55 protein-coding genes (1 of these 55 cut by a window edge) are annotated in these 55754 nt (G+C 52.7%); 38 read left to right on the top strand and 17 right to left on the bottom strand.

Going from position 1 to position 55754, the window contains the following annotated elements:
• The 3 genes in view from AB8Q18_11105 to AB8Q18_11095 are tightly spaced (at most 9 nt apart) and all read right to left on the bottom strand, a layout consistent with a single transcriptional unit that may run on beyond the window.
• Nucleotides 1-432 carry the 5' portion of a glycosyltransferase family 2 protein gene (locus AB8Q18_11105; GenBank protein XDZ50733.1) on the bottom strand. Its footprint begins 348 nt before the window's first position, so 432 of the gene's 780 nt are visible here — the first part of the coding sequence; it begins with the start codon at nucleotides 430-432; the stop codon falls past the left edge of the window.
• Complete coding sequence (locus AB8Q18_11100) at nucleotides 429-1496, bottom strand: glycosyltransferase family 9 protein (GenBank protein XDZ50732.1); 1068 nt, start codon at nucleotides 1494-1496, stop codon at nucleotides 429-431. Before AB8Q18_11100 ends, AB8Q18_11105 begins: the two co-directional genes overlap by 4 nt.
• Before the next feature lie 9 nt (nucleotides 1497-1505).
• Nucleotides 1506-1685 (bottom strand): hypothetical protein, encoded by a 180-nt coding sequence (locus AB8Q18_11095; GenBank protein ID XDZ50731.1) that lies wholly within the window; start codon nucleotides 1683-1685, stop codon nucleotides 1506-1508.
• Nucleotides 1686-1769: 84 nt separating this feature from the next.
• Here AB8Q18_11095 and AB8Q18_11090 point away from each other — a divergent pair, with 84 nt between their 5' ends.
• The 5 genes from AB8Q18_11090 to AB8Q18_11070 all read left to right on the top strand — a co-directional run bounded on the left by AB8Q18_11090 (nucleotide 1770) and on the right by AB8Q18_11070 (nucleotide 7946).
• Nucleotides 1770-2927, top strand: a complete 1158-nt coding sequence (locus tag AB8Q18_11090; GenBank protein ID XDZ50730.1) for a homoserine O-acetyltransferase — start codon at nucleotides 1770-1772, stop codon at nucleotides 2925-2927.
• Nucleotides 2924-3508 carry a methionine biosynthesis protein MetW gene (gene metW, locus AB8Q18_11085; GenBank protein ID XDZ50729.1) on the top strand — a complete coding sequence of 195 codons (585 nt, stop codon included), beginning with the start codon at nucleotides 2924-2926 and terminating at the stop codon, nucleotides 3506-3508. The genes AB8Q18_11090 and metW overlap by 4 nt, the downstream gene beginning before the upstream one ends.
• Before the next feature lie 159 nt (nucleotides 3509-3667).
• Nucleotides 3668-5566: a molecular chaperone HtpG gene (htpG, locus tag AB8Q18_11080; protein XDZ50728.1), complete on the top strand. Its 1899-nt coding sequence runs from the start codon at nucleotides 3668-3670 to the stop codon at nucleotides 5564-5566.
• Nucleotides 5567-5686: 120 nt separating this feature from the next.
• Nucleotides 5687-7033, top strand: a complete 1347-nt coding sequence (locus AB8Q18_11075) for an aldehyde dehydrogenase family protein (GenBank protein XDZ50727.1) — start codon at nucleotides 5687-5689, stop codon at nucleotides 7031-7033.
• A 61-nt stretch (nucleotides 7034-7094) separates the two neighbouring features.
• Nucleotides 7095-7946, top strand: a complete 852-nt coding sequence (locus AB8Q18_11070) for a toxin-antitoxin system YwqK family antitoxin (GenBank protein ID XDZ50726.1) — start codon at nucleotides 7095-7097, stop codon at nucleotides 7944-7946.
• 36 nt (nucleotides 7947-7982) lie between these two features.
• On the opposite strand, the gene AB8Q18_11065 is transcribed toward AB8Q18_11070, so the two are convergent.
• On the bottom strand, nucleotides 7983-8876 hold the full coding sequence (locus AB8Q18_11065; GenBank protein ID XDZ50725.1) for a LysR family transcriptional regulator: 894 nt from the start codon (nucleotides 8874-8876) through the stop codon (nucleotides 7983-7985).
• A gap of 229 nt (nucleotides 8877-9105) precedes the next feature.
• Here AB8Q18_11065 and AB8Q18_11060 point away from each other — a divergent pair, with 229 nt between their 5' ends.
• From AB8Q18_11060 to AB8Q18_11035, 6 genes are all read left to right on the top strand, one after another.
• On the top strand, nucleotides 9106-9702 hold the full coding sequence (locus AB8Q18_11060; GenBank protein ID XDZ50724.1) for a nitroreductase family protein: 597 nt from the start codon (nucleotides 9106-9108) through the stop codon (nucleotides 9700-9702).
• A gap of 183 nt (nucleotides 9703-9885) precedes the next feature.
• Nucleotides 9886-11079 carry an acetate kinase gene (locus tag AB8Q18_11055; protein XDZ50723.1) on the top strand — a complete coding sequence of 398 codons (1194 nt, stop codon included), beginning with the start codon at nucleotides 9886-9888 and terminating at the stop codon, nucleotides 11077-11079.
• A gap of 108 nt (nucleotides 11080-11187) precedes the next feature.
• Nucleotides 11188-11409: a hypothetical protein gene (locus AB8Q18_11050; protein ID XDZ50722.1), complete on the top strand. Its 222-nt coding sequence runs from the start codon at nucleotides 11188-11190 to the stop codon at nucleotides 11407-11409.
• Nucleotides 11402-12778 carry a cation acetate symporter gene (locus AB8Q18_11045; protein ID XDZ50721.1) on the top strand — a complete coding sequence of 459 codons (1377 nt, stop codon included), beginning with the start codon at nucleotides 11402-11404 and terminating at the stop codon, nucleotides 12776-12778. Before AB8Q18_11050 ends, AB8Q18_11045 begins: the two co-directional genes overlap by 8 nt.
• 65 nt (nucleotides 12779-12843) lie before the next feature.
• Complete coding sequence (locus AB8Q18_11040) at nucleotides 12844-14172, top strand: FAD-binding oxidoreductase (GenBank protein ID XDZ52923.1); 1329 nt, start codon at nucleotides 12844-12846, stop codon at nucleotides 14170-14172.
• A 161-nt stretch (nucleotides 14173-14333) separates the two neighbouring features.
• Entirely contained in the window at nucleotides 14334-15245 is a 912-nt protein-coding gene (locus AB8Q18_11035; protein XDZ50720.1) for a LysR family transcriptional regulator, read from the top strand.
• 65 nt (nucleotides 15246-15310) lie between these two features.
• Here AB8Q18_11035 and pyrE read toward each other — a convergent pair whose 3' ends face one another.
• A complete protein-coding gene (gene pyrE, locus AB8Q18_11030) occupies nucleotides 15311-15955 on the bottom strand; it encodes an orotate phosphoribosyltransferase (GenBank protein XDZ50719.1) in 645 nt (214 codons plus the stop codon).
• A 56-nt stretch (nucleotides 15956-16011) separates the two neighbouring features.
• Between pyrE and AB8Q18_11025 the strand changes: the two genes are divergently transcribed.
• The 3 genes from AB8Q18_11025 to truC are packed head-to-tail and all read left to right on the top strand — an operon-like array spanning nucleotide 16012 to nucleotide 18066.
• On the top strand, nucleotides 16012-16788 hold the full coding sequence (locus AB8Q18_11025; protein ID XDZ50718.1) for an exodeoxyribonuclease III: 777 nt from the start codon (nucleotides 16012-16014) through the stop codon (nucleotides 16786-16788).
• On the top strand, nucleotides 16772-17302 hold the full coding sequence (locus AB8Q18_11020; protein ID XDZ50717.1) for an RBBP9/YdeN family alpha/beta hydrolase: 531 nt from the start codon (nucleotides 16772-16774) through the stop codon (nucleotides 17300-17302). Before AB8Q18_11025 ends, AB8Q18_11020 begins: the two co-directional genes overlap by 17 nt.
• Nucleotides 17302-18066 (top strand): tRNA pseudouridine(65) synthase TruC, encoded by a 765-nt coding sequence (gene truC, locus AB8Q18_11015; GenBank protein ID XDZ50716.1) that lies wholly within the window; start codon nucleotides 17302-17304, stop codon nucleotides 18064-18066. The genes AB8Q18_11020 and truC overlap by 1 nt, the downstream gene beginning before the upstream one ends.
• Nucleotides 18067-18156: 90 nt before the next feature.
• Here truC and AB8Q18_11010 read toward each other — a convergent pair whose 3' ends face one another.
• Nucleotides 18157-19107 carry a CysB family HTH-type transcriptional regulator gene (locus AB8Q18_11010; protein XDZ50715.1) on the bottom strand — a complete coding sequence of 317 codons (951 nt, stop codon included), beginning with the start codon at nucleotides 19105-19107 and terminating at the stop codon, nucleotides 18157-18159.
• Between the two features lie 530 nt (nucleotides 19108-19637).
• On the opposite strand from AB8Q18_11010, the gene AB8Q18_11005 reads away from it, so the two are divergent.
• The 5 genes from AB8Q18_11005 (at nucleotide 19638) to AB8Q18_10985 (ending at nucleotide 25650) form a co-directional block, all read left to right on the top strand.
• Nucleotides 19638-20291: an OmpA family protein gene (locus AB8Q18_11005; protein XDZ50714.1), complete on the top strand. Its 654-nt coding sequence runs from the start codon at nucleotides 19638-19640 to the stop codon at nucleotides 20289-20291.
• Nucleotides 20292-20411: 120 nt separating this feature from the next.
• Nucleotides 20412-20960, top strand: coding sequence for a DUF4131 domain-containing protein (locus AB8Q18_11000; protein XDZ50713.1), 549 nt, complete (start codon nucleotides 20412-20414; stop codon nucleotides 20958-20960).
• 6 nt (nucleotides 20961-20966) lie between these two features.
• Nucleotides 20967-22694: a DNA internalization-related competence protein ComEC/Rec2 gene (locus AB8Q18_10995; GenBank protein XDZ50712.1), complete on the top strand. Its 1728-nt coding sequence runs from the start codon at nucleotides 20967-20969 to the stop codon at nucleotides 22692-22694.
• 151 nt (nucleotides 22695-22845) lie between these two features.
• On the top strand, nucleotides 22846-24102 hold the full coding sequence (locus AB8Q18_10990) for an efflux RND transporter periplasmic adaptor subunit (protein ID XDZ50711.1): 1257 nt from the start codon (nucleotides 22846-22848) through the stop codon (nucleotides 24100-24102).
• 3 nt (nucleotides 24103-24105) lie between these two features.
• Nucleotides 24106-25650 carry an MFS transporter gene (locus AB8Q18_10985; protein ID XDZ50710.1) on the top strand — a complete coding sequence of 515 codons (1545 nt, stop codon included), beginning with the start codon at nucleotides 24106-24108 and terminating at the stop codon, nucleotides 25648-25650.
• A gap of 55 nt (nucleotides 25651-25705) precedes the next feature.
• Here the strand turns inward: AB8Q18_10985 and hemB are convergent, their stop codons facing one another.
• The 3 genes from hemB to AB8Q18_10970 form a co-directional block, all read right to left on the bottom strand.
• A complete protein-coding gene (gene hemB, locus AB8Q18_10980) occupies nucleotides 25706-26713 on the bottom strand; it encodes a porphobilinogen synthase (protein ID XDZ50709.1) in 1008 nt (335 codons plus the stop codon).
• Nucleotides 26714-26869: 156 nt separating this feature from the next.
• A complete protein-coding gene (locus AB8Q18_10975) occupies nucleotides 26870-28051 on the bottom strand; it encodes an acetyl-CoA C-acetyltransferase (protein ID XDZ50708.1) in 1182 nt (393 codons plus the stop codon).
• A gap of 61 nt (nucleotides 28052-28112) precedes the next feature.
• Nucleotides 28113-29840 (bottom strand): PHA/PHB synthase family protein, encoded by a 1728-nt coding sequence (locus AB8Q18_10970; protein ID XDZ50707.1) that lies wholly within the window; start codon nucleotides 29838-29840, stop codon nucleotides 28113-28115.
• Between the two features lie 168 nt (nucleotides 29841-30008).
• Between AB8Q18_10970 and AB8Q18_10965 the strand changes: the two genes are divergently transcribed.
• Genes AB8Q18_10965 through AB8Q18_10955 form a run of 3 tightly spaced genes read left to right on the top strand, consistent with a single transcriptional unit; the run spans nucleotide 30009 to nucleotide 32632 of the window.
• Complete coding sequence (locus AB8Q18_10965) at nucleotides 30009-30617, top strand: CoA pyrophosphatase (GenBank protein XDZ50706.1); 609 nt, start codon at nucleotides 30009-30011, stop codon at nucleotides 30615-30617.
• 46 nt (nucleotides 30618-30663) lie between these two features.
• Nucleotides 30664-31350 (top strand): energy-coupling factor ABC transporter permease, encoded by a 687-nt coding sequence (locus AB8Q18_10960; protein XDZ50705.1) that lies wholly within the window; start codon nucleotides 30664-30666, stop codon nucleotides 31348-31350.
• Between the two features lie 52 nt (nucleotides 31351-31402).
• Nucleotides 31403-32632 (top strand): MFS transporter, encoded by a 1230-nt coding sequence (locus AB8Q18_10955; protein ID XDZ50704.1) that lies wholly within the window; start codon nucleotides 31403-31405, stop codon nucleotides 32630-32632.
• A gap of 64 nt (nucleotides 32633-32696) precedes the next feature.
• On the opposite strand, the gene AB8Q18_10950 is transcribed toward AB8Q18_10955, so the two are convergent.
• The 4 genes from AB8Q18_10950 to AB8Q18_10935 form a co-directional block, all read right to left on the bottom strand.
• Nucleotides 32697-34142 (bottom strand): efflux transporter outer membrane subunit, encoded by a 1446-nt coding sequence (locus AB8Q18_10950; protein ID XDZ50703.1) that lies wholly within the window; start codon nucleotides 34140-34142, stop codon nucleotides 32697-32699.
• Nucleotides 34142-35191: an HlyD family secretion protein gene (locus AB8Q18_10945; GenBank protein ID XDZ50702.1), complete on the bottom strand. Its 1050-nt coding sequence runs from the start codon at nucleotides 35189-35191 to the stop codon at nucleotides 34142-34144. Before AB8Q18_10945 ends, AB8Q18_10950 begins: the two co-directional genes overlap by 1 nt.
• Before the next feature lie 17 nt (nucleotides 35192-35208).
• Nucleotides 35209-36741 carry an MFS transporter gene (locus tag AB8Q18_10940; protein ID XDZ50701.1) on the bottom strand — a complete coding sequence of 511 codons (1533 nt, stop codon included), beginning with the start codon at nucleotides 36739-36741 and terminating at the stop codon, nucleotides 35209-35211.
• A 104-nt stretch (nucleotides 36742-36845) separates the two neighbouring features.
• Nucleotides 36846-37763, bottom strand: coding sequence for a LysR family transcriptional regulator (locus AB8Q18_10935; GenBank protein ID XDZ50700.1), 918 nt, complete (start codon nucleotides 37761-37763; stop codon nucleotides 36846-36848).
• Nucleotides 37764-37876: 113 nt separating this feature from the next.
• Here AB8Q18_10935 and AB8Q18_10930 point away from each other — a divergent pair, with 113 nt between their 5' ends.
• Nucleotides 37877-38308, top strand: a complete 432-nt coding sequence (locus AB8Q18_10930; protein XDZ50699.1) for a universal stress protein — start codon at nucleotides 37877-37879, stop codon at nucleotides 38306-38308.
• Nucleotides 38309-38365: 57 nt separating this feature from the next.
• On the opposite strand, the gene AB8Q18_10925 is transcribed toward AB8Q18_10930, so the two are convergent.
• Together AB8Q18_10925 and nudB are read right to left on the bottom strand one after the other, a co-directional pair.
• On the bottom strand, nucleotides 38366-39124 hold the full coding sequence (locus AB8Q18_10925) for an endonuclease/exonuclease/phosphatase family protein (protein XDZ50698.1): 759 nt from the start codon (nucleotides 39122-39124) through the stop codon (nucleotides 38366-38368).
• Nucleotides 39090-39569, bottom strand: a complete 480-nt coding sequence (nudB, locus tag AB8Q18_10920) for a dihydroneopterin triphosphate diphosphatase (GenBank protein XDZ50697.1) — start codon at nucleotides 39567-39569, stop codon at nucleotides 39090-39092. The genes AB8Q18_10925 and nudB overlap by 35 nt, the downstream gene beginning before the upstream one ends.
• Before the next feature lie 377 nt (nucleotides 39570-39946).
• Between nudB and rpsF the strand changes: the two genes are divergently transcribed.
• The 8 genes from rpsF (at nucleotide 39947) to recR (ending at nucleotide 45484) form a co-directional block, all read left to right on the top strand.
• Entirely contained in the window at nucleotides 39947-40324 is a 378-nt protein-coding gene (gene rpsF / locus AB8Q18_10915; GenBank protein ID XDZ50696.1) for a 30S ribosomal protein S6, read from the top strand.
• A gap of 2 nt (nucleotides 40325-40326) precedes the next feature.
• The gene (gene priB, locus AB8Q18_10910) at nucleotides 40327-40623 is read left to right on the top strand and encodes a primosomal replication protein N (GenBank protein XDZ50695.1); all 297 of its coding nucleotides are present in this window, start codon (nucleotides 40327-40329) and stop codon (nucleotides 40621-40623) included.
• A 5-nt stretch (nucleotides 40624-40628) separates the two neighbouring features.
• A complete protein-coding gene (gene rpsR / locus AB8Q18_10905; GenBank protein ID XDZ50694.1) occupies nucleotides 40629-40859 on the top strand; it encodes a 30S ribosomal protein S18 in 231 nt (76 codons plus the stop codon).
• Nucleotides 40860-40874: 15 nt separating this feature from the next.
• On the top strand, nucleotides 40875-41327 hold the full coding sequence (gene rplI / locus AB8Q18_10900; protein ID XDZ50693.1) for a 50S ribosomal protein L9: 453 nt from the start codon (nucleotides 40875-40877) through the stop codon (nucleotides 41325-41327).
• Between the two features lie 175 nt (nucleotides 41328-41502).
• Nucleotides 41503-42516, top strand: a complete 1014-nt coding sequence (mltB, locus tag AB8Q18_10895; protein XDZ50692.1) for a lytic murein transglycosylase B — start codon at nucleotides 41503-41505, stop codon at nucleotides 42514-42516.
• Between the two features lie 2 nt (nucleotides 42517-42518).
• The gene (dnaX, locus tag AB8Q18_10890; GenBank protein XDZ50691.1) at nucleotides 42519-44399 is read left to right on the top strand and encodes a DNA polymerase III subunit gamma/tau; all 1881 of its coding nucleotides are present in this window, start codon (nucleotides 42519-42521) and stop codon (nucleotides 44397-44399) included.
• A 16-nt stretch (nucleotides 44400-44415) separates the two neighbouring features.
• Nucleotides 44416-44757, top strand: a complete 342-nt coding sequence (locus tag AB8Q18_10885; GenBank protein XDZ50690.1) for a YbaB/EbfC family nucleoid-associated protein — start codon at nucleotides 44416-44418, stop codon at nucleotides 44755-44757.
• A 79-nt stretch (nucleotides 44758-44836) separates the two neighbouring features.
• Nucleotides 44837-45484: a recombination mediator RecR gene (gene recR, locus AB8Q18_10880; GenBank protein XDZ50689.1), complete on the top strand. Its 648-nt coding sequence runs from the start codon at nucleotides 44837-44839 to the stop codon at nucleotides 45482-45484.
• Nucleotides 45485-45539: 55 nt separating this feature from the next.
• Here recR and rnk read toward each other — a convergent pair whose 3' ends face one another.
• Nucleotides 45540-45947, bottom strand: a complete 408-nt coding sequence (gene rnk, locus AB8Q18_10875; GenBank protein XDZ50688.1) for a nucleoside diphosphate kinase regulator — start codon at nucleotides 45945-45947, stop codon at nucleotides 45540-45542.
• Nucleotides 45948-46146: 199 nt separating this feature from the next.
• Here rnk and AB8Q18_10870 point away from each other — a divergent pair, with 199 nt between their 5' ends.
• The 4 genes from AB8Q18_10870 (at nucleotide 46147) to AB8Q18_10855 (ending at nucleotide 49066) form a co-directional block, all read left to right on the top strand.
• A complete protein-coding gene (locus AB8Q18_10870; GenBank protein XDZ50687.1) occupies nucleotides 46147-46353 on the top strand; it encodes a DUF2788 domain-containing protein in 207 nt (68 codons plus the stop codon).
• A 171-nt stretch (nucleotides 46354-46524) separates the two neighbouring features.
• A complete protein-coding gene (gene trxA, locus AB8Q18_10865; protein XDZ50686.1) occupies nucleotides 46525-46851 on the top strand; it encodes a thioredoxin TrxA in 327 nt (108 codons plus the stop codon).
• 255 nt (nucleotides 46852-47106) lie between these two features.
• Nucleotides 47107-48363 (top strand): transcription termination factor Rho, encoded by a 1257-nt coding sequence (gene rho, locus AB8Q18_10860; GenBank protein XDZ50685.1) that lies wholly within the window; start codon nucleotides 47107-47109, stop codon nucleotides 48361-48363.
• A gap of 151 nt (nucleotides 48364-48514) precedes the next feature.
• Nucleotides 48515-49066 carry a DUF1775 domain-containing protein gene (locus tag AB8Q18_10855; protein XDZ50684.1) on the top strand — a complete coding sequence of 184 codons (552 nt, stop codon included), beginning with the start codon at nucleotides 48515-48517 and terminating at the stop codon, nucleotides 49064-49066.
• 171 nt (nucleotides 49067-49237) lie between these two features.
• Here AB8Q18_10855 and glnE read toward each other — a convergent pair whose 3' ends face one another.
• Nucleotides 49238-51931 (bottom strand): bifunctional [glutamate--ammonia ligase]-adenylyl-L-tyrosine phosphorylase/[glutamate--ammonia-ligase] adenylyltransferase, encoded by a 2694-nt coding sequence (glnE, locus tag AB8Q18_10850; GenBank protein ID XDZ50683.1) that lies wholly within the window; start codon nucleotides 51929-51931, stop codon nucleotides 49238-49240.
• Between the two features lie 123 nt (nucleotides 51932-52054).
• Between glnE and AB8Q18_10845 the strand changes: the two genes are divergently transcribed.
• The 3 genes from AB8Q18_10845 (at nucleotide 52055) to AB8Q18_10835 (ending at nucleotide 55730) form a co-directional block, all read left to right on the top strand.
• On the top strand, nucleotides 52055-52882 hold the full coding sequence (locus tag AB8Q18_10845; protein ID XDZ50682.1) for a carbon-nitrogen hydrolase family protein: 828 nt from the start codon (nucleotides 52055-52057) through the stop codon (nucleotides 52880-52882).
• A 74-nt stretch (nucleotides 52883-52956) separates the two neighbouring features.
• Nucleotides 52957-54402, top strand: a complete 1446-nt coding sequence (gene tldD, locus AB8Q18_10840) for a metalloprotease TldD (protein ID XDZ50681.1) — start codon at nucleotides 52957-52959, stop codon at nucleotides 54400-54402.
• A gap of 212 nt (nucleotides 54403-54614) precedes the next feature.
• On the top strand, nucleotides 54615-55730 hold the full coding sequence (locus tag AB8Q18_10835) for an SRPBCC family protein (GenBank protein XDZ50680.1): 1116 nt from the start codon (nucleotides 54615-54617) through the stop codon (nucleotides 55728-55730).
• Nucleotides 55731-55754 lie beyond the last annotated feature (24 nt).

Genomic DNA, 55754 nt, shown 5'->3' with positions numbered 1-55754 from the left:
GTAGCCGGCGTCTTGCGGGCGGTAAAGGCGCAGTACATAGTCGGGATACCAGCCAGAATGGGTGATGTCGCGGCCAAATACGCGGGAGCGCCGATTGAGACGATAGGCCGTACTGGCTTGGTCTTGCTCCAATGCCGCTTCGATGCTGGCGCGTAGCTCAGGCGTGACGCATTCATCGGCGTCTAGCCACAGCACAAAATCGGTGTGGACATAAGTTTGGGCCACTTGGCGCTGTTTACCGAAACCGGGCCACGGCTGATTCAGGTAAAAGTGGTCGGTGTAGCGCCGGGCGATGGCTTCAGTAGCGTCGGTGCTGCCAGAATCCAGAATCACAATTTCATCGACCCAGCCTGTCACGGAGTCTAGGCATTGAGCTAGGTTGTCGGCTTCGTTTTTGACGATGAGGGCGACGGTCAGCGTAGGGCGAGTCATGGATGATCCTTTGGGGTGAATAGACTGGGGTTGATCAGGCTGAGGTCGGCCTGGTCAATGTGGTCGTGGTAGCGAATGACTTGGCATGCGGCCGCCGTATTAGGGTGCCACTTAGCATAGTTGAGTTCGTCGTCGCTGTAAAAAACCAGCATGGGACAGGCTAGGGCTGCGCCGATGTGGACGATGGCGGTATCGGGGCTGATGATGCCAGCGCTGTGGCGCATGATCTCAATGGTGTCCTCAATGCAGTTGGTATCGGCTAAGCACCGCACCTGCGGGTCGGCCAGTTGGGTGCAAAGGTCTGAAATGGCCGCCTTCTGGCTAGGTTGGCTGAGGACGACCACGACGTATTGAGGATAGAGCTGGCGTAGTCGGCTAATTAAAGCCTGGGCTTGAGTCGGCGTAAACTGGCGGCGGCGGCCATCGCCGTGTAGGTTGACGGCGAGAATAGGGCCGCTGGGCAAGGTGGCCAGAAAGGCCGCAACCTTGGCCGCAGCTGCGCTGGTGTCGGGTAGCTCATAGCGCATGTCGACGTGTGGGCAGCCCAAGCGTTGGAGGATTTGCTGATAAACCTCGGCCATGTGGGCGGTGTTTTTGGGTACGCTGAGGTTGAATAGCCCAAAGTGTGCCTTATCGTACCCAGCATTGATCTTGGCCTGGCAGGCACGAATCAGCACCAGATCACGGTTGCGTAAGACTTCGGTTGGGTCGATCAAAACATCGATGGGCTGCTGCTGGGCCAAGCGCTGGCCAAGTTGGCGCAGCGAGCGGCGATTTTTTTGAGTGACCACGTGAACGTGGTCGATGGCGGGGTTTTGCGCCAAGAGGCTTTGATTTTTGGGCGACGCCAAAACCGTGAGGGTGGCGTTTGGCCACTGCTTTTTGAGTTCGCGAAACACGAAGGAGCTGACAATGTAGTCACCAATTTTACCATCGTAGCGAACCAGAACAATGTGCGGCCGTGGATTGGCCAGCGGCAAAACCGCTGGCGCCAGACGGCGATCTAAATAGAGGCGGCCCAAAAAAAGGCGGCATTTTTTAAAAGACTGACGAAGTGTTTTCATGGATTTGACTTAAAAAAAGGCGCGAAAGAGCTGCAGGGCGAGGGCCACGACGGAGACCCCTAAAAAGGCGTAGGCCAAGACGGACACCCAAAAAGTCATTTCTCGCTTTTGGCTACGGCTAAATAGGCGGTTAATGATGATGAGCACAACGGCAATGATTAAAAATATTCTGAGAATGCGGCCGAGCATCTGATTTATTGTCCTTATTTACCATACAGCCTTGATGCAAACCGCTATAATGACATTTTTCACACTATTTGCCTAATCGTGGACATGAATGACATCAACAGTGTGGGCATTGTTTGCCCACAGACGCTGCAGTTTGACCAGCCGTTAGCTTTGGCTAATGGCCAGATTTTACCGCAATTCACGCTAATGATCGAAACCTATGGCGAATTGAACGCGGCTAAAAGCAATGCCGTGCTGATTTGCCCTGCGCTGTCCGGCCATCATCATGTGGCGGGCAAGCATCACGCCGACGACGCCTATCCTGGCTGGTGGGACAATATGATTGGCCCAGGTAAGCCGATCGACACCAACCACTTTTTTGTGGTGGGCATCAATAATTTGGGCGGCTGTCACGGCAGCAGTGGGCCATTGAGCCTTAATCCCGCAACCCAACGCCAATATGGGGCAGACTTTCCGATGGTGACGGTGAAAGACTGGGTGAATGCTCAAGCTCGCCTAGCCGACCGTTTAGGCATTGATGCTTGGGCGGCCGTCATCGGCGGTAGCCTTGGCGGCATGCAGGCCTTACAGTGGAGCATAGATTATCCTGAACGGGTGAAAAATGCGATGGTGATCGCCTCGGCACCTAAACTGTCGACGCAAAATATTGCCTTTAACGACGTGGCGCGCCAGGCGATTTTAACCGATCCTGACTATCATGGCGGCCATTATATGGCGCAGGGCGTGGTGCCTAAGCGCGGCTTAAAGATTGCCCGTATGATGGGCCACATCACTTATTTGGCCGAAGATGGTTTGGGCGAGAAGTTTGGCCGGGCGCTGCGCCACGGTGAATTTAAATTTGATTACGACATTGATTTTGAGGTGGAAAGCTATTTGCGCTATCAAGGTGATAAATTCGCCGACAGCTTTGACGCCAACACTTATTTATTGATGACCAAGGCTTTGGATTATTTTGATCCAGCCAAAGATTATGCAGACGACTTGGTGGCGGCGATGGCGCGCACTCAGGCCAATTTCTTTGTGGCCAGTTTCACCACCGATTGGCGCTTTAGCCCAGAGCGTTCACATGAGCTGGTGAAAGCCTTGATTGCGGCGAAGAAGCCCGTACAGTACACGGAAATAGACTCCAAGCATGGCCACGATGGCTTTTTGATGCTGGACGATCAATATGTGGCCGCGATGGCCATCTTTTTGCAGCGTGTGGCGCAAGCCTGTGCTGGTGTAGAAGGGGGCGCGCAATGAAACAGTTAAGAGCAGACTTAGGCTTGATTTATGATTGGATTCCCAGCGGCAGCCACGTGCTGGATTTGGGCTGTGGCGACGCTTCGTTGCTGGCGACCCTAACCGAACAGAAAGCCGTCACCGGCTACGGCATCGAACTGGATTCAGAAGCCTTGTTGGCCGCGATGGCCACCGGCGTCAACGTGATTCAATCGGATTTGGAAGAGGGCCTACAAACGTTTGGGGACAATAGCTTTGATGTGGTGGTGCTGTCGCAAACCATTCAGGCCATGCGCAACACCGAAGACATTTTATTGGACATGTTGCGGGTGGGTAAAGAGGCGATTGTGACCTTTCCTAATTTTGGCTATTGGCGCAACCGCCTGCAGATTCTGAAGGGCCACATGCCGGTGTCTGAGAGCATGCCGTACGAATGGTATAACACCCCCAATATTCATTGGTGTATGGTGCGTGATTTTGACGCCCTGTGCCGTAAAAATGGGATTAAAGTGTTGGAGCGCACGGTGATGAGCGGGGGGCGACGCATTGATTTTTGGCCCAACCTCATGGGCAGCTTGGCGTTTTATCGCGTCGGGCGTTAAGCCAAAGACACCAAAAAGCAGCCCATGGGCTGCTTTTTTTGAGCTTAAAACAGGCGCATGATGGCTTCATTGGAGCTTGGTGGCTTGAAATAGGGCAAATCGCCCCTAGCTTAAGAGGGTTCGCCCTATGGGGCTCGTGAATATGATTGAGGATTAAGCATGAAACAAACCTTAGGTTTCCAAACAGAAGTCAAACAGCTATTGCAATTGATGATTCATTCTTTGTATTCCAATAAGGAAATTTTCTTACGAGAACTCATCAGTAACGCCGCCGATGCGGCCGATAAATTACGCTTTGAAGGGCTGCACAATGCGGCGCTTTACGAGCAAGACCCAGAGTTACGCATCACCGTGACAGCCGACGCCGACAAGCGTACGGTCACCATCAGCGACAACGGCATCGGGATGAGCCAAGACGAAGTGATCGAACACTTGGGCACCATTGCCAAAAGCGGTACCAAGGCCTTCTTTGAGCAACTCACCGGCGATGCACAAAAAGACGCGCATTTGATCGGGCAGTTTGGCGTGGGCTTTTACTCAGCCTTCATCGTGGCCGACGAAGTGGTGGTGGAAACCCGTCGTGCGGGTGAGCCTGCCAGCGCTGGCGTACGTTGGCAAAGCCGCGCCGACGGAGAGTTCACCGTCGAGCCCATCGAAAAAGCCAGCCGCGGCACCGATATTATTTTGCACTTAAAAGAAGACGAGCAAGACTATCTGAGCGACTGGACCTTACGCCGTATAGTGACCACGTATAGCGACCACATTTCGGTGCCCATCTACATGAAAAAAGCGCCTCAATATGAAGAAGATGGCACCATCGTAGCCAGCGATGAGCTAGAAGTGGTGAATCAGGCCCAAGCCCTGTGGACGCGCAGTAAAAACGACATCACGGATGAGCAATACCAGGAGTTTTATAAGCACGTGTCGCATGATTTTGACGAAGCCATGGCCTGGAGCCATGCCCGCGTAGAAGGGCGTCAAGAATATACTGAGTTGTTGTACATTCCCAAACGGGCACCGTTTAATCTGTATGAACGAGAGCAAAAAGGCGGCGTGAAGCTGTACGTGAAGCGCGTGTTCATCATGGACGACGTGAATAAATTGATGCCCAATTATCTGCGCTTTGTGCGTGGCGTCATCGACAGCAGCGATTTACCGCTGAACGTGTCGCGTGAACTCTTGCAAGAAAGCAAGGATTTAGACGCCATTCGCGCCGGCTGCGTGAAGAAAGTCTTGAGCCTGCTCGAAGACGTGGCCGCCAACCGTGCCGAAGACTATGCCAGCTTCTGGGCCACTTTTGGTCAAGTATTGAAAGAAGGCGTGGGTGAAGATCAGGCCAATCAGGCCCGCATTGCCAAGCTGTTGCGTTTCGCCTCGACCCATAATGATGACGATGCCCAAAACGTGTCGTTGGCCGACTACGTGAGCCGCATGAAGGAAGGCCAAGCCTCGATTTACTACATTACGGCCGACACCTATGCCGCCGCTAAAAATAGCCCACACATGGAGGTCTTCAGCAAAAAAGGCGTGGAAGTGCTGCTGCTGTCAGACCGTGTGGACGAATGGGTGGTCGGTTCCCTATTTGAGTTTGAAGGCAAAAAGCTGGCCAGCGTGGCTAAAGGTGCCCTAGACTTAGGTGAGTTGGCTGATGAAGCAGAGAAGCAAGCCCAGGCAGAGCTAGAAGCCAATAGCCAACCGCTGGTCGAAAAAATGACGGCGCTGCTGGGCGATAAAGTGGCGGCCGTACGCGCCACCACGCGTCTAGTGGAAAGCCCAGCTTGCTTAGTGGTGGGTGAGATGGACATGAGCCAAAACCTGGCACGAATGCTGGCTGAAGCCGGTGCCGCCGACCAAATGCCGGTGACCAAGCCAATTTTGGAGATCAACCCAGACCACATGTTGGTGCAGCGTTTAGCCGCAGAAACCGACGAGCATCAGCAGTCAGAGCTGGCTGGCCTATTGTTTGATCAAGCATTGTTAGCAGAGGGGGGTAAATTGGCCGATCCTGCTAGTTTTGTGAAACGCATGAATCATTTATTGCTGGCGATGACCAAATAGATGAGCGTCATGAAAACCACCCTGAGGGGTGGTTTTTTATTGGGGGCTTGTCTTGTGCCCAGACTGTGTTAAGGTAGCTATTTGGCCTTTTTTGACCCACTTTTTAAGATTTGGCACTTCATGACTTATATCAGCACCAATCCCTATACCGAAACCGTTATTTATCGTCGTGACGCTGAGACATTAACCACCTTTAAACAAACCTTGGCCGGCCTACATGCCGCCCAGCCGACGTTTGCCGCCTTGCCGATTGCCGAGCGAATGGCGCGTTTAGAGGCTTTGGCTCAGCGCATTGATGCCCATAAAGAGCAGTTGGCCACCTTGATCAGTGAGGAGGTGGGTCGCTGCCTGCGCGAGTGTTTGGCCGAGGTGGATAAGTCGATTGATTTGATTCGCTATTATGCCAAATTGGCGCCTGAGCTTTTGGCTCACCAGACCATTCCTACTCAGGCAAGCTTAAGCCAGGTGCGGTTTGAGCCCTTGGGTGTGGTGCTGGCGGTGATGCCGTGGAATTATCCGGTGTGGCAAATTTTGCGTTTCGCCATTCCGGCCATGTGTGCTGGGAATGCTTGTTTGGTCAAACCTGCCCCCAGTGTGGGTCGGGTGACTGAGGCGTTGTTTGCCTTGGTGCCTGAGGATTTGCCCTTTAAGGCGACGTTCTTGGCTCATGAAGACGTGCCCGCGGCGATTGCCGCTAGCGATGCTTTGGCGTTTACCGGCTCGAGCGAAACCGGCCGCTATTTAGCGGGTTTGGCTGGTCAGCATTTGAAAAAATGCGTGCTGGAATTGGGGGGCAGCAATGCCGTGATTGTGCTGCCAGATGCGGATTTACGCCTGGCTGCGGTTGAAGCTTGTTATTCACGCTACCGCGACGCAGGGCAATCCTGTAACGCGGCCAAGCGGCTCATCGTGGCTGATTCGGTGGTGGATGAGTTTTTGGTGTATTTCCAAGAAGCGGCGGCACAGTTGGTGATGGGTGATCCGCTTGCTGACAGCACCAGTCTTGCGCCTTTACACACTGAAGCCGTACGCCAACGCCTACACGCTCAGGTGAAGGATGCTTTGGATAAAGGGGCTATATTGTTGCGCGGTGGCTACATTCCGCCAGGGAAAGGGTATTTTTATCCCGCAACCATTATTGATCAAGTCAATCAAGATTGCCGCGTGTATGATGAGGAAGTATTTGGGCCAGTCATTAGCCTTTTGCGCGCCAAAGACGCGGCCGAGGCCATTCGTTTGGCCAACGACACGCCCTTTGGGCTGGGCGCAAGCATCTACAGCGAAAATGAAGCTGAAGCTTGGCTGCTGGCGCAGCAGCTACAGGTGGGCAGCGTATTCATGAATCGCCATACCAGCAGTGATTTACGCCTGCCTTTTGGCGGGGTTAAATCCTCTGGTTTTGGCCGTGAGCTGTCTGAATTTGGCCTGTATGAGTTTGTGAACGTCAAAACCTATTGGCAAAAATAAGTCTGAACACCAAGCGCTTCAAGACTTGGCCCACATTATGACCTGATTTAAAGGTGGATGAATGCTGCAAAAAAATTATCAAGCGGTCTCACTCGGGCTGTGTTTGGGGTTAATGGGTTCTGTTGCCTTAGCTGCAACACCTCCTAAAAAGAATCCGCCGGTGGCGGCTGCGGCTAAGGCTCGCGGCCTTGGTTATGCCGAGCTCACTCATGTGGCGTTTTTTGACGTAGCCGGGCGCGTGGTCAGCGCCGAGTCTGCTGCAAAATACGAGCGTCGCGCCAAATTGGTGAAGGATCAGCCACTGCGGGTGCAGGATTTTTATGTGCCTGCACGGCAAAAGTATTCGAATCTATACGTCTTAGACAATCGTAATCAATTAAATCAATTCATGCCCCGAATCAGCAATGGTGCCGTCATGTATTGGTATGAGAACGGTAAGCCGAAGATGAAAGGACAGTACGTCAAAGGCATGCAGGAGGGCGAGTGGACCAACTGGCATCCTAACGGCCAAAAGTCAGCGCAGCTGACCTATGCTGCGGGCAAGGTGAATGGTGCGGGCGCACGCTGGTACGCTAATGGCCAAAAAGAAAGCGAGATGCAGTTTAAGCAAGATTTGGCCGAAGGGCCGTGGCTGCGCTGGTATGAAAATGGCCAAATGCGCAGCAAAATGCTGATGGTGCGTAATGAAGTGGTTGAAGTACAAAGTTGGGATGAGGAAGGCCGCCAAACCCTAGATATGTTCTACACTAAGGAAGGCAAACGCAATGGCGTGCAAACCGAATGGTTTGGCAACGATCAAAAATCGTCGGAATTGATTTTTAAAGACGACGAAGTCATTGACCGCTCCTTTTGGGACACTAAGGGCAACCTGATCAATGAAGACTTAGGCGACTTAATGTATCCTGAGCAGTAAGCAGAAATTTAAAAAGCGCCCTAAGGGGCGCTTTTTTTAGGCTGAGTAGTCTTGGCACAAGGCGATGATGATTTTGGCCATGTCGACGACTTCTGGGCGCTTGCTTAAGGCTTCGGAATAGCCCAGCTGTAAATTACCCACGCGCGCGCTGTTTTGCGCCAGCGGTACTTCAATCAGGCTGCCGTTAGCCAGTAGGTCTTGAACCTTATGCGCCGGCAGCCAAGCAAAGCCATGCTTTTTTAAGACCAGCGACAGCATGGTGTCGAAGGTGGTCACGGTCCAGCGTTGGGTCGAGCCCAGCCAGCCATGATTGGTTTCTTGACGTCGGCCGCTGTCGCGCACCACGATTTGGCGATGCTCCGCCAGCGTTTCTAGGGTAATCAGCTCAGTGCCTTTGGCCAGTGGGTGCTGTGGATGGCACACGCACAGTAACGAGATGGAAAATAAGGATTGGCTCACGCACTGCGGCGGTAAGGTGTTGGCAATGCCCAATTCCACCATGCCTTCTTCCATCAGCTCCTGAGTGCCGGATAGGGCGCTTTCGTAAAGCCGAATGCGATGGTTAGGGTAGGCGGCCGAAAACTGTTCGAAAGCGGCATAGAGGATTTCGGGTGGAAACAGAATGTCGACCGACAACGATAGCTCTGAGCGTAGGCCTGGGCGGTACAGTTCGGCTAAGCGCTCAACCTTGCGCGCGGCGCTTAATAAATGTTTGGCTTCGGGCAATAGGGCTTTGCCCAGATCGGTCAGTACGGCTTTGCGTCCCTCGATGATGAATAGCTCTTGGCCGAGCAAGTCTTCCATTTTTTTGATGGCGTGGCTGACGGCCGACTGAGTTTTATTTAAGTATTCTGCCGCCGGCAAAAAACCATCATGTTCCACCGTAGCGACAAAGGCACGCCACTGCTCTAGGCTGATTTTGGCTAACATTCTCCCTCCTCAAGGAAATGCAACAAGACTTCATTCTACTGTGTTTTGCTTAAATGATGAATAATATTAATCTATTCCACAAAATTATTGCGATAGTCAATCAAGGCAAAATTGACGATAATTCGAGCCTACTCTTTAAACCGATGCTTGACCGCCGTCACGACGATCAATGAATTGATACGCAAGGCTTGCGGATGCAGGATCTTGCTTTATTCTGAAAGGATGTTATATGTCACAATATTTACAGGCTTTGAAAAACCGCCGTTCGATTTACGCCCTAGGTAAACAGGTTGCTTTGAATGATGCTGAAATTGAAACCATCATCAAGACCGCGGTTGAAGAAAGCCCTAGCTCTTTTAACTCACAATCTTCTCGCGCCGTGATCTTGTTTGATCAAGCCCACGACCGCCTGTGGGACATCACTGAAGCTGCTTTACGCGCCATCGTACCGGCTGAAAACTTTGCGCCAACTGCGCAAAAATTGGCCAGCTTTAAAGCCGCAAAGGGCACCGTTTTGTTCTATGAAGACAAAGCCGTTATCGAAGGCTTGCAGGCTCAGTTCCCTTTGTATGCCGATAACTTCCCCGTATGGTCTGAGCATTCAACTGGGATTGCTCAGCACTCTGTTTGGGCCACCTTGGCCGAACACAATATTGGCGCCAGCTTGCAGCACTACAATCCCGTGATTGATGCCGACGTGCAAAAAGAGTGGAACCTACCCAGTAGCTGGGTTTTACGTGGCCAAATGCCGTTCGGCTCGATTGAGTCTGCCGCAGGTGAAAAACAGTATATGGCCCATGCCGATCGCTTTAGAGTGTTCAAATAAGCCAGCCAGTCGCGTCAAAAAAGCCTTTCTTCGGAAAGGCTTTTTTTGTGTTGCTATTTGATGCCGCGCAAAGGCAATGGCCTCGATAGTGGGCTTAAAAGGGAAAGAGTTCAATAAAGCGCCAAAATCCCCTATAATCTTTGGCAGATACATGAATAACAATAATATTACTTAGGAAGAGACATGAATAAACTGGTTCTGGTGCTTAATTGTGGTAGTTCTTCGGTTAAGTTCTCAGTCATTGAGGTGAGCACCGGTGAAACCTTCATCAGTGGTCTGGCCGAAAAGCTTAATCTAACGGACGCGACCATCACGTTTAAGCAAGGTAAAGACAAAGAAGTGGTGGCAATGAGCGCCGACGGCTCTCATCGCGGCGCCATCATGCTGATCTTGGCCAAGCTAAAACAAGTGCAGCTGTTTGAGGCCATTGGGGCCGTTGGCCACCGCGTGGTGCATGGCGGCGAGCGCTTCTCTGAGTCGGTCATCATTGATCATGAAGTTTTGTACGATATCGAGGCCTGTTTTAACCTGGCGCCGCTGCACAATCCTGCCCACTTAATGGGCATTAACGTGGCGCAAGAGGCCTTTGGCCATTTAAAACACGTGGCCGTTTTTGACACCGCTTTTCACCAGAGCATGCCGCCGCATGCGTTTTTGTATGCGGTGCCTATGGTGCTTTACCGTGAACATTCAGTGCGTCGTTACGGTGCCCACGGCACCAGCTACCGCTATGTGTCTAAAGAGGCGGCGCGGCTCTTGGATAAGCCTAAAGAATCGCTGTCGATGGTCATTGCTCATTTGGGCAACGGCTCGTCCATTACCGCCATCGCCAACGGTCATTGTCAAGATACCAGTATGGGTTTGACCCCGCTGGAAGGCTTGGTGATGGGCACGCGCTCTGGCGACATCGACCCGAGTATTTTTTCCTTCCTCAAGCAAAACCGCGGCTACGACATTCAAGAAGTGACGACGATGCTGAACCGCCGTAGTGGTTTGAAAGGCCTATCTGAGTTGTCGAGCGATTGTCGTGAGTTGACCGCTGCTGCAGAAGCTGGCCATAAAGGCGCCCAAATTGCCCTAGACGTGTTTGCCTATCGTTTGGCCAAATATGTGGGTTCGATGATGGTGGCCGCAGGCGGCTTAGACGTGCTAGTGTTTACCGGCGGGATTGGTGAAAATTCGGCCTATATGCGGGAAAAGGTTTTGGGTCATTTAGGGTGTTTTGGCCTGAAGTTAGATAAGCAAGCCAATGCCGACATGATTTTGGGTAAGGCTGGCATCATCTCCAGCAGCAAGGCACCGCTGGCCATGGTGGTGCCAACCAATGAAGAATACATGATTGCTTTAGACACGGCCAAGCTGGTGAATTTAGATTAAGCGGCTCGTGGACATAAAAAACCTCTGGAAGATGTGAATCTCCAGAGGTTTTTTTGTCGCTGGGCGCTTAGATTGGGTAAGATAGAGGGCTAATCCTATAGATAGACCATGATGACCAAAATACACTATTGTTTGATTTTACTGTTGCCAGCTGCGCTGTATTACCTAGGTTTGGCCATGTGGCCGCAGCACCTGACTCAGATATGGCTGGGCTGGCCGCTCAGCGTGCTCTTAGGCTTATTCGTTATGGCGTGGGCCGTGCTGGTGGGGCTGTGGTTTGCGCACCGAGCGGTCGCGGCTGGTGTGGGTGAGGAGGGTGAACATGATTAAGCCTACCTCAAAGCCTTCGGCCCAAGCCAGTGATTTTTATTTGGCGGGTCGCCGCGTCGGCGCATGGCAAAACGCTTGGGCCTTGGCGGGGGACTATCTGTCGGCGGCCGCCTTTTTAGGGGCGATTGCGCTTTATTACAGCGCGGGTTTGGATTCGCTTTATTACGCCGTGGCCACGCTTTTGGGCTGGCCGCTGCTGTTGATTCTATTTGCCGATCGGCTGCGTGCTACTGGTGCTTACACTTTAACCGGCGTTTTGCAGCAGCGTTTTGGCAGCGTGCGCCTACAGGCTCTAAGTGCCGGTACCAGCCTGTTTGTGAGCGTGTTTTATCTTTTGGTGCAGCTGATCGGTGCGGGTAAGCTATTGAGCCTGCTGTTTGGCTGGGGTTATGGCAGTGCCTTAGTGGTCATGTGTGGTTTGACGCTCTTGCTGGTGTTTTTTGGCGGCATGCGCGCCACCACGCTGGTACAAAGCGTGAAGGCGATGTGTCTGTTTGCCTGCGCCCTAGTGTTGGTTGGGCTGGTGTGGCATGCGTTTGATTTTCAGCTGCCGCAGCTGTGGCGCTCGGTGGTTGAACAACGCCCGCAGGCCTTATTGCCGAGCTTGGCGCTGAGTGATCCGATTGAGCAGGCATCGTTGGTGTTGGGCTTAGTATTGGGCTTATTGGGCTTACCGCATGTCTTGATGCGCTTCTTTACCGTGCGCAATCCTCAGGTAGCCATTCGTTCTGCCGCCTATGCGGGTGCTTTGATCGGTCTGTTTTTTAGCCTAAACGTCATTGTGGGCTTTGGGGCTTTGGTTTTATTAGATGGCCAAACCTTAAGCGGCGGCGGTCATATGGTGCTGCTGCATTTGGCCCAGATGCTGGGCGGAGCCACGATGCAGTGGCTGTTGTCAGGCGTGGTGCTGTTGACGATTTTAGCCGTCTTGGCGGGTTTGGTGATGGCGGCCAGCGCTAGCCTGAATCGGGACATTTTACCGTTGCTGTTTGGCCAGCAGGCGCAGCGGCCGCTGTGGGCTAAGGGCGGTATTGTGCTGCTCTTGAGCGTGGGCGGTGTGCTGGCTTGGTTGTTTGAAGATTTTAATCTGGCCTTCTTGTTTGGCTTGGCCTTTGCCTGGGCTGCCAGTGCCCATTTTCCGGTGCTGTGGGCTCAGTTTTTTATGCCGAGATTGAACGAGCGTGCGGCCTTTTATGGCTTATTGAGTGGGGCGGTGATCAGCACGGTGCTGATTGTGCTTAGCCCTACGGTTTGGGTGGGGGTGTTAGGCTTTGAGGCGGCGATTTTTCCTTGGTCTAACCCAACCCTATTTGCTTTGCCCTGCAGTTTCTTGGTAATTGTGGGCTTAAGCCAGAGGACATCAACATGACGACATTATTAGACGACTTGCGCTCAGAGCTGCATGAAGGCGCAGTGGTGAGTGAACCCGCAGCCATGGCAGCTTTTTGCTTAGACTATAGGCAACGCTATGTGGGCGAGGCCTTGGCGGTTCTGCTGCCAAACAGCACCGCCGAAGTGCAGGCGATTGTGCGTTGGGCGCAGCGTGCCCAGGTTCGAATTACCCCGCAAGGCGGCAACACCAGCCTGTGTGGGGCGGCTACGCCTAGTGCGGATGCGGCTGAGCGCCCGGCGGTGGTGCTGTCCTTAAATAAGCTCAATCGTTTGCGTGACGTCAGTCTCGTCGATGGCTGTATGACGGTAGAGGCGGGGATGGTGTTGAAAACGGCGCAGATGCATGCAGCCGAGGCGGGGCGGTTTTTCCCTTTGAGTTTGGCCAGCGAAGGCAGTTGCCAAATTGGCGGCAATATAGCCTGTAATGCCGGCGGCCTGAATGTGGTGCGCTACGGCACCATGCGCGATTTGGTGATGGGCTTAGAAGTCGTCTTGCCAGACGGCACCCTTATTGATCATCTGACGCCTTTGCATAAAAACACCACCGGCCTAGATTTAAAGCAGCTCTTTATTGGCTCAGAAGGCACGTTGGGCATCATCACGGCGGCCACGCTGAAGCTGTTTGCTCAGCCCAAAACCACGGTAACGGCGTGGGTCGGCGTGGCGGACATCGAGGCGGCCTGCGATTTATTGAGCTTGCTCAAGGGTGAGTTTGCCGAGCGGGTCAGCAGTTTTGAGCTATTAAGCAGTCGTGCGCTGCAGCTTTCGTGTGCGTTTACTGGACTGAAAGCCCCTTCTGAGGCGCCTTGGCACATTCTGTTGGAGCTGACAGATTCTATGATTTTGCCGCAGCTATCAGAGGCCTTGTTGACGGTTTTAGTGGCTGCGGGCTACGAAGATGTGGTGCTGGCACAAACCGAACAGCAGCGCCTACAGCTGTGGACGCTGCGCGAGTCGGTGTCGGAAGCGCAGCGCGATTTAGGCGCCAGCATCAAACACGATATTGCTTTGCCCATCAGCCATGTGGCGGCTTTTGTGCGCCAAAATGGCCCTAAGGTTTTGGCTTTGGCAGCGGATGTTTCCTTGGTGGTGTTTGGTCATTTAGGCGATGGTAGCCTGCATTACAACGTCTTTTTGAAGAATACTTTGGGGCCAGAAGTGTATGCGTTTGAGGAGGCCATTAATGCTGTGGTATACGCGGATGTCTTAGCATTTAATGGCACCATTGCAGCGGAACATGGTATCGGACAACTGAAAAAAGAATGGCTTAAAAGTCAATTAACAAAAGCCGAGTTGTCTCTTTTCGGGTTCTTTAAGCAGGGTCTTGATTCACAGTTATTGTTCAATAATGGCAAAATCATTGATATATAATTCTATAATTAAACGTTATTTTGGCTTACTTTATGCTTTACATAAATTAACAATTGATTTATAAGGAGAAGTTTGTCAAGTGTGGTAAGTTTCTATACGTTAGTCAACCTAGTTACTATATTAAAACATAGTGATGACAACATTATGAATAGGGGATAAGTATGGACACGTTAAGAGCCTTAGTGGTTTTTATGAGTACCGTTGAGAACGGCAGTTTTTCTGATGCCGCTCGACGTTTGGGGGTCTCGCCGGCGGCGGTGAGTCAAAGTATTGCCAGGTTAGAACAAGAATTGGATGTACGATTATTTAACCGTACCACCCGTCAGCTAACCTTAACCGAAGACGGTCGCCGCTTTTATGATTCATCGCGCGGCCCAGCCTTGCAGCTAGACTACGTCATCAATGAATTGCGCGACAGCGGCAATGAGCCCACTGGCCTATTGCGGGTGAGCCTGCCTAATTCGTTTGGGCGTCGCTTTGTGTTGCCGTTGCTGAAGGAATTTAACATCCGCTATCCACGCATCCAGCTGTATATCGGCATTGGGGACAGCGGCAGCGACTTGATTGAGGATGGTTTTGACGTGGGCATCAGCATTGAGTCGTCTACCGACAGCCGTGTGTCGGTGCGTTCGTTGACGCCGATTAACCAATACGTGGTGGCCGCGCCTGATTATTGGGAAAAGCACGGTAAGCCAGAAGCCATTACCGATTTGTATGATCATGACTGCATTAATTATCAGATTCCGTCGACTGGCCGCATCAGTAAGTGGAACTTCATGCAAAAAGGTGAGCGCGTGGCCTTGGATGTGACCGGTACCTATACCTGTAACGACGTAGAGGCGATCTTGTCGTTGGCGGCTTCGGGTTGTGGGGTGGCGCAAGTGGTGGGATACGCGGTGGCGCCTTATTTACGTTCGGGCGAGCTGGTGTCGGTCCTGGATCAGAACGTGGCCCAAACCCGTTCCATTAATATTTGCTTCCCGCACGGCGACCGCTTGGCTTTACGCACCCGCGTCTTTGTGGATTACATCGTTGAAAAGCTGATGACCCATCCGGATATTGTGTCTGCCTAATGCGAGACGCAGCAAATAAAAAGGCCACGCAAACCTGCGTGGCCTTTTTGGTGGGGGCTCGCTGTTTAAGCGTCGACGCCGTATTGGTCGCGGTAGGCTTGTACCTGAGGCAGGTATTCGATCAGGCTGGCGTCTTGCTGGACGAGGGCCAGTAAGTCTTTAAGCGTGGCAATGGCCACTGCCGGTAGGCCAAACTGTTGGCTCACTTCTTGCACCGCAGACAGTTCGCCCTGGCCTTTTTCCATACGGTCTAGGGCAATCGCTACGCCCGCTGGCGTGGCGCCTGCGGCCTGAATCAAATGTACGGATTCACGCACGGACGTACCGGCAGAAATCACGTCGTCAATAATCAAGACTTTACCTTGCAGGGGTGCACCGACCAAAACGCCGCCTTCGCCGTGGTCTTTGGCTTCTTTGCGGTTGTAGGCGAAAGGCACGTTGATGCCCTGTTCGGCCAAGGCCATGCTGGTGGCTGCGGCTAGAATAATGCCTTTGTAGGCTGGGCCAAATAACATGTCAAATTCGACTTTGCTGTCGATGATCGCCTGGGCGTAGAAGCGCGCCAAGGTTAGGGTGCTTAAACCATCATTAAATAGGCCGGCGTTGAAGAAATAGGGGGATAGGCGTCCGGCTTTGGTGGTAAACGCACCGAATTTTAAAACCTCTTGCTGGATGGCAAATTGTAAGAAGTCTTGGCGAAAATCTGACATGAATGTTCCTAGTGGTTATAATCAATAAACTTTATTAATGATACACGAGGTTGACAGTGTTTAGAATCATCAGCGCCAACGTTAATGGCATTCGTTCCGCCGCCCGTAAAGGGTTTATCGACTACATTGCCACTTCGGGTGCCGACATTGTGTGCGTACAAGAGCTTAAAGCACAAGAGGCTGACATGACCGAGGAAATGAAATCGCCTCACGGTATGTACGGCGTTTGGCACTGTGCTGAAAAGCGCGGCTACAGCGGCGTGGCCATTTACAGCAAGGAAAAGCCCACTTCAGTGCAAATCGGCATGGGCATCCCTGAATTTGATCAAGAGGGCCGCTATGTGCGCGCCGACTTTGGTGATCTGGTGGTGATTTCCCTGTATCTGCCGTCTGGCACCAGCGCCGAGATTCGACAAGAACTGAAGTATCGCTTCTTGGACGCTTTCTTGCCGATGTTGGCCGAGCTGAAGGCTCAGCATAAGCAGGTTGTGGTGTGTGGCGATTGGAATATTGCCCACAACAACATCGACATTAAAAACTGGAAGGGTAATCTTAAAAACTCAGGCTTCTTGCCCGAAGAGCGGGCGTGGCTGACGCAGGTGATTGAAGAGTTGGGCTGGGTGGATATTTGGCGTACGCTGTATCCAGAAGAGCCTGGCTACACCTGGTGGAGTAACCGCGGTCAGGCCTATGCCAATAACGTGGGTTGGCGCATCGACTATCAGATGCAAACCCCTGATTTAGCTCAATATGCGCGTGCCGCCCACGTGTATAAAGAGGTTAAGTTCTCTGATCATGCCCCATTAGTGGTGGATTATGACCTTACAAGATGATTTGCTGCTGTTGGCGGTTGCCGACGCCAGCGTACCGCGTAAAGGCCTGTGGCTGGATACGTGGTTGCGCAGCTACCCGACCGCTACTGATGTCGTGTGCGCCTCTGATGAAACGGTGGCCACATGGCAGGCACACTTGAATCAAATCATTGATGCCCATCATGGTCCGATCTTCATCGTGGCCCACGGTGTTGGCGTGCAGGCTACTTTGGCCTGGGTGGCGCAGGCGGCCTTGCGTACTCAGGGCCAGGTAAAAGGCGCCATTTTGGCAGCGCCGGTGACCTTACCGGCCCAAGACGAACGGCAGCAGGTGTTGGCGCGGGCACGAGTGTGCTTTCCGACGGCGCTGGTGTGTGGCGACAACGATGCGTTTTGTTCTGTTGCCGAGGCCAGTCGTTTGGCGCAGCAGTGCGGTGCGAAGCTATTGAATCAGGGAGCCGTTGGCCACATGACTCACGGCTTGGGTTCATGGCAGTGGGGCATGAAGCTGATGCAAGAAATGTTGTTGGCCTGATGACGGCCCATTCAGATAGTCGCTCAGATGAGGGCGCAGGCCCGATCGAAATCATTTATCAAGATGAGCATGTGGTGGCGGTGAATAAGCCGGCCGGTTGGCTGGTGCATCGCAGCTGGCTGGATCGCCACGAAACGCAGTTTGTGATGCAAACCGTGCGCGATCAGATCAATCAGCACGTGTACACCGTTCATCGCTTAGATCGGCCCACTTCGGGCGTGCTGCTGATGGCGCTGTCGCGCGAGGTGGCAAAAAAATTGTCGCAGCAGTTTGAGGCGCATGAATTGACCAAAACCTATTTGGCCTGGGTGCGAGGATATGTGCACGAAGCGCAATGCATTGATTATCCGCTGCTGCAAGAACTGGATAAGATTGCCGATGAACTGGTGACGCAGGCGCCGCAAATTCAGTCGGCGGTGACTCACTGTCGGCCGCTGGCGCAGGTGGAGTTGCCCATTGCGGTTGGGCGCTATCAGACGGCGCGCTATAGCTTAGTGCAGTTACAGCCAGAGACGGGCCGCAAGCACCAGCTACGCCGGCACATGAAGCATATTTTCCATCCCATCATTGGCGACACGACGCATGGTGATCTGCATCAAAATAGAGGCTTTGCTGCGCATCTTGGGGTGAATCGCCTGTTGTTGCATGCGCATACCTTAACTTTGGCCCATCCTGTGACCGGTCAGCCCTTGTGCTTGCGTGCACCGCTGGATGCCGCGTGGCAGCACGTGCACCAAGCTTTAGGTGTGGCGCTGCTTAAATAGCCAAATGCTTAAACGGCCGTGGCCACGAGATCATCGTGCGCCACGGCCGTTTTTTGTTCTGTTTGACGGTTTTTTTGCCTAAATGCAGTTCTAAATAGAGTAGTCGTCGATGACGGGATCGTACAGCATTTGCTCGACGCGTGCCTTGGTAAGGCTAGGGGCAAAGAGCTCGATGAAATGATAGGCGTAGCCGCGCAGATAGGCATCGTTGCGTAGCGCAATCTTAGTGGTAGACGGCTCAAATAAATGCGCCGCCGACACCAATACGAGGTCGCTGTCCTGTTCTGGCTCATAGGCCATGCTGGCGATGAGGCCGACACCGAGATCGAGGCGAACATAGGTTTTGATCACGTCGGTGTCAACGGCCGACAGGGCCACGCGTGGCTCTGGGATGTTGTGTAAGGCAAAGGCTTGAGCAATGTGCGAGCCTTCGTGAAACGCAAAATCATAGGTAATCAGCGGGTATTGGGTTAAGTCGTGCAGGCTTAGAGGTCGGTCAAGCTGGCTAAGCGGATGGCCCTTAGGCACGATGACGCTGCGATTCCACTCGGCGCAGGGCAAGGTGGTGATGTGGTCTACGGCACTGAAGCTTTCGGTCAGAATGGCAAAGTCGACGATGCCTTCGGTCAGAAATTCGGTGATTTCCTTGGGGCTACCTTGTTTGATGATGAGCTGCACCTGCGGCATGTCTTTGACAAACTGTGATACGACCTGCGGCAGCGCATAGCGTGCTTGAGTATGGGTGGTGGCAATGGCTAAGGTGCCGGCGTCGGTCTGGGCGAACTCGGCGCCAATTTGCTTGATGTTGTGGGTGTCTTTCAGAATGCGCTCGGCCAGCTGCAACACCAGATGGCCAGGCTCGGTAATGCCGACCACGCGTTTGCCGCGACGGATGAAGATTTGCACATTGAGTTCTTCTTCTAACAGTTTAATTTGCTTAGAAATACCGGGCTGAGAGGTAAACAAAGCCTCAGCCGCCTGCGACACATTCAGGTTGTGTTTGGCCACTTCTAAGATGTACCGCAATTGTTGTAGTTTCATGGGGGCAGCTTATGCAAAAATGGGAGGATAGAAGTCTAGATCGTAATCTCGTCTATAGCTTACTACAAATCTCTTTTGTGTGCTTTGTTGTAACTAAGAGACAAACTCTAGGGCTTTAATCTATGTGTAAATGAAATTGTTGTCCGGTTTGCCAGCAAGGGTTTAGTATCAGAGAAAGACTGATTTGATTGGGCCTTTAGTTGATTGCTAAATGATTTTGGCATTTCGCTTTTGTGATAGTTATGGCATAATGTTGTGGATTACCAACAGTTTTTGGGCTGGTAAATGAAAAATTGTTGTAAATAAGTGACAGTTGTCGCTGCTTTAGGCAGAATGGAAGACGTTTACTTTTAAGCGATAGGCTAGAGGCTTTATTTGCGAAACTATTGACAGCAAGCCTTGAGCTTTCTATAGTTCAAACAAGGTTTTTAAGATATCGCTTAGCGACTACTATTATTATTGTGATTGCTTCACGTTCAAGTATGATTAATGTATTTGTTGCGTCACATTTTTTTGAATGAGGGAATAACATGACCAAACAGCTTAAATTAAGCGCATTGCTTATTGCTTTAGCCGCTTCTTCAAGCGTTTATGCCGAATCTTTTGCTACTAAGAAAGGCTACACTGGCGACTTAACTGAAGACTCAGTGGTTCGTAATAGCTATGGCGAGTGCTGGGAAAATACTTACCTAAACAAATCTGTAGACGGCTTGGTTGAATGTGGCGACGCAGTAGCTGCGGTTGCTCCTCAATACGTTGACGAAACCGTTCGCTTGTCTGCCAACTTCTTGTTTGGTTTTGACCGCGCAACTTTGCGTAACGAAGCTTTGGAAACTTTGAACCCATTGGTTCAACGTTTGCGTAACACTGAAGTTGAAAGCGTACGTGTTCAAGGTCACACTGACTTTATGGGCGCTGATGCTTACAACCAAAAATTGTCTGAAGAGCGTGCAAACGCTGTTCGTAACTACTTAGTAAACAACGGCGTGCCTGCTGAAAAAGTAGTTGCTGAAGGCTTCGGTAAAACCCAAGCTAAGATGACTGAACAGTGTAAAGCTGAAGTAGCGAAACTAGGCAGCAAAGTTTCTGCTGCTAAGAAACGTCAAGTTCAAATCGACTGTATCGAACCTGATCGTCGCGTAGACTTGTTGATCCGTACCCAAGTACGTCGTCAAGTTAAATAATTGACCTTGAGTCAATGATTTAAAAAACCCGCTTTGGCGGGTTTTTTTGCGCCCAGGTTTATTTATTTGTCATGTTTGTGTTAGGCTTGATGATCAGATCATTGTGAAAGAGCGATCGCTATGGGCACCTTAATGGTCATGGTCGGGGCCTTGATGTTGCCGCTGCGGTGGCCGGGGCTACTGCCGATTTGGCTGAGCATAGCTTTGGGCGGCCTGCTGCTGTTATGGCACGGGCGTCCGCGATGGGCATTGCGCCTGGCCTTGATGTTCGGTTGCTTGGCTTATAGCGATGCGTGGGTGGCTACGACGCAGCAAGCTCGCGTACCGTGGGGCTGGGTGGGCGAGGAGCGCTCGCTCACGGTACGCATTCTAGAGGTGGCGCCGCAGAGCATTGGGACACAGCAGCTGCGGGTGAGGGTGCTGGCAGTGGATGAGGATGCAATCGCAGGCTTAGGCGGGGTTATGTGGCGGCCGCGGGTGTTGTCTTTGCAAGATGCCAGCGATCAAAACTGGCCCCTAGGCAGCGTGTGGCGGCTCAATGTGCGCCTACAGGCGCCTGTTGGTCGGCTCAATCCTCGTGGTCATGAGCCGGGCCTGATGGCCGTGGGGCAGGGCATTGATGGCGGTGGGCGCATCAGTCGCGGGCAGCGGCAGTGGCTGCGCCAATAGCACGATTTGAGCAGCTGGAGCGCAGCCATTCGTGCGCAAGCTCAGGCGAGAGTCGCGCGTTTAGGGCAGGGGCGCGAAGCGGGGGCGGCGCTGGTGAGTGCTTTGAGCCTCGGTCAGCGGCAAGGGCTCACTCCTGAGCTGTGGCAGCTGTTTCGCGTAACGGGTTTGAATCATTTAGTCAGTATTTCGGGTCTGCACGTGACTTTGGTCGGTGGCTTTGCCGCAGCCTTGATGCAGCTGGTGCTGCGCTATTGGCGTCATCCACGCGGCAATAGCCGTCTATATGCTGGCTCCGTGGGTTTGTTGGCGGCATTGGTGTATGCGGGGGCTTCGGGCTTTGCGGTGCCGACGCAGCGCAGCGTGCTGATGCTGGCGGTGGCTTTGGTGCTGTGGCAGGCGCGCTTTTATGTGTCGGTGTGGGTGGTGTGGTGGGCGGCCGTGGTGCTGGTTTTATTGCTTTATCCTGGCGCCGCGCTCAGTATTGGCTTTTGGCTGTCGTTTTTATTAGTGGGGGCGCTGCTGTGGGTGAATAGTGCGCGTCGACGCTTGCGCCCAGTAAAGGCGTGGCAAAGCCTGTTGCATTTACAGTGGACGGCCACTGTGGCGGCTTTAGTGCCGGTGGCGTATTTCTTTGGCGAGCTGCCCAGCATCAGTTTTTTGGTTAATCTGGTGGCGATTCCGTGGACCACGTTGGTGTTGATTCCTTTGGCCTTAATTGGCCAGTTATTACCCTTTGATGCGCCTTTGGCATGGGCCATTGCCTTGGCTGATGGCAGCCTTAAGCTGTTGCTGCGGGTGCAGCCGTGGGCTTGGGTCTGGTCGCTACCGCAACTGCCGTGGCCGTTGTGGGGCAGTGCGGCGCTGGGGACGATGCTGTGGCTGCTGCCGCGCGGCCTACCGGTACAGAGCTTAATCGGCCTGTGTTGGCTTTTGCCCTTGGCCTATGTGCCTGAACGTCCTACCGTGGGCACGCTACGGGTAACGGTATGGGATGTAGGCCAAGGCTTGAGCGCCTTACTGCAAACCCGTAGCCACACCTTGCTGTTTGATACGGGGCCAGAGGCTCGGGCTGATACAGTCTTGCATAATGTGCGCGCTTTAGGGGTGCGGCGCTTGGATGCATTGGTGCTGTCTCACGATCATCGCGATCACGATGCCGGCTGGCAACGCTTGAGCGAGGGATTAGCACCGCTGCGTATCTGGGCCGGCGTGCCGACGGCTTATGCCGCGCAGCCGTCGCTGCAACACTGCACCGCTGGTGGCGCATGGACGGTGGACGAGGTGTACTTTGAGTGGTTGACGCCGGGGCTGGCGGCCAGCGGTAATGAGGCCAGCTGCGTGCTGCGGGTCATCGCCGGTACTCAAGCTCTATTGATCAGCGGTGACTTAGAAGCACAAGGTGAGGCTTTCTTGGTGGCTGCCTATGGTGATGATTTATGGAGTCAGACGTTGATCTTAGGCCATCACGGCAGCCGTAGTTCGACGACGCCCGAATTCTTGCGCCGTGTTGCGCCTGAAGTCGCTGTAGCGTCTGCTGGCTGGGCTAATCGTTACGGTCATCCGCATGCTGAGGTAGCCGCGCGATTGGCGGATGAGGGCGTGGCTTTGTACCGAACCGATTTAAGCGGCGCCTTACGCCTTGAGTTAGGATCGATGCTGACGATACGACCGATGGTGAGTACGCGACGCTGGTGGCGCTTGAAGCCGGTGCCAGAAGCCTTTATAAAACCATAGTGGGTTGTTTATATAGTTTGTGAAAACTGTGATTATTTATTATTAAATCATTGATATTAATTGTTAATTATTTGTTGATTATTCAATGGTAGAAAAGTCTAAAAAGTTTTATCATGTTTTTTTGATGACAAAACAGTTAAAGAAGTAATTCATGACGCAGCGCCCATCCCCCATCGATACCGATCAAACTGATGCACCCACAGAACCCTTAAGACGACCTAGTCGCAGCCAGCGTGAGCGGCTACAGCGTGCCCTTAAATACCGACTCATGACCAAGCGCAATCGGCTCACCTATGCCATTTTGTGCGTGGTACTGCTGGTGGCGCTGTTGCTGGGCATTTGGTGGCTATTGTGGGGGCAGTATGAGGCGGTGACAGAGGATGCCTACGTAGAAGGTAATGTGGTGCTGGTGACGGCGCAGGTAGCCGGAACGGTGGTGGGCATTAAGGCCGACACGACCGATCAAGTGCGCTCAGGCCAGCCGCTGGTGGCGTTAAACCCCATTGATGCCCAGTTGGCCTTGGCTAAGGCTCAGGCCGCTTTGGCGCAGTCGGTTAGGGCGGTGCGCGGTCAGTTTGCCTCTAAAGACCAGCTGCAAGCGCTGTTGGCGCAGCGCCAAAGCGAGCTGGCGCGTGCACGCACCGAATATCAGCGCCGTCGTAGCTTGGCACAAAGCGGCGCCATTGCGGTTGAAGAGCTGCAAGGTGCCCAGCAAGCTTTAGCTGGCGCTGAGGCGGCCGTGGTGGCGGCGCAGAATCAATTGAAAGCGGGCCGTGCTTTGGTCGACCATGCGTCCATCACCACTCATCCAAACGTTGAGGGGGCTGTGGCGGCGCTGCGAGAAGCTTACATTAACGAGGCGCGCATGCAGATTGCGGCGCCGGTGGCGGGGATGGTGACTAAGCGTAATGTGCAGGTGGGGCAACATGTGGCCGCAGGCACTAGCCTTATGGCCATTGTGCCGCTGGATCAAGTCTGGGTCAGTGCCAACTTTAAAGAGTCACAGCTACAGCACATTCGTCAGGGCCAGCCGGTGCAGCTAGTGGCGGATGTTTACGGGCGGCAAGTGGTTTATCACGGTACGGTGCTGGGCTTAGATGCCGGTACCGGCAGTGCTTTTGCTCTGTTGCCCGCACAAAACGCCACCGGTAACTGGATTAAAGTGGTGCAACGGGTGCCGGTGCGCATCGGCTTGGATAGACAAGAGGTGTTGCAGCATCCGCTACGGATTGGCCTGTCGATGAAGGTAAGCGTGTCGACGCGCCAACGTGGTCCTGATCAAAGCCTGAGCGCGGTGACGGCCCAGCCTCAGACCTATGCGACCGAAGTATTTGCCGATGAATTGGCCCAAGCGAATGAACTCATAGCCGCCATCATTCAGGCCAACCTTGCACAGCCTAGGGGCTAGACCATGCCCATCCGCATTTCGCAACGGCTGCTGGGCAAGCTCTTGGTGACGATTTTTTGTCTAAACATCATTGAGTATTTACAGGCTGGGATGATCGCGTTTTCGGCCAACCCCATCATGGGCGAGATTGGCGTGAGCCCAGAAGAGTTTGGCTTGATCAATGCCGTCTATGCCTGTATCGCCATCATCATGATTGCGCAACAGCATTGGCTGGTCGAGCGTATTGGCTGGCGGCGCTACATTCAAATCAGCTTGGCATTTTCGATGCTGGGGGCGGTGGTGTGCTATTTCAGTCATTCGTTTGCCACCTTCTTGGCTGGCCGCTCGATCATGGCCTTGGGCGGCGCCTCTTTTATGACCAGTGCCCGCCTGCTGACGCTGCTGTTGCCGCCAGGGGCCACCCGCTTTGTGGGCATTAAGGTGTTTGTGGTGAGTATGACACTGGGGATGGCGAGTGCGCCATTTTTGGCGGCGCTGGTGGTGTCGAACGACAGTTGGAATATGCTGTTTTTGATTCTGATCGGCTGTGCCTTGGTGGCGTGGCTGTTTGCGTCACTGTGCTTGCCTACCTATATTGTGCCAGAAGCAGAGCGGCTGACCCACAGCCACCCCATCTTGATTTTGCTGCTGCTCTTTGGCGGCTTCGCATTTTTCTATGTATTTCGTCGTTCCAGCTATAATTTTTATAGCCATGCCATGGTGCTGTTGGCCATGGTGGCGGTGGCGCTGATTTGCTTGAGCCTGTTTTTAAAGGGCCTGCATCAAAGCAATCAGCGTGCCTTGATGCAGGTGCGGCCGGTGCTGCAAAATCGGCTGTTTTTGATCAGCACCTTATTTTCCTGTGCTTTTTTCATCATGAATGCGGCCAGCAACTACATTTTGCCGATGCTGCTGCAAAAAGGCTTTAATTTTGCCTGGTCGCCCATCGGCCTGTATATGTCTATTGGCTTAAGCATGTCTTTACTGGCGTGGATTGTGTTTTCCAAAACGGTGGTGAAGTCGCCAACCTTAAAAAAATACCTGATTCCAGGAGGGCTGTGCGTGGTGTTTTACGGCTGGTGTTTGTCTAGCCTCACGCCGCAGGCTTCGCTGGCGGTGCATATTTTGCCGGCGCTGATGGCCAATGGTTTGTTTCTTATTTTGGTGATGTCGCCGATTACGGCCTTAGGCTTTCGCAGCCTACAGCAAGATGAGGTTTTGTTTTCACACGCCATGCAGCTACGCAATATGATTGCCCAATTGGCTCTGTCTTTAGGAGTCACTTTGGGGACGGTGTTCATGCAATGGCGAACGACGCTGCATTTCAGTAGCTTAGGCACGTTTTATCGGCCCGATCGGCCTGAATTTATGGAGGCTTGGTCGTCTTTGAGCAGTGCCTTAAGCCGCAACCTCATTGACGGCAGTGCGCCGTTGGCGGCCTTGAGTCAGCTACAGCAAATGCTGCTGCAGCAGGCGACCATCATGGCGGCCATGGATTATTTTCAGGGTGTGATGATTTTTGGCGTGGTGGTGACGCTGATTTTTTGGTGGCAAAAGCTGGTGAAATAGGGCCGCTCAAAATAAAACAGCGACCCTAAGGTCGCTGTTGGCAGTAGGCTGAGGTTTAAGCCTGTGCTTTGAGTAAACGCGCTGCGTGTAGAGCGTAATAGGTCAAAATACCGTCGGCGCCTGCACGCTTAAAGGCGATGAGGCTTTCCATGATGGTGGCGTCTGCTTCTAACCAGCCGTTTTGAATCGCCGCTTGCAGCATGGCGTATTCACCTGAGACTTGGTAGGCGTAGGTCGGTACTTGGAATTCGTCTTTAACGCGACGGATTACGTCTAGGTAAGGCAGGCCTGGTTTCACCATGACCATGTCGGCACCTTCTTGTAAGTCTAAAGCCACTTCTTGTAGCGCCTCATTGCTGTTGGCCGGATCCATTTGGTAGCTAAATTTATTGCCGCCTTTGATGGCGCTGGCGCTGCCGATGGCGTCCCGGAACGGACCATAGAAAGCCGAAGCGTATTTAGCCGAATAGGCCATGATGCGGGTGTGGATGTGGCCGTGGTCTTCTAGGGCTTCACGGATGGCGCCAATGCGGCCGTCCATCATGTCAGAAGGGGCGATTACCTGAGCACCGGCGTCGGCGTGTGACAAGGCTTGCTTCACCAGCACTTCTACGGTTTCATCGTTAAGCACGTAGCCGTTGGCGTCGATGAGGCCGTCTTGGCCGTGGGTGGTGTAAGGGTCAAGCGCCCCATCGGTGATGATGCCAAGCTCAGGAAAGCGTTCGCGTAGGGCGCGGATGGTGCTGGGAATCAGGCCTTCAGGATTATAGGCTTCTTCAGCGGTCAGGCTTTTATTTTGGGTGACAACCGGGAATAGGGCGAGGGCAGGAATGCCTAAATTCACGGCCTCTTCGGCGGTAAACAGCAGTTTGTCGATGCTTTGACGCATCACGCCTGGCATAGAAGGGACTTCTTGCTCTTGGTTTTGGCCTTCTAAGACAAAAACGGGGTAGATCAAATCATTGGTGCTCAGGGTGTGCTCACGCATCAAACGACGAGAAAACTCGTCTTTACGCATGCGGCGCATGCGGGTATTGGGAATGTTGCGGTTAGAAAAATTCATTGTTTGCCTATCTTAAAAGATGAATCAAGAAAAATCTTAACCATGCATTTTACGCTCTTTTCAGAAACTTTGCTAAACCCAGCCTTGGCCTAGGGCAAAGGAGGGCGATAAAAAAGCCACTGCGAAGCAGTGGCTTAGGTTTGGCTGGCGTTTGGCCTATTCGCGTTCAACCGCTAGGGCCACGCCCATGCCGCCGCCAATACATAAGGTAGCCAAGCCTTTTTTGGCATTTTGGCGTTTCATTTCGTGTAGCAAAGTCACCAGAATACGGCAGCCTGAAGCGCCGATGGGGTGGCCGATGGCGATGGCGCCGCCGTTGACGTTGACTTTATTCATGTCCCACTTAAGCTCACCCGACACGCCTAAGGCCTGAGCGGCAAATGCCTCATTGGCCTCAATAAGGTCAACGTCGGCTAAGTCCCATTGGGCTTTGGCCAAGGCTTTTTGTACCGCAGTCACCGGGCCCATGCCCATGATGGCTGGGTCAACGCCGCTAGAGGCATAGCCTTTAATCGTGGCTAAAGGCGTGAGGCCTAAGGCTTGCGCTTTGGCTTTAGACATCAAAAGTACGGCGGCAGCGCCATCGTTTAGACCTGAAGAGCTTGCTGCGGTGACGCTGCCGTCTTTTTTGAAGGCAGGGCGGGCTTTGGCAATGGATTCGGCGCTGGCGTCGTGGCGGATGAATTCATCGGCGTCAAACACAATCGGGTCGCCTTTGCGTTGTGGGATGTTGATGGGCACAATTTCGTCGCTAAATTTGCCTGCCTTTTGGGCGGCCGAGGCTTTTTGCTGCGAAGCCAGCGCAAAAGCATCTTGTGCTTCGCGGCTGATTTGGTATTTTTCAGCAATGTTTTCAGCCGTGATGCCCATCGGATAGTGGGCGTAGGCGTCGGTGAGGCCGTCAAACATCATGCTGTCGATGATTTGGGCGTCGCCTACGCGTTGGCCTGTGCGCATCTTGGGGATCAAGTGGGGGCTGAGCGACATAGACTCTTGGCCGCCGGCAATCACGATGTCGGCGTCGCCGCAGGCAATGGCCTGGGCCGCAAGGTGGGTGGTTTTGAGGCCAGAGCCGCACACTTGGTTAATGGTTAAAGCAGGGGTGTCGATGCCGAGGCCTGCTTTTAAAATGGTTTGGCGGGCGGGGTTTTGGCCCACGCCGGCGGTCAGCACTTGGCCGATGATGACTTCATCGACATCGGCTGGCGCAACCTTGCTGTCTGCCAGCAAGGCTTTGATGACTTCTGCCCCTAAATCGGTAGCGGGGATATTGGCAAGGCTGCCGGAAAATTGGCCAACCGCGGTGCGTTTGGCGGCCACAATAACCACTTCGTTCATGTTTTCTCCTAAGACGATGACGGACTGCATTGGGTTTGAGGTGCTGCTGTACGGCGTTTGCTTAAGTATTTTGGTACAGCAATAAAGGATTGGCTTTCTCGTGGACGTATTGTCCTGGTGCCGGATACAAAGGCGGCCAGATGCGGCTGCCCAACGCCGTTGGGGCGGGCCGTAAGGGGCCTGAGCGGGCGGTTAGCCAAATACTTAAATCTTGCCACCAGCTGCCTTGTTCACTCTTTGCTTGATTAAACCATGTTTGCGCCGACTGTGGCAAAGTTTCGCCGTGCCAAAATTGACGTCGGTTGTCGATGGTCGGGTTAATGGTGCCGGCAATGTGGCCTGCGGCACCCAAGACGAAGCGGATGTTGGGACTGCTGCGAAACAGTCTCAGACCTTGATAAATAGAGGTCCAGGGCGCGATGTGGTCCTCCTTAGCGGCCATGATGTACATGGGCTGGGTCAGCGTCCCTAAATCTATAGGCACGCCGCACACCTGCATGCTGCTTGGCTGAGCGAGGGCATTATTACGGTAGCAATGGCGCAAGAAGAAGGTGTGCATCGGCAAGGGCAGATCGGCTGGATCGCCGTTCCAAAACAGCAGGTCAAAGGATTTAGGCGTGTGGCCTTTCAGGTAATTGTATTGCACGTAGCGCCAGATTAACTCGCTTGGGCGTAAGGCTGAAAAGGCCGCATTGAGCGCTAGGCCGCTGATGAGGCCGCCGTTGAGGGCTTGCTCTTCACGCTTTTGCACCAAGGATTCGGTAATGAAGGGCTGAATGGGGCCCGTGTCGCTGTGGTCGGTCATCGAGGCCATGAAGACGGTGTGCTGTACCCAGTCGTGGCCACGCGCCTTGAGGACGCACAGCGCCGTGCTGAGTAAAACGCCGCCAATGCAGAAGCCTAGGGTGTTGATCTGGGGCTCTTGGCTGATGTCTTGGCACACGCGGATGGCCTGAATCACGCCGTCGTCCACGTAGTTGTCCCAGCTGGCGTGTTTGAGCGTGTCGTCGGCATTTTTCCATGAAATTAAAAACACCGACAGGCCTTGATCCAGCAAATAGCGCACCATGGATTTTTTGTCTTCCAAATCCATGATGTAAAATTTATTCACACAAGGTGGAATCAACAATACTGGCGTGGTGTGCGTTTGCCCTTGGGTGGGCTGGTAGTGGATGAGCTCAATTAAATGGTTTTTAAACACCACGCTGCCCGCGCTGGTGGCGATGTTGTGGCCGACCTGAAAGGCTTTGTCATTGGCCAAGCTGATGCGGCCTTTCTTGAGGTCATGTTTGAGGTTGTCGAGGCCTTTTTTTAGGCTGTCACCGTGGCTGTCGCAGGCCAGTTTTAAAGCCTCTGGATTGTGCAGTAAATGATTAGCCGGGTGTAGGGCGGCCAAAAAGTGCTGGTTTAACAGCTCTAGCTGAGCCGCTTGTTCTGGGCGTAAGTCAAGCGCTGTGGCCATAGACTGTGCGTGTTGCACCACAAAATCATGGGTTTGGGTGTAAAACGCTTTGATTTGGGCAAAATAAGGGTGAGTCCCCCATTCGGGTGCGTTAAAATGCGGGGATACGGTCGCGTGAGTGTCTACTGTGGGCGCGCTGTTGGGGCTTAAGTGGGCCAGATTCTGGCGCCAAAAGTCTTCATATTGCTGCGCCAAGGTTGGCCAGTCTGGTAAATGCTGGGCGGTTTGGTTGGTTAAATGGCTTTGCCATTCATCGGTTCGCTGGTCTAGCCATTGGTGCCATGCCAAAAGTAGGTCGTTGTGTGCATAGCCATCGTCTTGCGCCACCTGAAACATCCTTACGTTGCTGGTTCTGAAAGTATAGGCAGTTTGCCCTGTTTAGGGATAGGCTTCAAGTAGTCCATCCGGCTTAAGCGCAATGAGGGCGCTTAAGCTTGCTATACTGTTGTCAGAATGATTAATTTTGATGAATGGTCATGAAAGGAATCCATGAGCATGAGTGAACAACAGTTGCGGCAGTTTTTGCGCGAAGCGTGTGCCGAGCCGAACTATCCCGACCAAGACATTCGTCACAATCGCCTCGATCCGAGTCTGGCGCCGATTGATTCGGCGGTCTTGATGCCCTTTGTGCCCAAGGAAGATGGCTGGCATGTCTTGTTAACGGTGCGCAGTACCTTATTAAAAAGCCACGCTGGGGAAGTGTGCCTGCCTGGTGGTAAGCGCGATTTAAGCGATCAAGACTTAATCAACACCGCCCTGCGTGAAACCGAAGAAGAGTTGCACATTGCGCCCTCGGCCGTCAGCGTAATTGGCAGTATGCCCATATTTCAAACCCTAACCGGCTACGACGTGACGCCTGTTTTGGGATTGTTGGAACCGACGCAAACCTGGCGTGCCAATGAAGAGGTGGACGACGTGTTTACCATTCCTTTGGCGTGGATGCTGGATCGCACTCATTATCAACACCGCATGATTCATCGTCCAAGAGGCTCGTTTAACGTTTTGGCTTTGCCATATAACGGCTATGACGTTTGGGGTGCGACGGCCAGCATTTTGTATCGCTTGGCGTGGTTGCATCAGCGGCTATCTGTCGGATTGATTTAACCGCTGATTGTGGTGTTGGTCTGTATTGATTAATGGTGAAGGTGACATGAATTTTTTGAAGGTAAATTTCTCCGAACCCCAGCTGCTTTTAGGTTGGGCGGTGATGGTGCTGGTGTTGCTGGCATCGGGCTGGCGGCTGCGCCAAAGCGAACAGCGCTTATTGCCGCTGGGTGTGGGGCTGCTGTGGCTGTGTCTATTGTGGAGCCTGCACGCAGGCGTGAAGGCGGGGGTCACCTACCATCTTTTGGGCGGCACCTTGTTGACTTTAACTTTGGGGCCAGCGGTGGCGCTGTGGCTGATGGCCATTGCCAGCGTGCTGTACACCGGCCTGTTTTTAAGCCCCGAGGATTTTTGGGCCTTGGGCCTTAGCTTTAGCAGTACCGCATTGCCGAGCGTGGTGGTGAGCTATGGCTTATTGTGGGCGGCGCAAAAATGGCTGCCCAAACACATCTTTGTGTTTATTTTGGGCAATGGTTTTTTGGCTGGTGCCTTAAGCATGATGGTGGTTGGGGTGATGGTGGTGGGGCTGTTGGCCACGCGCCCTGAGTATTCTGAGCGCTACTTGTGGAGTGAAGCCTTCCCCGTGTATTTTCTGATCGCTTGGGCGGAGGCGTTTTTAACCGGCCTCTTAAGCGCGATTTTGGTGACGTTCGCCCCACAACATGTGCATACGTTTGATGATGAGGCGTATTTAAAACGGCGTTCAGAAACCGGTTTTTTTGATGAGCAGTAAGGCACAGGCAGCGCCGTTCTGACGCTGTCCTTAATAATAAACTAGGTGGTATATGAGTAATAAGCACATGGCGCTGACGCGCGCCGCGTTGATGTTTCCTTTGGCTTTAGTGTTGTTTGAATTTGCGGTTTATATTGGTAATGACTTAGTACAGCCGGCGATGCTGTCGGTAACGCGTGACTTTGGTGTGGATGCGTCGTGGGCGCCTTCATCTATGTCAGCTTATCTATTAGGTGGTGCGGCGGTGGCTTGGCTGCTGGGGCCGCTCTCTGATCGCGTGGGTCGGCGGCGGGTGTTTTTAATCGGCGTGGTGTTTTTTGTCGTCACCTGTCTGGGGATTTTGCTGACCCAAACGATTGAAAGCTTTATTTTCATGCGCTTTTTACAGGGCACCGGTTTAACCGTGATCACGGCGGTGGGCTATGCCACCATTCAAGAGGCATTTGAAGAGCGTATTGCCGTCAAGGTGATGGCTTTAATGGCGAATGTGTCGCTGTTGGCGCCGCTCTTGGGCCCGATTTTGGGCGCTTTCATGATTGAACACATTTCATGGCATTGGGGTTTTGTCGGCATTGCGGCGCTGGCGTTTGTGGCCTTTTTTGGCCTGAAAAAATACATGCCAGAGACGGTTGATCTGCCCAATAAAAACCCTACTGCACTGTGGGCCATCGTGAAAGACTATGGGCGGGTGTACAGCAATCGTCGCTTTTTGGCCTTAGCCATGACGGGGCCCATTATTGGCCTGCCGCTGATGCTGTGGGTGGCGCTGTCGCCGGTGATGCTGGTAACGGACTTGGGCTTGAGCAGCATGGACTATGGCTTGAGCCAGCTGCCGGTGTTTTTTGGTTTGATCTTAGGCAATATTTGCGTGATGCGTTGGGTTGATCGGCTGCCTTTAGGGCGCACCATTCAGATCGGTACGCCCATCATGCTGATCGGTGCTTTGATTGTGCTGCTGGGCTTTGTTGCTAAACCGTATATTCTATGGTTTATGCTGACGGGGATGAGTTTGGTTGCCTTTGGCGAAGGCCTTTGTTTTGCGGTGCTGTATCGTTTTGCGTTGATGTCTTCAGACGTGTCTAAGGGGACGGTGGCCGCGGCCATGGGCATCATGGTGATGCTGCTGTACGCGGGCATCATCGAAGTCGTCAAAATGCTGTTTGTGCATTTTGGTAGCCTGGCGTTTGGCTTGGTGTGCGTGGTGTTGATGGCGGTGTTCTTTACCTTTCCGCGTGTCACGGTGAAGCGCGTCATGCAGGAGCGTGCCGAAGCGGGGCAGTAAACAGTCAGTCACGCAAAAGCGGCAGCATGGTCATCATGCTGCCGCTTTTGCGTGGGCTAAAGGACTATGGTTTAGTGGGCGTGGCCTCGACCTGCCAACCGCCGCCTAGCGATTTGTATAGGCTGATCACGGCCAGAGACGTAGCTGTGGTGCTGGCCACCTGCTGGCGCTGGCTGGCTAGAACGCTTTGCTGTGCGTTCAATACGTTTAAGTAATCTACCATGCCTTGTTTGTACTGTTGGGTGGCGTAGCCTAAGGCTTGCTGGCTGTGCTGAACGGCTTGAGAGAGCGCGTCATGCTGCTTTTGGCTGGCATATAGCTGTACCAGGCTGTTTTCGACCTCATGCCAGGCTTGCAATACCGTACGCTGATAGTGAATGGCGGCTTCTTGCTGCTGTTCTTGACGCAGTTTGAGGGTGCCGGTTAAGGCACCGCCTTGAAACAGTGGTAAGTACAGACTGGGGCCTACCGAGAAATGGCGCGCGTCCCAGCTGCCCAGCTGATTGAAGTTGAGGCTCTGGAGGCCGATGTTGCCGGTAAGGTTAATGCTGGGATAAAAATTGGCCTTGGCCACGCCAATACTGGCGGTGGCAGCATGCAGCGCCGCGCTGGCGTGCTGAATGTCGGGCCGACGCTCGGCCAGCTCGGAAGGTAGGCCGGTCGGAATCTGTGCCGGCGGTGTGGGTATGGCTCGCCGCACCTGTAATAGGTTAGCCAGCTCATAAGGCTGCTTGGCCAAAAGCAGGCTTAAATCGTTGATCAACGCCGTTTGTTGCGCCTGAAGCGCGGGCAGCTGCGCTTCGGTGCTGGCCACGTGCGTCTGGGCCTGAGCCACGGCCAGACGAGTGGCGGCGCCAGCCTGAAGACGAATCTGGGTGAGGCGCAAGGCTTCGCGGGCGCTGACTAGGTTTTGCTCGGTGATGGCCAGCGTGGCCTGAGTGCCCCGCAAGCGTAGATACTGTTCGGCGGTGGTGGTGATGATGGCCAGCTGGACGGCGTGACGATCGTGTTCGGCCATGTCGATCTGGGCGTCAGCCACTTCAACCTGACGTCGAATTTTACCCCATAAATCCAGCTCCCAAGAGGCGCTGAGGCCGGATTGCCAAAGATCGTAAGCGGCTTTGCCCTGGTTTCCTGAAGGATCGCTCAGCCCTTCTTGAGTGTTGCGCTTGCGGTCATAGCCAGCATTGAGGCCAAGATTGGGTAGGCGGGCGCTGCCGACGACTTGGCCCGAAATCATGCTTTGGGCCAAGCGGCTGGCGGCGATCTTGAGATCCAGATTGTGGTCGATGGCTTCTTGAATCAGCTGGTTCATTAAGGGGTCGTTAAATAAACGCCACCAATCGTGTTCAAACGAGGCGGGCACGCCGCGGCTAGTGACGTCTTGTGGCTGTGCTCGCCACTCTTGGGCGCTGAGGTCAAACGTCGGCTTGCTGAAGTCCGGCCCCACGGTACAGGCGGAGGTGGCGCAGCACAGCAGCGTGTATAGGGTGGTGCGTAGTGGCGTCATTATTTGGCCTCCTGGCGACTGCTGGTGTCGATCTTGGCTTCGACCGACATGCCAGCACGTAAAGCCAATAGCAAGGGTTGGTCAGGATTAAGGCGGATCTTGACCGGAATGCGCTGGGTGATTTTAGTGAAGTTGCCGGTGGCGTTTTCAGGCGCAATGGCGGCAAAGGTCACGCCGGTGGCGGGCGAGATGCTGTCGACTTCGCCGTAAAGGTCTTGATCGAAAGTGTCTACTTTGAGAATCACTTTTTGGTGGGGCTGTACTTTGGCTAGCTGGGTTTCCTGAAAATTGGCCACCACATAAAGGCCGTTAGTGGGCACAATGGCCATCAGCTGGGTGCCGGCGCTGACGTAGTTGCCAATGCGGGCGGTACGGTGGCCGATCACGCCATCAATGGGGCTGATGATTTGGGTGTAGGACAGGTCCAGCTGGGCGCGCGCCACTTGGGCTTCGGCCTGTAGCTTGGCGCCTTGAGCGGCAGTGACTTTCGCGTTTAAAACTTCAACTTGATTTTTAGCGGCGGCCAGTACAGCTTGGGCCTTCAATAGATTGGCCTGACTGATTTGGATCTGCGCTTGAGCCTGTTGGGCATCTTGTCTCGAACCTGCGCCTTCGTCAGCCAAGTGCTGATGTCGCTTGAGCTCTTGCTGGGCAAAAGCCTGTTCGGCCTGAGCTACCTGTACGGCGGCATGGGCCTGTTGGATGATGGATTTTTGCTCGGTAAGCTGAGCCAGGCTTTGTGCTGCCTGCGCTTCAGCTACGGTCAAGTTGGCCGTAGCAGCTTGGAGGGCGACCTGAAAGTCGTGGTCGTCGATTTGGGCAATTAAATCACCGGCTTTAACGCTTTGGTTGTCTTCGACCAACACTTTGTTGATGAAGCCTGCGACTTTGGGCGCAATATGGGTGAAGTCGGCTTTCACGTAGGCATTGTTGGTGCTTTGTCTGGCGCTGTTGGTGAATACTAAGGCGTACAGGCCATAGGCTAGGATGGCCGCCACCAAAATGGCTAGAATAATGAATCGACTGCGGTTTTGTACTGTTTCTGACATGATAACCTCTTCTTGTCCTATGGCTGTGGGACAGCTCTAGGGGGATAAATGCGTGTGGGCATGATCACAATTAATAAAATAAACGCCAGCGCCACTAAGGCCACCAACCAATATAGGTCGGCTGAGCTTAAAACGCTGGCTTGAACGTGAATCTTTTGGGCCAAAAGGGCGCTGTGTTCGGTGGTTTGGGCTTGTCCAACCTGATCGACCAAGCTAGTGGAATGGTGATGCAGGCGGGTACGTGCCAATACCCCGAGGACGGCCGTAGCCAAAACGGTGGAGAAGCCTTTAACGGTGTTAAACCAGGCAGAGGCAAAAGGGCCATCGATGGGTTGCAGTTTGCCGGTCGAAAGCATGAGTAGGGGGATCACCGCCATCGGCTGGGCAAAAATTTGCACCGCCTGGAGCCAATAAAAGTCGCGGTTAATCCATTCCGACGTCAGCTGGCTACCCAAGTAGCAGCTGTAGGCCAGCATGATGAAGCCTAAGGCCAATACCCAGCGGCAATCGACGCGGGGGATGTTGCAAAGCGCAGCCACTAAGGGCAGGGCGATCAGCTGTGGCAAAGACACCACCAGCATCATTGGCGCAGTTTGTAAGGCACGGTAGCCTTGAATGTGGCCCAGATAGCTGGCAGGGATGCTGCTGGCGGCCAATAGCACGAACAACACGCCTCCTAAGCTGATTAAGGCAAAGGTGAGGTTGCGGTTTTTCAAGAGCTGAATTTTAAAAAACGGCAGGGGGTGAAACCATTCGTTGATTAAAAACAGCACCATCAATAGGGCGCTGCCCAACAATAAGAAGGTGATTAAAGGGCTGTGAAACCAGTCTAAGCGCTCCCCTTGCAATAGCCCCGTGCACAGCATGCTGATGGCCGGTAGCCCTAAGAGCATGCCCAGCCAGTTAAATTGCTGGAAACGCTCTAAACGAAGCGGGTCTTGTGGTAGGCCGTAGGCCACGAACACCAGGGCTAAAAAACTGAAGGGGATGGCCTGCCAGAACGACCAGGCCCAGCCAAACGACTCTAGCCAAAAGGCAGCCAACGGCGTGGCGATGGTTGGGCCAAAGGTGGCGGTTAAGGCGTAGCAGCCTAAGCCGTATAGCTTGATGTTCGGCGGCAAAAAACGCAGGGCGCAGGTCATCAATAAGGGCGGTAAGCTACCACCGGTTAGGCCTTGCAGCATGCGCAGTGCCAATAGGGTTTCGTAGTTGGGTGCGAAGGGGCTTAATAGGCCAAACAGCATGAATAGGCCGATGGCCCACGACGCGAACAGGCGAATGGAGAAGGTGTTGGCAAACCAGGGTGTGAAGGCCATGGCCGAGACCGACATAGCCGTGTACAGCGTGGTCAGCCAAGTGGCCTCATCCGGCGTGATGAATAATGCCCCCTGAATGTCGGGCATGGCAATCTTGGTGACGCTCTCGTTGATGCTGGCCATCAACACCGCCAATAAAACCCCTACTAAGCCACAGATGAGGCGTCCGCTAAACGGGTTGGCTGGCGCAGTGGGTTTTAGTGGCGGCGCAGTGGAGACAGATAAAGTACTCATACGACCTCTTTGGTTGATTTAAATCAAACCGAAGTGTAGGCGGTCGTCCTGAGGAGAAAAACTGACTTATAGACAACTTATCAATGCAGCAAACGCATTTGCCGTTAGCATGATGGCGGTTGTTGTTCAAATTGGATGCACAGCGTTTTGATCATTTGCCTGAACCACTGGTGGGCGGGCACATTGTCAAAACGAGGATGCCATGCTTGGGTTACCTGTACTGGCTTGAGCGGCAGCGGGATGGGAAAGCTGCGTAGCGGCAGCGTGGCGCGTAAGAGCGGCAGTAGCTCTTCTGGGCAGGTCATCAGAAAATCGCTGTGGCGTAAAGAAAAGGCTGCGGATAAAAAATTAGGCTTGATTAAGGGGATGCGTCGCGTCAGGCCCAGTTCTTCGAGGGCCATGTCGATGGGCCCATGGGCGCGGCCACGGCGTGAAATGCTGATGTGATCGTAGGCGGCGTAGCGCTCAGGGGTGATGGCTTGATCGAAAATCGGGTGGTCACTACGGGCTAAGCCTATTTGGTGGGAGTCGAACAGGCGCTGGACTTTAATTTCTGGGTCGAAGGCCTGTCGTGCGCCAATAAATAACTCGATGCGACCCTCTCTTAAGGCTGCATCGTCGACGTCGCTTTCGGCCACGAAACGCAGCTGAACCAGAGGCGCCACTGCCTGAATTTGGGCCAAAATGTCGGTTTCAAAAGCACCTAAAAAGCTTTCGTTGGCCCTGAGGGTAAAGGTTTTATTGAGCTGTTTGAGTTCTAGCGGTCGATTGGCGTCGAATAAATTAATCGACTCATGCACCAGAGTGTGTAGCTGGGCCTGAATCGATAGGGCGCGAGGCGTGGGCACCAGGGTGCGGCCAGCACGTACCAAGATCGGGTCATTAAAGGCGGTGCGAATGCGGGTGAGGGTGCGGCTCATGGCTGGCGCGCTTAAGTGCATGCGCTGGGCGGCTTTGCTGACGCTGCCTTCTTCTAGCAAAATGTCTAGGGCGATCATTAGGTTGAGGTCTGGGTGTTTCATATGGCTACCGTTGTCAGGTGTATTTAATGCATTATATTAATGCGTTTCAAGGCATGTCTTGGGCCCAGTTTATCGGGCATCATGAGTCATTATACCTTTGAAAGGACACGCTCATGTTGACGTCTATTTTGATAGCCATTGACGGTACCCCTGATACCCATGCCTTATTGGTTTTAGCCCGTAAACTGGCTCGGCCAGAGACGCAGACGCACATTCTATACGTTAGCGATGCGGCCTATACGCTGACGCTAGAGGCAGTTGATAACAGTGCCGCCACCACAGAACAAGGCGCTGCGGTGCGCTTGTTGAACGAGGTGTTGGCGGCAGCGAATGCGCTGGGCTTGAATGCGAAAGGCCATGTGGTGGGCGGTGATCCAGCGGCGTTGATTGTGGCCCAAGCGCAAAACATTGGGGCGTCTTTAATTGTGATGGGGCACAGGCAGCTGTCGCCGCTGAGCCGTTTATTTGATCCATCGGTGTGCATCCAGGTGATTAAAACCGCGACGTGTCCGGTGTTAATCGATGGATTTAATGCTCACGTTTAAGTGATTAAAAAAAGCGCCTGAAGCAGAGCTTCAGGCGCTTTTTTAGGTATACAAGGCCTAGGCCGGCAGCACGGTGGCGCTGAGCGGTAGGTGGTCGGATAGCCGTTGCCACGGCAGACCCTTATGGACCTGAGCGTCAACGATTTGTAAGTTGCGAATGTAAATCCGATCCAAGCTCAGCATGGGCGCACGCGCGGGAAAGCTTTTGGGGTAGGCGCCGTGCTTAGTCATAAAGGCTTCTTCTAAGTCCAATAACGGCATCAGCTGTTCACTCGCCTGATGGCGCCAGTCGTTAAAGTCACCGGCCAAAATAAGCGGCAATTGAGGATCGACCTTGTGTTTAATGTAGTCGCTCAATACGGCATACTGTACCGCCCGGTCTTTTTGGCGCAGGTTAAAGTGGGCGCATAAGGCCACGATGGGGCGATCCCAGCCCTGCGGCAGAACCTCGCAGTGTAAAACGCCACGCTGCTCGTGCTTGTGTAGGGTAATGTTGAGGTTGGTTTTTTCTTTGATTTTGTAGCGGCTCAGCAGCGCATTACCGTGGTGCTTATGGGTGTGGTAGTGGGCATTGAGGCCATAAGATGCATTCAGGCCCATTTCGCGGGCGAAATAATCGTATTGCGACAGCTCGGGAAAATAGTTGAATTTTTGCGCCCGTTTGAGGTTGGCGCCTTGCACCTCCTGTAAAAACAAAAGGTCGGGCGACAGCGTCTCTAAAGCGCTGGCGATTTGCTGTACCTGCATTTGTCGATTCAAGGCCGACATGCCTTTGTGAATATTATAGGTTGCAATCGTAATCGGTTGTTGAGTCATGTTGTCCCTTATGTTTTAACATGAGTATGGCCTCGCGGTTAGAAGGGGAAAAAACCCGTTCGGCGGCGTCTTCTATGGCCAACCATTGATACTGTAAATGTTCTGCTGGCGCCAGCGTGATGGGTACGCTTTTGGGGACGCACAGTGAAAAAACGTGCTCCGTGTTTTCGGTCACGCCCGGTGCATAGCGATGGCGCCAGTGTGGATAAATTTCATACACGTTCTGGTGCTGCCAATCTTGGGGCAGATACACGCTGGTGTCGATGCCCGTTTCTTCCATAACCTCACGCTTGGCCGTATCGATTAAGGCCTCTTGGCCTTCCTTGCTGCCGGTAACCGATTGCCAAAAGCCAGGTTTGTCTTTGCGCTCGATGAGTAAGACTTCTGCCTGGGCCGTGTGGATGACGACCAGTACAGAAATGGGCTGTTTGTTCGGTTTACTCATAAAGCACTCAAAGTAGGATGGGTCAAAACAGCAAGCATGGGCGCAAACGGCACGCTTGTCAAAAAAGACCCGCCTGGCTGCGGTATGAGTGCACAATGCGCTTTAATTGGTGCCAAACGGCTAAAATTCAAGTATTATGCTTGTGGATTCAGTTGTTTGTCGGTTGTTGCTGCTTATGAGCCGGTTCTCGACCGTATCTATACTAGGACAGGCTAGGGCAAAAAAAATTCCCTAACCCCTTAATAGTATTAAAAGTAAATAAACCAAGGTTCTGCCTTGCTAGAACCATTAAATGTGCGTATAATTCGCACCTTTCTAAACCCTTGCCTTTTGCAAAAGCGCATGGCAAAAGGATTTATTAGCCACAAGGAGACAACATGCGTCATTATGAGATCGTATTTATCGTTCACCCGGACCAAAGCGAACAAGTGTTAGCAATGGTAGAACGTTACAAAGCTATGGTGACTGACGCCAACGGCGTTATTCATCGTTTAGAAGATTGGGGCCGTCGTCAATTGGCTTACCCAATCGACAAAATTCATAAAGCACACTATGTGTTGATGAACATTGAGTGTGATTCTGCCGTTGTGGAAGAAATCGAAACTGCATTTAAATTTAACGATGCCGTTTTGCGCTACTTGACCGTGAAAATGAAACACGCGATCACTGAAGCTTCTCCTATGATGAAGGAAGAAAAAGCGAAAAACTTGCTAGACAACGCGCCTGTTGCTGAAGAAGCAAAGGTTGAAGCGTAAGCTTGATCAATCAACTTACGCTTTGCGCGCAAATCTCACAGCTTGAATCGCTACGTTATACCCCAGCAGGTTTGCCGGTATTGGAGATGTTGTTAAAACATCAATCGTATCAGCAAGAAGCCGGGCAGGATCGAGCGGTAAACTGTGAAGTCCAAGCAAAGTTATTTGGAGATGCAGCGAAAGATTGGCAATACGCCCAAGACAGCGTGGTCAACGTCACTGGCTTTTTAACTCATAAAAGCTTACGTAACCCCAGGCTGGTGCTGCACATACAAACAATCGAATTACACAAAGGTTAACGACAATGGCTCGTCATTCATTTAAACGTAAAAAATTCTGCCGTTTTTCAGCAGAAGGCATTAAAGTAGTAGACTACAAATCAGTAGATTTACTAAAAGATTTCATCGCTGAAAACGGTAAAATCATTCCTGCACGCATCACCGGTACTAAAGCTGGCTACCAACGTCAGTTGTCTACCGCGGTTAAACGTGCTCGTTTCTTGGCTTTGTTGCCATACACCGACCAACACAAGTAACCTAGGAGCTAAAAAATGCAAATTATTCTGCTTGAAAGAGTTGCTAACTTAGGTGACTTAGGCGAAGTGGTTAACGTGAAAAATGGTTTTGCACGTAACTTCTTGATCCCTCAAGGTAAAGCACGTCGTGCTACCGAAGCTAACTTGGCTGAGTTCGAAGCTCGTCGCGCTGAGTTAGAAGCCAAACAAGCTGCTATTTTGGCTGATGCACAAGTGCGTCAAGCAAAACTAGAAGGCGCTGAAATCACCGTGGCTCAAAAAGCCGGTGTGGATGGCCGCTTGTTCGGTTCTGTAACCAATGCTGACATTGCTGATGCGATCATCGCTTTTGGTGTTGAAGCTAAACGTTCAGACGTACGCTTGCCTAACGGTCCTTTGAAAGCCGTTGGCGAATACGAACTTGAAATTGCTTTACACCACGACGCTGTAGCCAACGTTAAAGTAAACGTTGTGCCTGCTGCTGAGTAAGTCACACCCACAGATTCATCTGTTGACGAAACCCGTTTACCGCGTGTAAACGGGTTTTGTTTTTTGGGCGTTTAAAATGGCGTTTAAATCTTGCCTAGAGGGAGAATAGGCGAAAAGGGATTTTGTGATGCCGCATTTCTTTGTTAAACTGTCAGGCATTCATCCGGGGGATTCTATGAAATTAAATTCATTATGGACAGTGGCCATGGCCGCTCTCTTAAGCACATCGGCTTGGGCCGATGCCACGCTGTTAGACAAGCCTGAAGTACAGAGCTTTATCGATAAAAAAGTAAACAGTAAAGAATACACCCGTGCAGAATTAGAAAGCTTTTTTACCCAAGCGGTACATAAGCCCAGCATCATCGCCGCCATGGATCGACCAGGCACTTCTCGGCCTTGGTATGAGTTCAAGAAAAACAACTTAGGCCCGAAAAAAATTCAAGAAGGGGTACGGTTTTGGCAGCGCAATTCAGCCTTATTGACCGATATTGCCAAAAAATATCAGGTGGCTCCAGAAACCATCGTTGCCATTTTGGGCATCGAAACCAATTACGGCACTGTGATGGGCTCGTTTCGTCTGGCCGATTCCTTAACCACCTTAGCCTTTAACTACCCGCGTCGTGGTGAATTCTTCCAGCAAGAATTAGATCAGTTTTTAACCCTGGCTAAAGAAGAGGGCGATGATCCCTTTTCCTTTAAAGGCAGCTACGCTGGCGCCATGGGGATGCCGCAGTTTATGCCGTCAAGCTATCGCCAGTGGGCGGTCGATTACGATGGCGACAAGCATCGCGACATTTGGCAAAACCCAGGCGACACCATCGCTTCTGTGGCCAATTATTTGAAAAAACACGGTTGGGCGGAAAACCAAGTGATGGTGGTGCCCGTACATTTGAGCGAGAATCCTGACATTGCTGCCGTGGCCGCTATGGCGGAAGAGAAAACGGCGCTGAACCACACTGTGGCTGAGATGAAAAAGATTGGCATTGTGCCCGATTATCCCGTTAAGGATTCGGTGAAGGCCATGCTGTTTAACCTAGAAGTGGCGCCAGGCGTGTTTGAATATTATATTGGCCTGAACAACTTCTATACGGTCTGGCATTACAACCATAGCCGCCTGTACGTGAAGGCAGTGCAAGAGTTGGCAGACTTAATCAAAGCCGGTTATTTGGCGCAAAGTTCAGTAGGATAAATATGGCGGCATATCAAGTATTGGCCCGCAAGTGGCGGCCCAAGCGGTTTGACGATTTGGTGGGGCAAGAGCATGTGGTCAAGGCCTTACAAAACGCCTTGGCGAAAGGGCGGCTGCATCACGCTTATTTGTTGACCGGTACGCGCGGCGTGGGTAAAACCACCATTGCGCGCATTTTGGCCAAAAGCCTGAACTGCACCCAAAGCGTTGACGGAGAGCCGTGCGGCAGCTGCGCCAGCTGTACGCAGATTGATGCGGGCCGCTACGTCGACCTTTTAGAAATTGACGCGGCATCCAATACGGGCATCGACAATATTCGGGAAGTCTTAGAAAACGCTCAATACGCGCCGACTGCTGGCCAATATAAAGTGTACATCATCGATGAGGTGCACATGCTGTCCAAGAGTGCCTTTAACGCCATGTTGAAGACCTTGGAAGAGCCGCCTAGTCACGTTAAATTCATTCTGGCCACCACCGATCCGCAAAAAGTGCCGATTACGGTTTTGAGCCGCTGTTTACAGTTTGTGCTGCGCAACCTAACGCCGCAGCAGGTGACCGAACGTTTGGCTCATGTGCTGACGGTTGAGGGCGTGCCGGCCGAAGAGGCTGCCTTGAATCTATTGGGCCGTGCTGCTATGGGCTCGATGCGCGATGCGCTGAGTCTATTGGATCAAGCCATTGCCTTAGGCTCCGGCCAAGTCAGTGAAGCCGACGTTCGGCATATGCTGGGCGCGGTTGATCGCCAGTATCTCTTTGCCTTATTGCAGCATGTGGTGAATCAAGATGGCCCGGCTTTGATGCAGCAGGCACAAGACATGAGTGCGCGCGCAGTGGGCTTTGATAGTGCGTTAGCGGAGCTGGCGGCGCTGTGCCAACAGCTGGCGCTGATTCAGGCCGTACCTAGCCTATTGCGTCATGACGACCCTGAGGCTGAAACCTTATTGGCCTTGGCTGAGGCCTTAAGTGCTGAGCAGCTACAGCTATATTATCAATGCGCGATTCATGGCAAAAGAGATTTACCTTTGGCGCCAGATGAGGCCGCCGGTTTTAACATGACTTTACTGCGGATGTTGGCGTTTCAGCCCCTCAGCGCTAAGGCTACGCCGCTTAATCTTAAGATTAAAGGCACGGCCTTGCAGCAGTCAGCTGCTGCGCCTGCTGCCGTGGCTCAAGCCACACCCGCCGTGACGGCATCGGTACCGCCGCCCCCCAAAGCGCCTGTCGCACAGCCTGAGGTGGAAGCGGCGCCAGAACCTGTGTTCACGCCAGAGCCAGAGGCCGAGCCAGAGCCTACTCCTCAGCCAGAAGCCCCTAAGGCTGTTTTGCCTTGGGAAGAGGATGAGGCAGAGGCAGCCCCTCTTGAAGCTGAGCCGATCGAGCCTGCTGCGCCCGTGCTTGAGGCCGAGCCTGTACCGATGGTCAGTGCTCCGTTAGATGTTTCAGAAGTGATGCTTGAAACTGAGTCATCTGCCCCGATGTTGAATACCCTATTGCCAGAGCTTAAACCCACGCATTGGCGCGAAATACTGGGCCAGCTGTCGCATCAGCTAGGCGCTTCGCAAATGATTGCCAATAATGCCGTCTTGCTGCGCGTGGTGGCGGGTAAGGTGGTGTTGGGTTTGACCGATCAGGCGCGTAAGCTATTGAGCGATGACATGCTGCAACGCTTAGCGCAAGTGTTGACCGAAGCGTACGGTGAGCCGTATGAAGTGGACACCGAGCATTTAACCGATGGTCAGGAAACACCGACCATGCAAAAACAGCGGGAACAGGATGAGCGGATGGCGCAAGCTGAAGCCGACCTGGCCCAAGACGATAAGGCTCAGGCCTTGCACCAATTATTTGACGCCACCTGGATAGATGGCTCGATTAAACCTATTTAAAGAAGGAGTACTCCCTATGTTCGGTAAAGCAGGTATTTCAGGCTTGATGAAACAAGCGCAAAAAATGCAGGATAAAATGAAAGAAGCTCAAGCACAGTTAGGCAGCGTTGAGGTTGAAGGCGAAGCCGGTGCGGGCTTGGTGAAAGTGGTGATGACCTGTCACCATGGCGTGAATCGCGTCATCATCGATCCAAGCTTGATGTCTGCCGATGCAGACGACAAAGAAATGTTGGAAGACCTGATTGCTGCTGCCGTCAACGATGCCGTGCGTAAGGTTGAAACCACCACTCAAGAACGCATGGGTCAGTTTACCCAAGGCATGAACCTGCCAGCAGGCATGGGTGATTTCTTTAAATAAGCATGCAGCCGTCGGGCATGGCCTACACCACCTGTTGAGTCATTAGCGGGTGGTGTTTGTTTGTGGTTAAGGAGAAGGCATGAAGAATCCATTGGCTTTAGAGCGGTTGACGCAGGCATTGCGGGTATTGCCCTCTATCGGGCCTAAATCGGCCCAGCGCATGGCCTATCATTTATTGCAGCAAGACCGTAAAGGGGCCGAACAGCTGGTGGCGGCATTGCAGCATGCCTTAAGCCACATTCAGCATTGTCGGTTGTGTAATACGTTTAGCGAAACCGATATTTGTAGCCTGTGTGCCGATGAAAGCCGCCATCACAAAAGTTTGATGGTGGTGCACATGCCGGCCGATGTCGCCAGCCTAGAAGAGGCAAAATGTCATGATGGCCTGTATTTTGTGTTGATGGGGCAGGTCAGCCCAACCCAGCAGTTGGATTTAAACAGTATTGATTTACCTAAGCTGACAGAGCGGCTGAAAAACAGCGACATTAATGAGATCATCATCGCCACCAACTTTACCGCCGAAGGCGACGCCACGGCCTATGTGTTGAGCGAGCTGTTTAAATCTTTGCCCTATAAAGTGAGCCGTTTGGCGCGCGGGATGCCCTTGGGCGGTGAACTAGACTACATTGATGCGGGCACTTTGGCCCAAGCCGTGTATGAGCGGCGTATTTTGAAGGACGGTGCGGCATCGACGACGGCTGAGTCGGCAGCTTCTGATCCTGATTAGTTCATACTAAGCCATTAAAAAATGCACCCAGACAGTGGGTGCATTTTTTAATGGCTTAGCGGAACAGCTCGCCCGAGGCTTCAGGCTGATAGCTCAGTGCGACTAAGGTAAGGTGAGTGGTTTTGCCTTCTTGGGTCCATTCGATGGACTGGCCAATAGACAGGCCTAGCATGGCGGCGCCCACGCCGGCTAAAATGCTGATTTTGCCGTTGCCGAAGTCGGCGTCTTTGGGGTAGACCAAGGTCAGTAAGCGCTCTTGGCCGCCGTCGGTTTGAACGGTGGCGGTACTGTTCATGGTGAGTACGTTCGCAGGCATCTCGTCTGGCTCTAACACATCGGCGCGGTCGAGCTCTTGCTGTAGCAATTCGGCGGCGGGGAATTGGTCAAAGTCGGTTTGGTCTAACAGCGTGGTTAAACGATCGTGATCCAGGCTAGAAACAGTGATTTGTGGCAGGTCTGACATAGCATACGCTCCAAAAAAACGAAACAACCGCAACTCAATCATCATTAAGCCACGGCATCAGCGCTTAAGTTAGCTGAAGCGTGTTCAATTAGCAAGTAAATAATGATGCGGTGCTGATCCAGCCATTTTCAGCCTAGTTGGAGGTGGCCAATTTTTGGCGTAAAATAACCACACACACAAGTATAATTGAGGATGCATCATGACGGAAGCAGAGTTTGCCGCGATTGCTTTACCGGTTTGTTTAACGGGTTTAGTGATCTTTTTAGGCTTTATTATTTGGGACTTGGGTAAAAAATCAAAGGCGGGCCGTTTAGGCATGTTCATGCTGTTTTTGGTTTTAGGCTTAGGCGTCTTAGGCTTTATCTTGAAGAACGTCATCGTGGAATTTTTTCTTTTGACAAAATAACGAGATGAGGGTCTGAAGGGAAATGGCCATCGCCAGCGGCCGTAGGAACGGCTAATATAGCCATACTGAAAAACTATGGGGCTGGATTTTGGCTTGAACTTTTTGCCATTACCCCGTATCGTATTAACTTAATATTGCTTTCCCCATTATGGATATTTAAAGGACAAAACCATGAGCGACTTAATCATTCACACCAGCGACAGCGCATTTGAAAACGACGTACTTAAAGCTGAAGGCCCTGTGTTGGTAGACTTCTGGGCACCTTGGTGTGGTCCTTGTAAAATGATTGCCCCAATCCTAGACGACGTGGCAAAAGACTACGAAGGTAAGTTGAAAATTGTGAAAATCAACATTGATGAGAACGAACAAACGCCTGCTCAGTTTGGCGTGCGCGGTATTCCTACCTTGATGATTTTCAAAGACGGCCAAAATGCCGCCACTAAAGTGGGCGCATTGGCTAAAGGCCAGCTGATTGCCTTTATTGACGGCGCGCTTTAAATCGCCCATTATGTCATCAGACTTTCAAGGCGCAAGTTTCAATCCCTGAAGCTTGCGCTTTATGTATTGTCTTGACAGTTAAAAATTCATGGCATAAACTAAGTTATGTTTCGGTTCAACCAAACCAAGATGCTCAATCTTATCTAGAACCTAAATTCAGTTCACACTCAGCGTCAGAAATCATCCCGACATTTTTTATCGCGTTTGCGTGCTTCGGCAGGCAGACTCATTATATTGTATCTACATCATACCTCTATGCACGTATCAGAACTCCAACACAAACATGTTTCTAAACTATTAGAAATGGCGGCCGAGTATGGCATCGAAAACGCCAATCGCTTACGCAAACAAGACTTGGTCTTTGCCATTGTGAAACACCTAGCCAAACAAGGCGAAAGTTTTACCGGTAACGGCACTTTAGAAATCTTGCCTGACGGCTTCGGTTTTTTGCGTAGTCCTGACACTTCTTACTTGGCTGGCCCTGACGACATTTACGTGAGCCCTAGCCAAATTAGACGCTTTAACCTGCATACGGGCGACACCATCGAAGGGGGCGTACGTACTCCTAAAGACGGCGAACGTTACTTTGCCTTGGTGAAGTTAGATAAAATCAACGGTGACAACCCTGACGTCTGCAAGCACAAAATTCTGTTCGAAAACCTCACGCCTTTATTTCCCACCAAACAGTTTTGCCTAGAGCGCGACATTCGCGCTGAAGAAAACATCACCAGTCGCGCCATTGATTTGATCGCCCCGATTGGCCGTGGTCAGCGTGCCCTTGTGGTGGCGCCGCCTAAAACGGGTAAAACCGTGATGTTGCAAAACATTGCCCACGCCATTACGGCCAACTACCCTGAAGTTGAACTCATCGTGTTGTTGATCGATGAGCGCCCAGAGGAAGTGACTGAGATGACCCGTTCGGTACGCGGTGAAGTGGTGTCGTCAACCTTTGACGAACCGGCACAGCGTCACGTACAGGTGGCAGAAATGGTGTTGGAAAAAGCCAAGCGCCTAGTGGAGCATGGTCGTGATGTGGTGATTTTACTGGATTCGATTACCCGTTTAGCGCGTGCTTACAATACCGTGGTGCCGGCTTCAGGTAAGATCTTGACCGGTGGTGTGGATGCGAATGCGCTGCACCGTCCTAAGCGCTTCTTTGGCGCGGCCCGTAACGTGGAAGAGGGTGGTTCTTTAACCATCATCGCGACGGCTTTGGTAGAAACCGGCAGCCGTATGGACGATGTGATTTACGAAGAGTTTAAAGGCACGGGCAATATGGAGCTGCATTTGGATCGCCGCATGGCAGAAAAACGCATGTTCCCAGCCATCAACATTAACCGCTCTAGCACGCGTCGTGAAGAGCTGTTGGTGCCGAACGATCAGCTGCAAAAAATGTGGCTGTTGCGTAAATTCCTACACCCAATGGACGACATTGAGGCAATGGAATTCCTGCACGATAAATTAAAATCATCTAAAAATAATGCAGACTTCTTTGATTCAATGAGACGTTAAGTTGGATTGATGCATGAAAAGCAGCCCGGTGGGCTGCTTTTTTTCGTTTTGAATCAGGGCTTAAGCTAATAGTCTGTGGTTTTTTCTGTACAGGTGAAAATTGGATATGTTATATTGTAACACTTTTATCACCTCTTGAAGGAATCCCCTCATGATGCAGATGCGCTCTACCCTCGTGGCCGTTTTGGCTTTAATGGCGGCCAGCCAAACTTGGGCACACGCCCATTTTAACCCCAGCCATGTGGCACCAGGCTACGTTGGGCCGATGTCGATTCAGATTGGCCACGGCTGTAGTGGTCAAGCCACTGAACGGGTGACGCTGTATGTGCCTCAAGGAGTGAGCGTGACGTCTATGCCTAAACAGGGTTGGCAGGTGAACGAGCTCAAAACCGCTGGGCGCGTTAGCGAAGTGAGCTGGTCGGGCAATCAACTGCCCAGCAATGAAAAGGCTGAGTTTACGTTTGGCTTAGTGGCGCCCATGCAGTCGGGAGCTGTGGCGATGGCGGTGCGCCAGCTGTGCGTGAATGGCGAAGAGCTGTACTGGCACGATGAGGCCGCAAAGTCGGCTTTTCCTGTGCCCAGCTTTAACGTCAGCGCAGACGCTATGGCCGATGTGGTAGATGAGCATGACCATCATGATCATGATCATGGCCACGACCATGATCATGCTGGCCATGACCATGACCACGCTCATGCGCATTGAGGGTGATCTGATCGGCCTATTGGATTGAGGTCTGATCAGCATGAATAGGCCACACACACGCTAAAGCCCACCTAATGGTGGGCTTTAGCGTGTGTTTACGCAAGCTTAGCCCGCTGGCCTAGGCCGCCTTCTGAATTTGAGACGGCCTGTGTCTCTGGCTGTCGATCACGGCTAGGCTAGGGCTTGCTCAAATACGGCCAGCCATAGGCGTTTTACCGCTTCGTAATGGCCCAATAACACCTCATCTACCTCGGCTAGGGGCTGATCGCGTAAATGGCTGTCGTGCTGGACGCTGCGATAGTAGCGATAGGCCAGCCGTGCTGCGGTGGCCATTTGTGGATCGATGAGGACAGCGTCGGCAGCCATCGCCAAGAGGGCAATGTTGCCATAGTTGCGGGTTAGGTGGGGGTGTTGATGGGCGTGTTCCAAAATCAAATACTGCACCAAAAACTCAACGTCTACTACGCCGCCGCGGGCGTACTTCACGTTGGCCAAGAGCGGTGGGTGGGTGGCAAACATTTTTTCGCGCATGTCGATGATCTCGCGGCGCAGCGCCTGAATGTCGCGTGGTCGGGTCAAGATGTCATGGCGCAGTTGCTCCACTGTCTGGCCTACCTGCGGGTCGCCGCAGACAAATCGCGCGCGCGTTAAGGCCTGATGTTCCCAAGTCCAGGCGTCTTGCTCTTGATAACGAATAAACGCATCGGCCGTCACGCAAGGCAGGCCAGCGTCGCCGTTAGGGCGTAGGCGCAAGTCTACTTGATACAGCGTGCCGGCGCCGGTGGTGCTGGATAGCCAGTTGGTGATGCGCTGTACCGCCCGTGAATAAATTTCTAAGGCGTCGGGGTGGTCGTCTTGATACACGAAGACCAAGTCTAAATCTGAGGTGTAGCTCAGCTCTTTGCCACCGAGTTTGCCGTAGCCAATCAGGGCAAAGCAAGGCTCGGGGCGGTGTTTTTTCACCAAGGTTTGCCACACATGGTGTACCGTGGCCTCTAAAATAATATCGGCCAGCAGCGTCAGTTCGTCAGAAAGGCTTTCGATGGACCAGACGTTGGCCAAATCCTGTACCGCCAATCGGAACACCTGGGCGTGTTTGAAATGGCGTAAGGTGTCCATTTTGGCCTCGACGTCGCTGCCGCAGGCATCAAGTGCGTGTAAGAGGGTTTCTTTGAGCTTGCCCCAATCGTATTTCTCTTTTATGATATTAGCATTCAATAGCTCATCTAGGAGAATGGGGTGTTGCATCATGTATTGGGCCATCCACATACTGTGTGACATGACTCTGGCTAACGGCGCCAAGGTTTCTGGATGCTCGTGCAAAAATGCAATATAGGATGAGCGTCGGCCAATGCTTTCCAAAAAGTCGAACAAGCGAATGGCGCAGATGGTCGGCTGCTGCGTCTGGCTGGCAGCGTTTAAGAGTAAGGGCACCAGCGCATCAAAGCGTGGCTGGGCTCTGGCGCTGAGGTGCTGGTATTTGTGGCCTTGGCGTAAGGCTTTGAGCCGATTTAAAATGACTTCGGGATCAAAGCCATGGGCTTCTAACAGTATGGTTTGGGCTTCTTCTTCCGCTTTGGGCTGCCACAATAAGGCCAGCGGATGCTGGCTCTTTTGGCCTTGTTCTGGCGTGTCCAAAAGGTCGTTAAAAATATGGCTGACAAACTGGCGGTGCTGGTTTAGAACGGCCAACATGGCGTCGTAGTGAGTAAAGCCCATGCTGTGTGCAATATTGGCCTGAGCGGCAGGGTCTTCTGGTAGGTTTTGCACCTGCTGATCGTCTACGTATTGGAGACGATGCTCGAGGTGGCGTAAAAAGCGATAGGCAGCCAACAACCCTTGTTTGGTGGGCTCATCAATCATTTGGTGTTCAGCCAGCGCCATGAGGGCGGCTTGAGTGCCGCGAATCTGCAAGGAGCGAACCTTGCCGCCGCGAATCATTTGGAAGATTTGCACAATGAATTCTACTTCGCGAATGCCGCCAGCGCCGAGCTTGATGTTGTCGAGCTTGTCTTTACGGGCCACTTCGGTGCGAATTTGTTGATGCAGTGAACGCATGGCGGCGTAAGTGTCAAAGTCGAGGTATTTGCGGTACACGAACGGGCGCACCAAGCTTTTGATGCTGTTGTGCCCAGGGGTAACGACGCGTGCCTTAATCCAGGCATAACGCTCCCATTCGCGGCCTTGGGTAATCAAGTATTTTTCTAGGGCGGTTTCGCTCAGTACCAGTGCGCCGGAGTCGCCATTTGGGCGTAGGCGCATGTCAACGCGAAACACTTGGCCTTCTTCGGTGATGTCGTGTAAGAGGGTGATTAATTTTTGGCCAACTTTGGTGAAGAATTCTTGGTTACTTTTGACTTTAGGGCCGGTGGTGTCGCCGGCCTCTGGATAGGTGAAAATCAAATCGATGTCGGAAGAAACATTTAGCTCGTAGCCGCCCATTTTACCCATGGCAATGACGCTGAGCTGTTGCGGCGTTTGGGTGTATTGACCAATGGGTTCGCCATAAGTACGGGCCTGCTGCTGATGGGCAAACTGTAGTCCTGTATTGAGGGCGAACTCAGCCAGAGCAGTAATGGTTTGGGTCACCTCATCCAGTGGCGCCCAGTGCGCTAAGTCACGGATCAGTAGGTGGGCCAACACGTGTTGTCGTAGCCGCCGCAGCTGTTTTTTTAGCTCGCCCTCATCTTCGCGTTCACACAGTTCGGCCCATGGGGCATAGGCGTCAAAAAATGCTGGCCGTAGCGGACCGCCTAGGTGTTGTTGGAGCGCATTCATGTCCAAACGCCCGCTGTCGATTAAGCGGCTTAGATAATGGGAAAAATCAGCGGCCTGGGTGACGGCCTGAGCAGGGGTTACGGACATAAGGTTGCCTATTTTTGAAAACAAAATAAAATGAAAGACAGGATGAAAAAGACCATCAGCAGCACAAAGGTGATGGCGTGATGAATCACAGCAACATCATTAAACAAAAAAGGAAATAGAGCAATGGATAAAATCAAAGTAGCGGCGGTGCAAATGGTCTCTGGGCACGACTATCCCAGCAATTGGGCGCGGATGCAGTCCTTGGTGGAAGAGGCTGCGGCTAAGGGCGCTCAGCTGGTGGTGTTGCCTGAATATTGGCCTATTTTTGGCCACACCGATCAGGACAAGCTGGCCTTGGCTGAACCTTTTGGCTCCGGCCCGATTCAGTCGGCCTTAAGCCAGCTGGCCCAGCGGCTGGAGATTGTGCTGATGGCGGGGAGCATTCCGCTGCAAAGCAAAAGCTCGGCCCACGTACTCAATACCTTACTAACCTACGATGCCAGCGGCGCTTTGGTGGGGCGTTATGACAAAGTCCATCTGTTCGGTTTCAGCGGTTTGGGTGAGCGTTACGATGAGGCAGACACCATCTTGCCTGGCACCAAAACCCCTGAGCTGAGCGTGTTGGATGGTCAGTTAAGCATCGCCCAAGGCATTTGCTATGACTTACGCTTCCCTGAATTTTTCCGCGTGCAGGCGCCGTTTGATCTATTGGTCTTGCCTGCGGCCTTTACCTATACCACCGGCAAAGCACACTGGGAAATTTTACTGCGCGCCCGCGCCATTGAGAATCAATGCTATGTATTGGCCAGTGCTCAAGGCGGTACTCATTCAAATGGCCGCCGTACTTTTGGTCATTCTATGTTGATCGATCCTTGGGGCGACATCGTCGATGTGTTGGCTGAAGGTGAGGGCTTGGTAATGGGCACGGTGAGCATGAAGCAGTTACAGTCGATTCGAACCCGTTTGCCGGCCTTGGCGCATCAAACCATTTCGTTGGCCTCATTGAAATAGCGTAAAGGAGTGGCTTTTATCAGTGTGGGGCTTTATGATTAGGGCTTACGTTTTTATTATTTAAAAGGCTTTTCATGTCGTCTTCTTTTGATTTGGCATCGACGCAATTACTGGCTCAAAATCAACTTTCATCAGCCCATTTGGCTTCGGCCCTAGGCTTGATTGGTGCGCATCAGGTCGACTATGCCGACCTTTATTTTCAACACACGATTAATGAGAGCTGGCAGTTAGAAGAAGGCATCGTGAAGGCAGGTAGCTTCAATATCGATCAAGGCGTGGGCGTGCGCGCGGTGAGCGGCGACAAAACCGCTTTCGCCTATGCTGATGCGATTAACGAAGACAGCCTACAGCAGGCAGCCTTAGCGGTACGTGCCATTGCCCAAGCAGGGCAGACGCAAACGGTGGCGGTGGCCACGCGACAAGACAGTCGTCAGCTGTATGCACCGAATAATCCAATTTTATCTTTGGCGGCCGCCCAAAAAGTAGCCTTGTTGACTCGTGTTGATCAAATGGCTCGTGCGGCGGATCCTCGCGTCACTCAGGTGATGGCCAGCCTCTCGTGTGAATACGACACGGTGTTGTTGGCGCGTTTGGATGGCAAACAAAACGCCGACATTCGACCTTTGGTACGGGTGTCCGTGATGGTGATTGTGTCGCAAAATGGCCGCAAAGAGCAGGCCAGCAGCGGTGGCGGTGGTCGTTTTGATTTAGCCTATTTCAGCGATGAAAAACTGGCCGAATACGTCCACAATGCCGTGACTCAGGCAGTGACCAACCTAGACGCCAAGCCTGCGCCTGCGGGAGAGATGACTGTGGTGTTGGGCAGCGGCTGGCCAGGCGTATTGCTGCATGAGGCCGTAGGCCATGGCTTAGAGGGTGACTTTAACCGTAAGGGCACCAGCGCCTTCAGCGACAAAATGGGCCAGCAGGTGGCCGCCAAGGGCGTCACCATTTTGGATGACGGCACCTTGTCTGAGCGCCGTGGTTCTTTGAATATGGACGATGAGGGCAATATGACTCAGGCCACCACACTGATCGAAGACGGTGTGCTGGTTGGCTATATGCAAGATGAAATGAATGCACGTTTGATGGGCCAGTCGATTACGGGCAATGGTCGTCGTGAAAGCTATGCATCTATTCCCATGCCCCGCATGACCAATACCTATATGCAGTCTGGCGAGTATGAGCCAGATGAAATCATCGCGTCAGTACAAAACGGCATTTATGCGGTGAACTTTGGTGGCGGGCAGGTCGACATCACCAGCGGTAAGTTTGTGTTCAGCGCCTCAGAAGCTTGGCGTATTGAAAATGGTCGCCTGACTCATCCGGTTAAGGGCGCCACCATTGTGGGCAATGGCCCTGAAGTCATGAATCATGTCAGCATGATCGGCAACGACATGGCGTTGGACAGCGGCGTGGGCGTGTGCGGTAAAGAAGGCCAAAGCGTGCCGGTTGGCGTGGGCCAGCCTACCATGCGTATTGATGCTGGCCTCACCGTGGGTGGCAGCGACCTGAGCTAAATAGGTTGATGAACGATTAACGCTAACGAGCCCGCTAGGGGCTCGTTTTTTTATGGCCACGACATAGCTGTGGCGCATTGACAACGCAAACCGATCAAAATGACGTTGGGGTTAATTAAATATTGTTTTGGCATTTTAATGGTGGGATAGTGGGCAGAGTATCTGGCGAGTGCCAGGTGGGGAGGTGGTTGATTCGGCGTTAGGAGGGCGGCATGCACGCAACATTCAGACAGCCTCAGGCTGTGGCATCGGTGCCGATTGCGGCGTATTTTGATGAGGCGGTGTTTGCCGCAGAACAGCAGCGCCTGTTTGGTCAGTCTCCCCAGTATGCAGGCCACGAACGGATGGTGCCTGAGTGCCATGACTACCACGTTTTAGCCCACGATCCTGGTTTGGTTTTAGTGCACACGGCAGCGGGGCTTAGGCTGCTCTCGAACGTGTGTCGCCACCGTCAAGCATTGATTTTAGAGGGTCGTGGTCATGCCCGTACCTTCACTTGCCCATTACACCGCTGGACTTATCGCCACGATGGGCGCCTGCTGCTGGCGCCACACTTTCCCACTAACCCCTTATTACATTTGGCTGAGCATACGCTCTACGATTGGGCGGGTCTACAGTGGCGCCTACCGCCGGGTGTGGCGCCGCTGTCGTTACCGAGCGCGTTGGCGTCGCGTTTTGCCTTGGATGACTATACGTTTACCCGTGAGGTTCACAGCAGTGCAGGCTACAACTGGAAAGCGTTTATTGAGGTTTATTTAGAAGACTATCATGTAGTGCCGTTTCATCCTGGTTTGGGCCACTTTGTCTCCTGTGAGGCCATTGACTGGTCTTTTGGGCATGACTGGAGCTTACAAGTGGTTGGATTTACGCCGAAGGTGCCCGAAGCGCGCCATAGCCAAGCCTACTACGATTGGTTTGTCGGCATGCAGACTTATTACCAAGGCCAGCTGCCCGAGGCCGCGGCGATGTGGCTGTTGATTTATCCAAATGTGATGGTGGAATGGTATCCGATGATGGTGGTGGTTTCGACGGTCTATCCACAGGGCGTGGCGGCGTCCACCAACATCATGGCGTTTTATCACCTTGCTGATTTAGCGGCGCATCCTGAGGGCGAGCATTGGCGCGAGCAGAGCATGAAGGCCTATTTAGAAACGGCGGCTGAAGACGATGTGATTGGCTTACGGATGCAGGCTGGTCGAAAAGCCCTGTATCGGCGCCAAGAAGAGGATGGTGGCCCTTATCAGCAACCGTTGGAGGCGGGTATGGCTTATTTTCATGCTTATCTACACGGCCATATGGGCCCACTCTATGCCGGCCTCAGGGCATGATTTTGGGGCATAAAAAAACGGCGC

The sequence above is a fragment of the Neisseriaceae bacterium CLB008 genome (assembly GCA_041228285.1).
In the GTDB taxonomy this organism is placed as follows: Bacteria; Pseudomonadota; Gammaproteobacteria; order Burkholderiales; family Neisseriaceae; genus JAGNPU01.
Note: the sequence above shows the minus strand (reverse complement) of the source record. Positions and strands in the feature narration are given on the sequence as shown.

What these genes read in the sequence shown, in the direction of transcription:
- AB8Q18_11005 (XDZ50714.1), top strand. Translation starts at nt 19,638, where the DNA reads ATGACCAAACAGCTTAAATTAAGCGCATTGCTTATTGCTTTAGCCGCT.
- AB8Q18_11040 (XDZ52923.1), top strand. Translation starts at nt 12,844, where the DNA reads ATGGCAGCTTTTTGCTTAGACTATAGGCAACGCTATGTGGGCGAGGCC.
- AB8Q18_10960 (XDZ50705.1), top strand. Translation starts at nt 30,664, where the DNA reads ATGAATTTTTTGAAGGTAAATTTCTCCGAACCCCAGCTGCTTTTAGGT.
- AB8Q18_10845 (XDZ50682.1), top strand. Translation starts at nt 52,055, where the DNA reads ATGGATAAAATCAAAGTAGCGGCGGTGCAAATGGTCTCTGGGCACGAC.
- AB8Q18_10885 (XDZ50690.1), top strand. Translation starts at nt 44,416, where the DNA reads ATGTTCGGTAAAGCAGGTATTTCAGGCTTGATGAAACAAGCGCAAAAA.
- AB8Q18_10965 (XDZ50706.1), top strand. Translation starts at nt 30,009, where the DNA reads ATGAGTGAACAACAGTTGCGGCAGTTTTTGCGCGAAGCGTGTGCCGAG.
- AB8Q18_10975 (XDZ50708.1), bottom strand. Translation starts at nt 28,051, where the DNA reads ATGAACGAAGTGGTTATTGTGGCCGCCAAACGCACCGCGGTTGGCCAA.
- AB8Q18_11020 (XDZ50717.1), top strand. Translation starts at nt 16,772, where the DNA reads ATGACCTTACAAGATGATTTGCTGCTGTTGGCGGTTGCCGACGCCAGC.
- AB8Q18_10945 (XDZ50702.1), bottom strand. Translation starts at nt 35,191, where the DNA reads ATGTCAGAAACAGTACAAAACCGCAGTCGATTCATTATTCTAGCCATT.
- AB8Q18_11060 (XDZ50724.1), top strand. Translation starts at nt 9,106, where the DNA reads ATGTCACAATATTTACAGGCTTTGAAAAACCGCCGTTCGATTTACGCC.
- AB8Q18_10870 (XDZ50687.1), top strand. Translation starts at nt 46,147, where the DNA reads ATGACGGAAGCAGAGTTTGCCGCGATTGCTTTACCGGTTTGTTTAACG.
- nudB (XDZ50697.1), bottom strand. Translation starts at nt 39,569, where the DNA reads ATGAGTAAACCGAACAAACAGCCCATTTCTGTACTGGTCGTCATCCAC.
- AB8Q18_10990 (XDZ50711.1), top strand. Translation starts at nt 22,846, where the DNA reads ATGACGCAGCGCCCATCCCCCATCGATACCGATCAAACTGATGCACCC.
- AB8Q18_10930 (XDZ50699.1), top strand. Translation starts at nt 37,877, where the DNA reads ATGTTGACGTCTATTTTGATAGCCATTGACGGTACCCCTGATACCCAT.
- AB8Q18_11100 (XDZ50732.1), bottom strand. Translation starts at nt 1,496, where the DNA reads ATGAAAACACTTCGTCAGTCTTTTAAAAAATGCCGCCTTTTTTTGGGC.
- hemB (XDZ50709.1), bottom strand. Translation starts at nt 26,713, where the DNA reads ATGAATTTTTCTAACCGCAACATTCCCAATACCCGCATGCGCCGCATG.
- dnaX (XDZ50691.1), top strand. Translation starts at nt 42,519, where the DNA reads ATGGCGGCATATCAAGTATTGGCCCGCAAGTGGCGGCCCAAGCGGTTT.
- AB8Q18_10925 (XDZ50698.1), bottom strand. Translation starts at nt 39,124, where the DNA reads ATGACTCAACAACCGATTACGATTGCAACCTATAATATTCACAAAGGC.
- truC (XDZ50716.1), top strand. Translation starts at nt 17,302, where the DNA reads ATGACGGCCCATTCAGATAGTCGCTCAGATGAGGGCGCAGGCCCGATC.
- rpsR (XDZ50694.1), top strand. Translation starts at nt 40,629, where the DNA reads ATGGCTCGTCATTCATTTAAACGTAAAAAATTCTGCCGTTTTTCAGCA.
- AB8Q18_11095 (XDZ50731.1), bottom strand. Translation starts at nt 1,685, where the DNA reads ATGCTCGGCCGCATTCTCAGAATATTTTTAATCATTGCCGTTGTGCTC.
- trxA (XDZ50686.1), top strand. Translation starts at nt 46,525, where the DNA reads ATGAGCGACTTAATCATTCACACCAGCGACAGCGCATTTGAAAACGAC.
- AB8Q18_10940 (XDZ50701.1), bottom strand. Translation starts at nt 36,741, where the DNA reads ATGAGTACTTTATCTGTCTCCACTGCGCCGCCACTAAAACCCACTGCG.
- recR (XDZ50689.1), top strand. Translation starts at nt 44,837, where the DNA reads ATGAAGAATCCATTGGCTTTAGAGCGGTTGACGCAGGCATTGCGGGTA.
- rho (XDZ50685.1), top strand. Translation starts at nt 47,107, where the DNA reads ATGCACGTATCAGAACTCCAACACAAACATGTTTCTAAACTATTAGAA.
- AB8Q18_11090 (XDZ50730.1), top strand. Translation starts at nt 1,770, where the DNA reads ATGAATGACATCAACAGTGTGGGCATTGTTTGCCCACAGACGCTGCAG.
- AB8Q18_11045 (XDZ50721.1), top strand. Translation starts at nt 11,402, where the DNA reads ATGATTAAGCCTACCTCAAAGCCTTCGGCCCAAGCCAGTGATTTTTAT.
- AB8Q18_10985 (XDZ50710.1), top strand. Translation starts at nt 24,106, where the DNA reads ATGCCCATCCGCATTTCGCAACGGCTGCTGGGCAAGCTCTTGGTGACG.
- tldD (XDZ50681.1), top strand. Translation starts at nt 52,957, where the DNA reads ATGTCGTCTTCTTTTGATTTGGCATCGACGCAATTACTGGCTCAAAAT.
- AB8Q18_11055 (XDZ50723.1), top strand. Translation starts at nt 9,886, where the DNA reads ATGAATAAACTGGTTCTGGTGCTTAATTGTGGTAGTTCTTCGGTTAAG.
- rnk (XDZ50688.1), bottom strand. Translation starts at nt 45,947, where the DNA reads ATGTCAGACCTGCCACAAATCACTGTTTCTAGCCTGGATCACGATCGT.
- AB8Q18_10955 (XDZ50704.1), top strand. Translation starts at nt 31,403, where the DNA reads ATGAGTAATAAGCACATGGCGCTGACGCGCGCCGCGTTGATGTTTCCT.
- AB8Q18_10855 (XDZ50684.1), top strand. Translation starts at nt 48,515, where the DNA reads ATGATGCAGATGCGCTCTACCCTCGTGGCCGTTTTGGCTTTAATGGCG.
- AB8Q18_11035 (XDZ50720.1), top strand. Translation starts at nt 14,334, where the DNA reads ATGGACACGTTAAGAGCCTTAGTGGTTTTTATGAGTACCGTTGAGAAC.
- AB8Q18_11050 (XDZ50722.1), top strand. Translation starts at nt 11,188, where the DNA reads ATGATGACCAAAATACACTATTGTTTGATTTTACTGTTGCCAGCTGCG.
- AB8Q18_10935 (XDZ50700.1), bottom strand. Translation starts at nt 37,763, where the DNA reads ATGAAACACCCAGACCTCAACCTAATGATCGCCCTAGACATTTTGCTA.
- AB8Q18_10835 (XDZ50680.1), top strand. Translation starts at nt 54,615, where the DNA reads ATGCACGCAACATTCAGACAGCCTCAGGCTGTGGCATCGGTGCCGATT.
- mltB (XDZ50692.1), top strand. Translation starts at nt 41,503, where the DNA reads ATGAAATTAAATTCATTATGGACAGTGGCCATGGCCGCTCTCTTAAGC.
- AB8Q18_10950 (XDZ50703.1), bottom strand. Translation starts at nt 34,142, where the DNA reads ATGACGCCACTACGCACCACCCTATACACGCTGCTGTGCTGCGCCACC.
- rpsF (XDZ50696.1), top strand. Translation starts at nt 39,947, where the DNA reads ATGCGTCATTATGAGATCGTATTTATCGTTCACCCGGACCAAAGCGAA.
- AB8Q18_11010 (XDZ50715.1), bottom strand. Translation starts at nt 19,107, where the DNA reads ATGAAACTACAACAATTGCGGTACATCTTAGAAGTGGCCAAACACAAC.
- pyrE (XDZ50719.1), bottom strand. Translation starts at nt 15,955, where the DNA reads ATGTCAGATTTTCGCCAAGACTTCTTACAATTTGCCATCCAGCAAGAG.
- metW (XDZ50729.1), top strand. Translation starts at nt 2,924, where the DNA reads ATGAAACAGTTAAGAGCAGACTTAGGCTTGATTTATGATTGGATTCCC.
- htpG (XDZ50728.1), top strand. Translation starts at nt 3,668, where the DNA reads ATGAAACAAACCTTAGGTTTCCAAACAGAAGTCAAACAGCTATTGCAA.
- AB8Q18_11075 (XDZ50727.1), top strand. Translation starts at nt 5,687, where the DNA reads ATGACTTATATCAGCACCAATCCCTATACCGAAACCGTTATTTATCGT.
- rplI (XDZ50693.1), top strand. Translation starts at nt 40,875, where the DNA reads ATGCAAATTATTCTGCTTGAAAGAGTTGCTAACTTAGGTGACTTAGGC.
- AB8Q18_11070 (XDZ50726.1), top strand. Translation starts at nt 7,095, where the DNA reads ATGCTGCAAAAAAATTATCAAGCGGTCTCACTCGGGCTGTGTTTGGGG.
- AB8Q18_11065 (XDZ50725.1), bottom strand. Translation starts at nt 8,876, where the DNA reads ATGTTAGCCAAAATCAGCCTAGAGCAGTGGCGTGCCTTTGTCGCTACG.
- glnE (XDZ50683.1), bottom strand. Translation starts at nt 51,931, where the DNA reads ATGTCCGTAACCCCTGCTCAGGCCGTCACCCAGGCCGCTGATTTTTCC.
- AB8Q18_11000 (XDZ50713.1), top strand. Translation starts at nt 20,412, where the DNA reads ATGGGCACCTTAATGGTCATGGTCGGGGCCTTGATGTTGCCGCTGCGG.